General features: G+C 44.0%; 52 protein-coding genes (2 of these 52 running past the window's edge). 33 read left to right on the plus strand and 19 right to left on the minus strand.

Features of this window, described 5'->3' with window-relative positions; genetic code table 11:
- Both IEY67_RS09610 and dusB read right to left on the minus strand, forming a co-directional pair.
- On the minus strand, nt 1-382 hold the 5' end (the start) of the coding sequence (locus IEY67_RS09610; RefSeq protein WP_183668224.1) for a head GIN domain-containing protein. It extends 431 nt beyond the left edge of the window; the window shows 382 of its 813 coding nt (coding positions 1-382); it begins with the start codon at nt 380-382; its stop codon lies off the left edge, out of view.
- A gap of 327 nt (nt 383-709) precedes the next feature.
- Entirely contained in the window at nt 710-1,699 is a 990-nt protein-coding gene (gene dusB, locus IEY67_RS09615; protein ID WP_122373859.1) for a tRNA dihydrouridine synthase DusB, read from the minus strand.
- Nucleotides 1,700-1,867: 168 nt separating this feature from the next.
- Between dusB and IEY67_RS09620 the strand changes: the two genes are divergently transcribed.
- From IEY67_RS09620 to IEY67_RS09635, 4 genes are all read left to right on the plus strand, one after another.
- The gene (locus IEY67_RS09620) at nt 1,868-2,224 is read left to right on the plus strand and encodes a BlaI/MecI/CopY family transcriptional regulator (RefSeq protein WP_122354395.1); all 357 of its coding nucleotides are present in this window, start codon (nt 1,868-1,870) and stop codon (nt 2,222-2,224) included.
- A gap of 12 nt (nt 2,225-2,236) precedes the next feature.
- The gene (locus IEY67_RS09625) at nt 2,237-3,928 is read left to right on the plus strand and encodes a M56 family metallopeptidase (RefSeq protein WP_183668226.1); all 1,692 of its coding nucleotides are present in this window, start codon (nt 2,237-2,239) and stop codon (nt 3,926-3,928) included.
- Between the two features lie 207 nt (nt 3,929-4,135).
- The gene (locus tag IEY67_RS09630; RefSeq protein WP_229801018.1) at nt 4,136-5,362 is read left to right on the plus strand and encodes a tetratricopeptide repeat protein; all 1,227 of its coding nucleotides are present in this window, start codon (nt 4,136-4,138) and stop codon (nt 5,360-5,362) included.
- 66 nt (nt 5,363-5,428) lie between these two features.
- On the plus strand, nt 5,429-6,625 hold the full coding sequence (locus tag IEY67_RS09635) for a DUF4934 domain-containing protein (RefSeq protein ID WP_183668230.1): 1,197 nt from the start codon (nt 5,429-5,431) through the stop codon (nt 6,623-6,625).
- Between the two features lie 131 nt (nt 6,626-6,756).
- Here IEY67_RS09635 and IEY67_RS09640 read toward each other — a convergent pair whose 3' ends face one another.
- The 3 genes from IEY67_RS09640 to IEY67_RS09650 are packed head-to-tail and all read right to left on the minus strand — an operon-like array spanning nt 6,757 to nt 12,437.
- On the minus strand, nt 6,757-8,118 hold the full coding sequence (locus tag IEY67_RS09640) for an efflux transporter outer membrane subunit (RefSeq protein ID WP_183668232.1): 1,362 nt from the start codon (nt 8,116-8,118) through the stop codon (nt 6,757-6,759).
- A 3-nt stretch (nt 8,119-8,121) separates the two neighbouring features.
- A complete protein-coding gene (locus tag IEY67_RS09645; protein WP_122354391.1) occupies nt 8,122-11,316 on the minus strand; it encodes an efflux RND transporter permease subunit in 3,195 nt (1,064 codons plus the stop codon).
- Nucleotides 11,317-11,327: 11 nt separating this feature from the next.
- On the minus strand, nt 11,328-12,437 hold the full coding sequence (locus tag IEY67_RS09650) for an efflux RND transporter periplasmic adaptor subunit (protein WP_122373854.1): 1,110 nt from the start codon (nt 12,435-12,437) through the stop codon (nt 11,328-11,330).
- 250 nt (nt 12,438-12,687) lie between these two features.
- On the opposite strand from IEY67_RS09650, the gene IEY67_RS09655 reads away from it, so the two are divergent.
- From IEY67_RS09655 to dprA, 3 genes are read left to right on the plus strand one after another with little or no spacing between them, the layout of a single operon-like run.
- Entirely contained in the window at nt 12,688-13,944 is a 1,257-nt protein-coding gene (locus IEY67_RS09655) for a peptidase U32 family protein (RefSeq protein WP_122373853.1), read from the plus strand.
- Entirely contained in the window at nt 13,944-14,354 is a 411-nt protein-coding gene (locus IEY67_RS09660; RefSeq protein WP_007655786.1) for an acyl-CoA thioesterase, read from the plus strand. The genes IEY67_RS09655 and IEY67_RS09660 overlap by 1 nt, the downstream gene beginning before the upstream one ends.
- Nucleotides 14,355-14,362: 8 nt before the next feature.
- Complete coding sequence (gene dprA, locus IEY67_RS09665) at nt 14,363-15,472, plus strand: DNA-processing protein DprA (RefSeq protein ID WP_183668234.1); 1,110 nt, start codon at nt 14,363-14,365, stop codon at nt 15,470-15,472.
- On the opposite strand, the gene IEY67_RS09670 is transcribed toward dprA, so the two are convergent.
- Complete coding sequence (locus IEY67_RS09670) at nt 15,435-16,616, minus strand: low temperature requirement protein A (RefSeq protein WP_183668237.1); 1,182 nt, start codon at nt 16,614-16,616, stop codon at nt 15,435-15,437. The genes dprA and IEY67_RS09670 overlap by 38 nt on opposite strands.
- A 141-nt stretch (nt 16,617-16,757) precedes the next feature.
- On the opposite strand from IEY67_RS09670, the gene IEY67_RS09675 reads away from it, so the two are divergent.
- The 3 genes from IEY67_RS09675 (at nt 16,758) to IEY67_RS09685 (ending at nt 18,819) form a co-directional block, all read left to right on the plus strand.
- A complete protein-coding gene (locus IEY67_RS09675; RefSeq protein WP_183668239.1) occupies nt 16,758-17,540 on the plus strand; it encodes a HipA family kinase in 783 nt (260 codons plus the stop codon).
- Nucleotides 17,518-17,901 (plus strand): DUF3037 domain-containing protein, encoded by a 384-nt coding sequence (locus IEY67_RS09680; RefSeq protein WP_183668241.1) that lies wholly within the window; start codon nt 17,518-17,520, stop codon nt 17,899-17,901. The genes IEY67_RS09675 and IEY67_RS09680 overlap by 23 nt, the downstream gene beginning before the upstream one ends.
- A 405-nt stretch (nt 17,902-18,306) precedes the next feature.
- Nucleotides 18,307-18,819 carry an SRPBCC family protein gene (locus tag IEY67_RS09685; RefSeq protein WP_122354384.1) on the plus strand — a complete coding sequence of 171 codons (513 nt, stop codon included), beginning with the start codon at nt 18,307-18,309 and terminating at the stop codon, nt 18,817-18,819.
- Nucleotides 18,820-18,829: 10 nt separating this feature from the next.
- Here the strand turns inward: IEY67_RS09685 and IEY67_RS09690 are convergent, their stop codons facing one another.
- Together IEY67_RS09690 and IEY67_RS09695 are read right to left on the minus strand one after the other, a co-directional pair.
- The gene (locus tag IEY67_RS09690; protein WP_122354383.1) at nt 18,830-19,879 is read right to left on the minus strand and encodes a linear amide C-N hydrolase; all 1,050 of its coding nucleotides are present in this window, start codon (nt 19,877-19,879) and stop codon (nt 18,830-18,832) included.
- An 87-nt stretch (nt 19,880-19,966) separates the two neighbouring features.
- Nucleotides 19,967-20,542: an RNA polymerase sigma-70 factor gene (locus IEY67_RS09695; protein WP_122373848.1), complete on the minus strand. Its 576-nt coding sequence runs from the start codon at nt 20,540-20,542 to the stop codon at nt 19,967-19,969.
- Between the two features lie 97 nt (nt 20,543-20,639).
- Between IEY67_RS09695 and bamJ (IEY67_RS09700) the strand changes: the two genes are divergently transcribed.
- The 7 genes from bamJ (IEY67_RS09700) to IEY67_RS09730 all read left to right on the plus strand — a co-directional run bounded on the left by bamJ (IEY67_RS09700) (nt 20,640) and on the right by IEY67_RS09730 (nt 26,313).
- On the plus strand, nt 20,640-21,227 hold the full coding sequence (gene bamJ, locus IEY67_RS09700) for a BamJ family beta-barrel-assembly machinery protein (RefSeq protein ID WP_122354381.1): 588 nt from the start codon (nt 20,640-20,642) through the stop codon (nt 21,225-21,227).
- A 13-nt stretch (nt 21,228-21,240) separates the two neighbouring features.
- Nucleotides 21,241-21,960, plus strand: coding sequence for a BamJ family beta-barrel-assembly machinery protein (bamJ, locus tag IEY67_RS09705; protein ID WP_122373846.1), 720 nt, complete (start codon nt 21,241-21,243; stop codon nt 21,958-21,960).
- Nucleotides 21,961-22,130: 170 nt separating this feature from the next.
- Complete coding sequence (locus tag IEY67_RS09710) at nt 22,131-22,598, plus strand: Lrp/AsnC family transcriptional regulator (protein WP_005860962.1); 468 nt, start codon at nt 22,131-22,133, stop codon at nt 22,596-22,598.
- Between the two features lie 99 nt (nt 22,599-22,697).
- Nucleotides 22,698-24,077, plus strand: coding sequence for a S8 family peptidase (locus IEY67_RS09715; protein ID WP_183668243.1), 1,380 nt, complete (start codon nt 22,698-22,700; stop codon nt 24,075-24,077).
- On the plus strand, nt 24,058-25,401 hold the full coding sequence (gene xseA, locus IEY67_RS09720) for an exodeoxyribonuclease VII large subunit (RefSeq protein WP_183668245.1): 1,344 nt from the start codon (nt 24,058-24,060) through the stop codon (nt 25,399-25,401). The genes IEY67_RS09715 and xseA overlap by 20 nt, the downstream gene beginning before the upstream one ends.
- Nucleotides 25,402-25,414: 13 nt before the next feature.
- Nucleotides 25,415-25,612, plus strand: coding sequence for an exodeoxyribonuclease VII small subunit (gene xseB, locus IEY67_RS09725; protein ID WP_122354377.1), 198 nt, complete (start codon nt 25,415-25,417; stop codon nt 25,610-25,612).
- Nucleotides 25,612-26,313: a 2-C-methyl-D-erythritol 4-phosphate cytidylyltransferase gene (locus IEY67_RS09730; RefSeq protein ID WP_183668247.1), complete on the plus strand. Its 702-nt coding sequence runs from the start codon at nt 25,612-25,614 to the stop codon at nt 26,311-26,313. The genes xseB and IEY67_RS09730 overlap by 1 nt, the downstream gene beginning before the upstream one ends.
- Nucleotides 26,314-26,330: 17 nt before the next feature.
- Here the strand turns inward: IEY67_RS09730 and IEY67_RS09735 are convergent, their stop codons facing one another.
- Nucleotides 26,331-29,057: a family 78 glycoside hydrolase catalytic domain gene (locus IEY67_RS09735; protein WP_183668249.1), complete on the minus strand. Its 2,727-nt coding sequence runs from the start codon at nt 29,055-29,057 to the stop codon at nt 26,331-26,333.
- 1,002 nt (nt 29,058-30,059) lie between these two features.
- Between IEY67_RS09735 and IEY67_RS09740 the strand changes: the two genes are divergently transcribed.
- The 6 genes from IEY67_RS09740 (at nt 30,060) to IEY67_RS09765 (ending at nt 34,866) form a co-directional block, all read left to right on the plus strand.
- The gene (locus IEY67_RS09740; protein WP_183668251.1) at nt 30,060-31,679 is read left to right on the plus strand and encodes a tetratricopeptide repeat protein; all 1,620 of its coding nucleotides are present in this window, start codon (nt 30,060-30,062) and stop codon (nt 31,677-31,679) included.
- A 195-nt stretch (nt 31,680-31,874) separates the two neighbouring features.
- Nucleotides 31,875-32,210, plus strand: a complete 336-nt coding sequence (locus IEY67_RS09745) for a DUF3244 domain-containing protein (RefSeq protein WP_183668253.1) — start codon at nt 31,875-31,877, stop codon at nt 32,208-32,210.
- Nucleotides 32,211-32,235: 25 nt separating this feature from the next.
- Nucleotides 32,236-33,213, plus strand: coding sequence for a DUF4848 domain-containing protein (locus tag IEY67_RS09750; protein WP_183668255.1), 978 nt, complete (start codon nt 32,236-32,238; stop codon nt 33,211-33,213).
- Between the two features lie 4 nt (nt 33,214-33,217).
- A complete protein-coding gene (locus IEY67_RS09755; RefSeq protein WP_183668257.1) occupies nt 33,218-33,679 on the plus strand; it encodes a hypothetical protein in 462 nt (153 codons plus the stop codon).
- A 114-nt stretch (nt 33,680-33,793) separates the two neighbouring features.
- A complete protein-coding gene (locus tag IEY67_RS09760) occupies nt 33,794-34,252 on the plus strand; it encodes a porin family protein (RefSeq protein ID WP_183668259.1) in 459 nt (152 codons plus the stop codon).
- Between the two features lie 149 nt (nt 34,253-34,401).
- Entirely contained in the window at nt 34,402-34,866 is a 465-nt protein-coding gene (locus IEY67_RS09765; protein WP_183668261.1) for a hypothetical protein, read from the plus strand.
- A 68-nt stretch (nt 34,867-34,934) separates the two neighbouring features.
- Here the strand turns inward: IEY67_RS09765 and IEY67_RS09770 are convergent, their stop codons facing one another.
- On the minus strand, nt 34,935-35,480 hold the full coding sequence (locus tag IEY67_RS09770; RefSeq protein ID WP_183668263.1) for a hypothetical protein: 546 nt from the start codon (nt 35,478-35,480) through the stop codon (nt 34,935-34,937).
- Nucleotides 35,481-35,592: 112 nt separating this feature from the next.
- A complete protein-coding gene (locus IEY67_RS09775) occupies nt 35,593-36,663 on the minus strand; it encodes a pilus assembly protein N-terminal domain-containing protein (protein WP_183668265.1) in 1,071 nt (356 codons plus the stop codon).
- Between the two features lie 243 nt (nt 36,664-36,906).
- On the opposite strand from IEY67_RS09775, the gene recG reads away from it, so the two are divergent.
- The 7 genes from recG (at nt 36,907) to folE (ending at nt 44,392) form a co-directional block, all read left to right on the plus strand.
- Nucleotides 36,907-39,003, plus strand: a complete 2,097-nt coding sequence (recG, locus tag IEY67_RS09780) for an ATP-dependent DNA helicase RecG (protein ID WP_122373837.1) — start codon at nt 36,907-36,909, stop codon at nt 39,001-39,003.
- Between the two features lie 208 nt (nt 39,004-39,211).
- A complete protein-coding gene (locus IEY67_RS09785) occupies nt 39,212-40,468 on the plus strand; it encodes a M23 family metallopeptidase (protein ID WP_183668267.1) in 1,257 nt (418 codons plus the stop codon).
- 93 nt (nt 40,469-40,561) lie between these two features.
- Nucleotides 40,562-41,107, plus strand: a complete 546-nt coding sequence (locus IEY67_RS09790) for a DUF1599 domain-containing protein (RefSeq protein ID WP_122373835.1) — start codon at nt 40,562-40,564, stop codon at nt 41,105-41,107.
- Nucleotides 41,108-41,110: 3 nt separating this feature from the next.
- Nucleotides 41,111-42,388, plus strand: a complete 1,278-nt coding sequence (locus tag IEY67_RS09795; protein WP_183668269.1) for a BT_3928 family protein — start codon at nt 41,111-41,113, stop codon at nt 42,386-42,388.
- A 38-nt stretch (nt 42,389-42,426) separates the two neighbouring features.
- Nucleotides 42,427-43,182, plus strand: coding sequence for a triose-phosphate isomerase (gene tpiA / locus IEY67_RS09800; protein WP_075555680.1), 756 nt, complete (start codon nt 42,427-42,429; stop codon nt 43,180-43,182).
- A 68-nt stretch (nt 43,183-43,250) separates the two neighbouring features.
- On the plus strand, nt 43,251-43,754 hold the full coding sequence (locus IEY67_RS09805) for an SPOR domain-containing protein (protein ID WP_122354364.1): 504 nt from the start codon (nt 43,251-43,253) through the stop codon (nt 43,752-43,754).
- Between the two features lie 44 nt (nt 43,755-43,798).
- The gene (gene folE / locus IEY67_RS09810; protein ID WP_122373833.1) at nt 43,799-44,392 is read left to right on the plus strand and encodes a GTP cyclohydrolase I FolE; all 594 of its coding nucleotides are present in this window, start codon (nt 43,799-43,801) and stop codon (nt 44,390-44,392) included.
- 88 nt (nt 44,393-44,480) lie between these two features.
- On the opposite strand, the gene IEY67_RS09815 is transcribed toward folE, so the two are convergent.
- The 6 genes from IEY67_RS09815 to IEY67_RS09840 all read right to left on the minus strand — a co-directional run bounded on the left by IEY67_RS09815 (nt 44,481) and on the right by IEY67_RS09840 (nt 51,656).
- Nucleotides 44,481-45,182: a cupin domain-containing protein gene (locus IEY67_RS09815; protein ID WP_183668271.1), complete on the minus strand. Its 702-nt coding sequence runs from the start codon at nt 45,180-45,182 to the stop codon at nt 44,481-44,483.
- Entirely contained in the window at nt 45,179-46,720 is a 1,542-nt protein-coding gene (locus tag IEY67_RS09820; protein ID WP_183668273.1) for a xylulokinase, read from the minus strand. The genes IEY67_RS09815 and IEY67_RS09820 overlap by 4 nt, the downstream gene beginning before the upstream one ends.
- Nucleotides 46,713-47,414, minus strand: coding sequence for a deoxyribose-phosphate aldolase (gene deoC, locus IEY67_RS09825; RefSeq protein WP_183668275.1), 702 nt, complete (start codon nt 47,412-47,414; stop codon nt 46,713-46,715). Before deoC ends, IEY67_RS09820 begins: the two co-directional genes overlap by 8 nt.
- 4 nt (nt 47,415-47,418) lie before the next feature.
- Complete coding sequence (locus IEY67_RS09830; protein ID WP_183668277.1) at nt 47,419-48,189, minus strand: SDR family oxidoreductase; 771 nt, start codon at nt 48,187-48,189, stop codon at nt 47,419-47,421.
- Nucleotides 48,190-48,465: 276 nt separating this feature from the next.
- Nucleotides 48,466-50,829: an HzsA-related protein gene (locus IEY67_RS09835; RefSeq protein ID WP_183668279.1), complete on the minus strand. Its 2,364-nt coding sequence runs from the start codon at nt 50,827-50,829 to the stop codon at nt 48,466-48,468.
- Nucleotides 50,830-50,855: 26 nt separating this feature from the next.
- Nucleotides 50,856-51,656, minus strand: a complete 801-nt coding sequence (locus IEY67_RS09840; protein WP_122354357.1) for an IclR family transcriptional regulator — start codon at nt 51,654-51,656, stop codon at nt 50,856-50,858.
- A gap of 401 nt (nt 51,657-52,057) precedes the next feature.
- Between IEY67_RS09840 and IEY67_RS09845 the strand changes: the two genes are divergently transcribed.
- The 3 genes from IEY67_RS09845 (at nt 52,058) to IEY67_RS09855 (ending at nt 54,543) form a co-directional block, all read left to right on the plus strand.
- Nucleotides 52,058-53,080 carry a sensor histidine kinase gene (locus tag IEY67_RS09845; RefSeq protein ID WP_183668282.1) on the plus strand — a complete coding sequence of 341 codons (1,023 nt, stop codon included), beginning with the start codon at nt 52,058-52,060 and terminating at the stop codon, nt 53,078-53,080.
- Nucleotides 53,077-53,772, plus strand: coding sequence for a LytR/AlgR family response regulator transcription factor (locus IEY67_RS09850; protein WP_183668284.1), 696 nt, complete (start codon nt 53,077-53,079; stop codon nt 53,770-53,772). Before IEY67_RS09845 ends, IEY67_RS09850 begins: the two co-directional genes overlap by 4 nt.
- Before the next feature lie 78 nt (nt 53,773-53,850).
- Nucleotides 53,851-54,543, plus strand: coding sequence for a porin family protein (locus IEY67_RS09855; RefSeq protein WP_122354354.1), 693 nt, complete (start codon nt 53,851-53,853; stop codon nt 54,541-54,543).
- 61 nt (nt 54,544-54,604) lie between these two features.
- Here the strand turns inward: IEY67_RS09855 and IEY67_RS09860 are convergent, their stop codons facing one another.
- Together IEY67_RS09860 and IEY67_RS09865 are read right to left on the minus strand one after the other, a co-directional pair.
- Nucleotides 54,605-55,813, minus strand: coding sequence for an ATP-grasp domain-containing protein (locus IEY67_RS09860; RefSeq protein ID WP_183668286.1), 1,209 nt, complete (start codon nt 55,811-55,813; stop codon nt 54,605-54,607).
- A gap of 51 nt (nt 55,814-55,864) precedes the next feature.
- Nucleotides 55,865-57,671, minus strand: the 3' portion of a protein-coding gene (locus tag IEY67_RS09865; protein ID WP_183668287.1) for a DUF349 domain-containing protein. Its footprint extends 92 nt past the window's final position; 1,807 of the gene's 1,899 nt are visible here — the last part of the coding sequence; its start codon lies beyond the right edge, outside the window — the gene reads right to left on this strand; it ends in the stop codon at nt 55,865-55,867.

Raw genomic sequence — 57,671 nt, forward strand, 5'->3', positions numbered from 1 at the left:
CGCCGGAAGAAACAACATTCAGTTCCTTAATTTCACGCGAATTGGTTACAACCTTGAAGGTTGTCGGTTTCAGGTTGTACGTATTTCCGTTACGGCTGTTTTCGTTAATTCTTTTCGGACCGACTTTCAGTTCTTTGCCGTCCACCTGCATTTGAAGTAACGGGAGCAGGTTTTCATCGATTTCCACTTCCAGATAAGGAGCGGCATCCGATTGTTCGTAAACGAACTCCATAACTCCGACTGTCGATATCTCATTATAATCACTGATGGAAATTCTTTTAGTGATGACATTACCGTTACCTTCTACTGTTTCTGTAGTACGGGCAAATCCGGTCAGTGCCACCAATAAACAGGCGATAAAGAGTGATGCTTTTGTTTTCATCTGCATTATTTTTTAGTTCTTTTCTTTATAAGACGAGGCTGTTGGTGTTTAGGTTGCAGATTTTGTAAATTATTTTTGAAAAAAAGAGGGTGCGCAAACAATAAAAAAACCGCGATCCGAAATAATAACGGATGCGGTCTTTTTGCTTCCCAACGAAGCAATCTCACGATTCCTCCTTTGCAAAGACTTGTTAACCTTAGATCTAAAATACTATGAAAAAAACTCGATGCAAATATAAGAGGAAATATATTATATGCAATATACTATTGTATCAATTTATTGTAGTAATGTCACTTTATAATATAAAAGTATCATTTTTGGAACTATTTAGTCCGCAATTCCGAACTTTTCCGGAATAGAATCCATTATATCAAACAGTTCGGATACCGTTTCAGCGCGAAGCATGGCAACGCGTGTCTGCTTGAAATCAGAAATACCCTTGAAAAGAGGGGTGGCTGCCAGGTGGCGTCGGATATGTAAGATGCCACGGCGTTCGTCCAAACGCTCCACACTTTGGTTGACCTGCTGTTTGAGGATATCCAGATACCAGGAGAATTTTTCTTCCGGTAACGCTTCTCCGGTAGTCAGGAAATGTTTTACTTCACGGAATATCCAGGGGCGGCCGATGCTTCCGCGACCGATCATCACGCCATCCACTCCGTAGTCTTCGAAACGCTGTTTGCATATTTCTGCAGAAGTCACGTCTCCGTTTCCGATAATGGGAATATGCATGCGCGGATTCTTTTTAACTTCACCGATCAGTGTCCAGTCCGCTTCACCGGTGTACATCTGGGCGCGGGTTCGTCCGTGAATGGAAAGGGCGGCGATACCGCAGTCCTGCAATTGTTCGGCCAGATCGACGATGATCTTGTTATCGGCATCCCATCCCAGGCGGGTTTTCACTGTGACCGGAATATTGACGGCTTTCACAACTTCTTTCGTTATCTCGAGCATCAGGGGAATATTACGGAGCATGCCTGCCCCGGCTCCTTTACCCGCCACTTTTTTTACGGGACAACCGAAATTGATGTCGAGGATATCCGGACGGGCAGCTTCGCATATCCGGGCAGCTTCCACCATGGCGCTGACTTCCTTGCCATATATCTGTATAGCGACCGGCCGTTCATCTTCTGCAACGGTCAGTTTTTCTTGTGTCTTGTTGACGCTGCGGATCAATGCATCGCTCGATACAAATTCCGTATATACCATATCTGCACCGAAACGTTTACACATCAGACGGAAAGAGATATCCGTAACATCTTCCATCGGTGCCAGAAACACCGGGTGTTCACCTAAATCTATTGAGCCTATCTTCATACCTTCTTATTATAGACTGCAAAAGTACAGCTTTTCCGCTAAGAATGATGATAGAATCTCCTCCATTATGAAGTCTACTATGTTTTATAGTAGATTAACTATGTATTGTAGTTGTATTACTGGAAAATATAGTTATATTTGGGCATTCCTTTAATAAAACGACAGATTATGAAACGATTGACATCGAAAGAAGAAGAGATATTAGGCTATTTTTGGGCGAAAGGACCTTTGTTTGTCCGCGAATTACTCGACTTGCAGGAAGAGCCTAAGCCGCATTACAACACGCTTTCCACCATTGTCCGTACCCTGGAAGAGAAAGGGTATATCGGTTATAAGGCTTTTGGGAATACGCATCAATATTATGCCTTGATCTCGGAAGACGAATACCGCAAGACTACATTGAAGCAGGTTGTCAACAAGTATTTTGATAATTCTTATACCCGTGTCGTCTCTACGCTGATCGAGGAAGAAGCGTTGACGCTGGATGAATTGCAGGAGTTGATCCGGCAGATCAAGAACAAATAAAAGACTGGGTTTATGGGTACTTTACTTCTATACATATTAAAATCCACTGTTTGCCTGATCCTGTTTTATCTCGGGTTCAAGGCTTTGCTGAGTAATGATACGTTCTTTCGTTTCAACCGATGGGTGTTGTTAGGGGGAATGAGTATATGTATGTTGTTGCCTGCAATCAAGATAAAGACAGCCGAGCCGCTATTGATACAGCAACCTCTTATTCATCTGGAAGAGATGATCATGGGGGAGAGGGCAACCTCTGCGGTTCTTCCCGGTGCGGTTTCGGAAACGATGGTTACTCCAGCTGTCGAACCTGCTATGGCTATCGACTGGGGACAGGTTTTATTTCTGGTTTATCTGGCCGGAGTTCTTGTCTGTCTGGCGGTCACGTTGCTGTCGTTTCGAAAAATGTTTGTTCTTATCCGGAGTGGGCGTCAGTTGCGGCAAGGGCGTTATACATTAATATTGACTCCGGATGCCGTTTCCCCTTTTAGCTGGGGGCGGTATATCATCTTATCCGAAGATGATTATGGAAAGTATCCGGATGAGATCCTTACCCATGAAAAAATACATTTGAAATCCCGCCATTCTGTCGATCTGCTTTTTATGGAAGTGATCCTCTGGCTTCACTGGTTCAATCCGGCTGCCTGGCTGTTGAAACGCGAACTGAAGGATATCCATGAATACCAAGCCGATAAGGGCGTACTTGCTCAAGGTATCGATGCAACAAAATATCAACTGTTACTCGTGAAAAAAGCTGTCGGCTCCAGCCTCTACACTCTTGCCAACAGCTTTAACCACAGTAAAATTAAAAAACGTATTACTATGATGTTAAAAGGTAAATCAAACAATTGGGCCCGGTTGAAGCTGCTGCTCCTGGTTCCCGTGGGACTTATCGTCCTCAATGCTTTTGCCCGTCCGGAAGTGAACCGGCAGTTGGAGACGCTTATCCAAAGCAAAGATAAGGATACTCCGCCGGAAGAACAACAGGATTTGAAAGAATTCTTTAAAACGGAGTTGGACAAGTATGTGAATGATACGGTTATAACGGCTTCTGCCGATAAGACCAGTGCATTTCTGAAGAAGAATACGAACATGTACGAGCTGTTTATGAATGCAAACAGTGTCGTTTTATTGAATTACGATAAGATGCTTTCGATAGAGGAATTGCCACCTGTGCTGCAGGAACAGTTTGCTTCTCAGAAAAAGAACGGAAAGCCTGTCTCTTTTTATTTTAAGCAGGATATAAATACACCGAAAGAAAAGGTCGATCGTACGTTGGAGATGGTAAAGGAGGCATTCCAGCAACAACAAGCAACCGTTGGAACTGATAAAGCCCCTTTCCTTTTGTTTGAAGATAGCAAACATCATATGCTCTTTTCGACGGAGAAGAAGAAGATACAAGCACCTTCTGATAATAAGAATGTGCTTCCCCCTCCTCCGCCACCCCATCCGGATGGAACAATCACTTTCAAATATAAGAGTGGGAAAGAAGACCAGGATATTCTCTTTTACGCACGCCATGCCCAGCGAGGGAAAGGGTTGGAAGGACGTATAGATAAGATATATAGCGATGATATATCGACGGTCACTATCACACTGTTTAAGAAAGCTCCGGATGGTTTGCTGGAAGGCGTGCAAGATATTTTAAAGGATAAGATCAAGTATGACGTCGAGTATATAGTTCAGAGAAAAGAATCCATAGGTAGCTGAAAAGAATAGGAAGAATAGTAGAGGAAGGCTTTGATAGGCCTTCCTTTGCTATACTTTTAGTCTGTTCATCACTCTCATTAATTATTTTTCTCCTGTACTTTGCCACTAATATATAACGGCCAAAAAACTCAATAATAAGGAACAGAGCATTAAAAGTTCGCTAGTGAGGTGGCAGAGTATAAGTAGAAGCTTGTATCTTTGTCGCTTATGATAGGGATATTCTTTTTTATTTGTCTGCTTGTCTCCTGTTCTTCCGGAGCCGGACGGCAAGAGGCCATACCTGCCGAATCTCTTCTCCGGCAGGCTGCATTCTATGAAGAACGGTTGCAATATCTTCCTGCTTTAGCGATGTATCAACAGGCAGCGAGGTTGGCTGAAAAGGAAAAAGACAGTGTTGCTTTATCTGCTGCTTACCGGAGGATGGGAAATATATACCGGAACCAATCCTTGAAGCATGAAGCGTTGCAATGCGAAAAAAAGGCCTTGTCTTACATCGGTAACGCCAACGATTCCCTGCGGATGGAGCTTTATCGGGAAATAGGCGATATCCATGCCTTGACCGGAGAGGCGGATAGTGCATGCTATTATTATCAGATAGGCGGTTGCCGGATCAGTCAGGCAAAGATATTACAACAGGGAGGACGCTGCCGGGAAGCCGAACTGTTATTGAAAGAGGAACTCGAACAAGATATTTCCGGAGAAGAGAAAGCGGAGCTCTGTCTGGCATTGGCCGACCTGAAAATCTCTTCAGGCGAATTGGAAGAAGCCGAGGACTATCTAAGCCATGTGCCCGCTTCCCATCCACATGTATATGCTTCCCTGTCCCGGATTGCCGAGAGTCGTGGAGACAGTTTGCAGGCTGACTTTTACCGTAAAAACTATTCCCATTATTTGTCTTCCCTGCGGCAGGAGAAAGAACAGAATCAGATAGCCCAGCTACTTTTTACTTCTGAACAGAGAACGTGGGAGAATCGTTTGTCGAATGCTGAAAAGACACAAAAAGGGCAGGCCTTTCTCTGGATCGGTCTGCTGGCCGTTTGTGGAATCGGGGGCTGGGGCTATTTCCGTTACTGGAAGAAGAAGACCGTTGTTGCGTTGTCTGAAACAGAGTTCCACTCTTCTGAAGTGTATCAGCGTTTCCACAGAAAAGAAGAATGGAAGCCGGCACCTAAAGACTGGGAAGAGTTGCTGCAGGCAGTGAACGGCACCTATCCCGAATTTCGTGAACGGCTGAAAAGGAAGATTCCGAAATTGAGTGAACAGGAATGGCGCATGTGTTGCCTGATTAAAATGGCTGTTCCCCCTTCGGTAACCGCCATGCTGCTGTGTTGTACGAATCAGGCTATTTCGATGCGCCGTGTCCGCCTGTATCAGAAAATGACGGGAGAAAAGGGGACACCGGAGCTATGCGATGCCTTTATTCGTGATTTTTAAGCAGATGTGAACTGATGTGAAACCGCGAAAAGAGGCTTTCTTCTACTTTTGTCTGAAAAAAAGCGTATGAAAAAGGTATTGTTCGGGCTCATGGCAGCCATTCTTATTAGTACCGGATGCGGATCGAAAAAGTCTTCCGGTGAGTTGCTTCAGATCGATCTGACGGCAAAAGACTTTGCTTCCGGTCAGGTGGAAATAGCAGACGAGATAGAATCCGTCGAATACATTCCTCTGGAACTGACGGACGAATCTTTGATCGCCAATATATTGGATATAGCGGTTACCGATGAGTATATATTCGTTTATTCTACCCGTCAGGACGGTGTGTTGCAGTTCGACCGGAAAGGTCATTTTCTTCGTCGGATAGCGAAGACAGGAAACGGTCCGGGGGAAACGGGGCAGATCATATCGTTCACTGTGGATGAAGAAAACCGTCTTTTCTGTGTCAGTGAGTACTTCTCTACCTCTTTTTATTCTTTCTACGGAGAGTTTATCAAGAAGATAACAAGTTTGCATCCTTATTCTTATCAGCTTTCCGTCGGACCGAACGTGATGGCCGAATTGGGCAGAATGTATGTTCCGTTGAATGTTCCGGGTATGTTCAGTCTGGGAATCTTTAACTGGGCGACGGATGATACGATCGCGCTTCGCCCGACCATTGGGAATATAAACCTGATGCCGTTGGAAGAAACCAGCCTGAAAGGATGGATATATAACGGAAGCATGGACGGTTGGTTTTGCTATTCAGAAGGAACCGACACGGTCTGGAATGTGAATGCAAAAACGATTTCGCCGGCTTTCCTTGTTAACAACGGCTATTCCGCATCGGAGGAGAAGGAAATGCGTTCGTCTAAAACCGGCAATGCCTCTGTCGACGGCACATATAGTGTTTTTAATCTCTTCGAAACGCCCCGTTTTTATTTTGCCAAATGCTTCCAAAGCTCCAATGAATCTAAATTCTTTTTATATCGACTGGATAAGCAGACCGGGGCCTTGATCCGTGAAGCATCAGATATTGACGCCATGGAGCTATTCAAACACAACAGGGCGTTGACCGGCATCGGCATCCGCAATGAAACGGATGGCGGACTTCCTATCTGGCCTTTCTTCTCTTATCCGGCTAAAAAGCTGATGATACAGGTGAATACAGCGGTAGAAATTGAATATCTGAAAGAAAAAGATCCGAAGTTAAAGGAACATCCTGTGTTGCAGAAAATAACAGAAGAATCGAATCCGCTGGTTACTATTTATCATTTGCGCTAATAAAAGGCACGAATAAATTTTGCCCACAATAAAAGGTCCTGTTTCTTTAAGAAACCAAAGTGTTCTTATTGAAACAGGACCGATTGTAAATTAAGGTTTGGTTAAAGTATTATGAATTCTCAAATGTTGCTTTATTCTCTACCGCCACCCAACGCATGATAGAGGTTTATCATGCTTTGTATCTCGGTGAATCGGTTGGCGGTTTGTGACAATTGTGCACTTAACAGTGATTGACGGGCTGTCAGTACTTCCAGATAGGTATTTGTTCCGTATTCCATCAATAAGGAGGTACTCTCCAACGCTTTTTCCAAAGACGTAATTTGTTTCTCGTACAAGGCTGTCTTTGCTTTGCTGCTTTGGCAAGCCACTAATGCATCGTTGACTTCACTTCCGGCATTCAAAAGAGCCTGCTGGAATGCCAGGCTAGCTTCTTCCTGCTGGGCTTTGGCTATGCGATATTGAGCTGTGATTTGTCCTTTGTTGAACAAGGGCTGTGTCAATGAACCGACAGCCGATGCCAGGAATTTACCCGGATTGACAATCATGCCTCCGGCCGAGTTGGTCCAACCGGCGCTTCCGCTCAACACGATAGAGGGGTAGAAAGCTGCACGCGCTTGATTTGTTGCATAGAAAGCCTGTTCCAATGAACGTTCGGCAGAACGGACATCAGGACGGTTTGCCAACAACTGCATAGGGATTCCGACAGCTATATCTTCCGGAAACTGCTGTTCGGCCAATTTGCCGCGCTCGTACCGACGAGGAGTTTCAGCAAGCAATAACGAAAGGCTGTTTTCTACCTGATTGATTTGTTCTTTCAGGTCGACTATGGATGTTTGCACACTGTAGTAGGCAGCTTCCATTTGTGAAGTGGCTGCCTCGTTTGCTAAACCGGCATCCATCAATGCACGAGTAGAAGCTACCGCCTCTTTCCAGGACTCTTCCGTTTGTTGAGAGATTAATAACTGCTCGTCCAGCATCAATAGCGTATAATAGGTGTTTGCTATTCCGGCAATCAGTTGGGTACGTATGGCCTGTTGATAGTCTTTGCTTTGGGCGTATAACGCTTTTGCTTGTTGCTTGGCATTGCGCAGACGTCCGAAAATGTCTAATTCCCAGCTGGCAGTGACAGGCAATGTATATGTTTGAGTTGCTTTGCCACCATCGAAACTGCTTACTGTTCCTTGTGGAGTAAGGGCCAGTGAAGGCAAAAAGGCCAGTTTTGCCGACAGCAATGATGCTTCCGCTTCTTCCACTCTCAGTTGGGCGGACGAAAGGTCTGTATTGTTTTGCAACCCCTGTTCGATAAGTGTTTGCAGCTGCGGGTCTGTAAAAAGTTCCCGCCAGTTGATATTACCGAAGTTTGTTGTATCGTTGACGACCACCTCTTCTCCGTATAAATTATCTGGAGTTGTTGTGGCCGGTTGATATTTGGTGTATATGCCGCAACTGCTAAGTAAGGCAGTTGCGGTTGTCAATACAATTATTTTCTTCATGTCTTAATTCTTTTCATTGTTTAAACCGTCACGTTCGTCCTTGCTTTTTTGTTTTTCCAACGCAACTTGGATATCGGTTTCCACTTCCATTGGCGGACGAATCTTTTCTTGCAGATACTCGAAAATGATATAGAATACCGGTACAACAAACAATAAGGCCAATGTTCCAACAGCCATACCACCGACAACGCCTGTTCCCAATGAACTGTTACCGTTAGCACCGGCTCCGGAAGCGAACATCAGCGGAAGCATACCGAAAATCATGGTAAGTACGGTCATCAGGATCGGACGCAGACGGGCCTGTGCTGCCGAATAGGCCGATTCGACGATGCCCATTCCCTGGCGGCGACGCTCGATGGCAAACTCTGTAATCAAAATAGCCGTTTTAGCCAAAAGACCAATTAACATAATTACACCAGTCTGCAAGTAAATGTTGTTTTCCAATCCGAATAATTTAGCGAACAGGAATGAACCCATCAAACCAAACGGGACGGAAAGGATAACCGCCCAAGGCACAAGGAAGCTTTCGTAAAGACAAGCCAGAATCAAGTAGATAAGCAAGATACAGACGGCATAGATAAAGAGTGTTTGAGAACCTCCGCTGCTAGCCTCTTCGCGTGCCATACCACCATATTCGTAACCGTAGCCTGTAGGTAACATTTGTGCGGCCACCTCTTCTATAGCTTTCTGTACTTCACCTGTAGAATAGCCCGGAACCGGATTTACATTCACTGTGATACAGCTAAACAGGTTGAAACGGTTGGCGACTTCCGGACCTAATACGCGTTTGAGCGTTACGAACTGGCTAATCGGTGCCATTTCTGTACCGTTTCTTACGAACATGTTGTTCAGCGCTTGTTCATCCAAACGGTATTCCGGTGAAGCCTGCGACATGACGCGATATACTTTTCCGAATTGGTTGTAGTTGGAAACGTAGGCACCACCGCAATAACTACCCAGTACATCAAGCACTGTTGAAGGTGAAATACCCGCACGTTTACATTTGGCAGCATCTACATCCACTGCAATTTGGGGGAAGTTCATTGCATACGAAGTATAAGCCATAGCCACTTCCGGACGCTGGTTTAATGCTCCGATATATTGCATGGCTTTTTGGTAGAACGTGCCCATATCCCCTCCGGTACGATCCTGCAAGTTAAGCTCAATGGAGTTACCCATACCGTAACCCGGAATCATACCCGGCTGGAAGCAGAATATCTGCGCCTCTTTGATTTGAGCGAATTGTGCATTCAATCGGGTGATTACGGCATCGGAAACATGTTCGCTGCCTTTACGCTCACTCCAGTCTTTCAAACGGATGATAGCCATACCATAAGATGTACCCTGACCAGCCAGGAAACCGTAACCGGCTACTCGGGAGTAGTGTTCTATCTCAGGGGTGTTTTTGAGGATGTCTTCCACCTTGTCCAACACCTTGGTTGTCTCTGCCAGCGTACTACCCGGAGCAATTGCCACGTTGGCCATGATAGTTCCTTGGTCTTCCTGAGGAACAAGACCTGTTTTGGTACTGCTGATCAACCATCCTAATAAGACGATAGCTCCTACCATACCGACCCACACCATCCAACGGTGGTGGATAAAGAACATCACTCCTTTTTTGTATTTGCCCAATACGGCGTTGAACGAAGCATTATAAGCGGCGCGCACCCGTCCGTTGAAACTTTTGGCACTCTTGGTTCCATCGCTAGGACGCATCATCATGGCACAAAGAGCCGGACAGAGTGTCAAGGCACAAATCATCGAAAGACCTACGGAGGTTGCCATAGTTACACCAAACTGCGTGTAGAAGATACCGGATGTTCCTCCCATAAAAGTAACAGGAATAAACACGGCCATAAACACACACGTACAAGATATAACGGCCATGGTTACATCCCCCATCGCATCTTTTGTTGCCTGATAAGCGGATTGATAACCTGCATCGAATTTGGCTTGTACGGCTTCTACCACCACAATGGCATCATCCACCACCGTACCGATGGCAAGCACCAATGCAAACAGTGTCAGGATGTTGATTGTGAACCCGGCAGCTGTTAAGCAGGCAAATGTACCGATCAGTGAAACAATGATGGCGATAGAAGGAATAAGCGTACTCTTGAAGTCCTGCAGGAAGAAATATACCACCAAGATTACAAGTATGATGGCGACGATCAATGTCTCTACTACATTATATATAGAAGCGAAAAGGAAGTCGTTGGAACTCATCATCGTGATAAATTCCATACCGGCGGGCAATTCCTTTTCTATCTCTTTCAATTCGGCTGCAATGCGTTCGTTTACTTCTGTTGCATTGGAGCCTGCTACTTGGTAAATCATGAAGGTCACGGCTGGTTTACCATCCATCTGGCTGTCGAAGCCATAGCTCAATGTCCCCAATTCTACTTTGGCCACATCTTTCAGACGCAACACGGAGCCATCTTCTTGGGCACGGACAACGATGTTTTGAAACTCTTCCACGCTTTTCAAACGTCCGCGATATTTCATGGTATATTGGAATACATTCTTTGAGTTTTCACCTAATGAACCGGTAGGTGCTTCAATATTTTGTTCTCCCAGAATAGAAGTTACGTCTGAGGGGATCAATCCATATTGAGCCATACGTTCGGGATTCAACCAGATACGCATACTATAGGTATCGCCCAACTCCATAACGTCACCAACGCCTTCGATACGTTTGATACGTGGCACAACGTTAATATCCAGGTAGTTTCCGAGGAATGTCTTGTCATAGCGTCCGTTTGAACTGACAAGTGCATCGATTTGTAAGAAACTGGTCTGACGTTTCTGTGTGCTGACACCGATACGGGTTACTTCGGCAGGTAATAAACCTTGTGCTTTTGTTACACGGTTTTGGACGTTGACGGCTGCCATATCGGGATCTGTCCCTTGTTTGAAGTACACTTCGATAGTCGCCGAACCTGCATTGGTGGCTGTGGAAGTCATGTACATCATATTTTCCACACCATTGATACTTTCTTCCAATGGCATAATGACACTGTTCATCACGGCATCAGCATCTGCTCCGGTATAGCTTGCCGATACATGGACCGTAGGAGGGGCAATATCCGGATATTGCTCGACCGGCAAGGTAAAGAGCGAAATGAGTCCTATCGCCAAAATAAGAATGGAGATAGATATGGCCATAACAGGCCGTTTGATAAAAATATTTCCTTTCATATTTTGCTAATTTATTTTACTTGTGTTCCTTCACGTACCAATCCGGCTCCTTCGGATACAATTTCTTCACCAACCTTAAGCCCGTCGAGTACGATATATTCACGGCCGTCGCTGATTTCAGCAACGGTAATTAATGTAGAAACGGCCTTACCATCGACTACTTTGTAAACAAGGGTTTTATCTTGCAAACGGACTGTTGCGCCTTGCGGGATAACGATGCAGTCTGTGTAGGTTTGCGGAATGAGTACATTGCCGGATGCTCCGCTATGGAGTAGGCGGGATTCATTCGGGAAAACGGCTCTAACGCCTACCGTACCGGTTTTGCGGTCGATCACTCCGCTGATAGATTCAATTTTGCCTTTCTGCTCATAAACAGACTGGTCGTTCAGTTTCAAAGTGACTTCCGGCATATTGGCCAAAGCTTCATCCATGCTTTTATGTTGACGGCTCATGGCCAAAAGCTGGTTTTCCGTCATGGAGAAGTAAACATACATATTTGAATTGTCAGAAACAGTTGTTAAAGGCTGAGGAATATTGGCACTAACCAATGCTCCGGCACGATAAGGCAGCATACCGACTACTCCGTCGCTCGGACTTTTTACTTCTGTATAAGAAAGGTTGTTTTTTGCATTTAACTCCTGTGCTTCTGCCTGTGACAGTTGCGCTTTGGCTGTCAGGTAATTGTTCTGGCTTGTTTTCAGATTGAATTCGGAAACAACTTTTTTGGCAAACAGTTCTTTTGTGCTGTTGTAATTCAATTCGGCAGTACCTAAAGCTGCTTTTGCAACCTCAACGTTGGCTTGAGCTGTTTTCAAAGCGGCCTTATAAGGTACTTGGTCGATTACAAAAAGTAACTGTCCTTTTCGTACAACCTGTCCTTCTGTTACGCAGAGCCGTTCGATAGTTCCTGATACTTGCGGATAAATATCTATATCTTGGCGACCGCGAATAGACGCTGAATAGGGTATGGTCAACTCCCTATTGGCTGTTGAAACTTTCATTGTTGCGTAAGATGCTTTCATCTGTGCATCCGACGTCTCTTTTTTACAGGATGTCATCCACATTGTCGTACAACCAATAATCATCATCAGCTGTATCCATCTTGCTTTTGCTTGTATCATATGTCTTAATTTGTTAAATGCCGCAAATTTAACAGATGAATGTAGGAAATTATTTGTCTGAATTTTTATATAAATCTTCTGTATTTATAGTATACGGATATTTTAAGAAAAGAAAATCTAATGAAATAAAATAAATGTGTGATATCGTTGTACACATTATCCGGTACCAGATAAAAGTTAACTGGTTTTATCTTAGAAGTATGCGAAGAAAGCCGTATCTTTGTGGTTTCTAATTTAAAACCAAACAGCTTTGAACGAGAAAGATTTTGAAATAATGGCGCCGGTCGGCTCGTATGAGTCGTTGATGGCAGCTATCCAGGGAGGAGCCGACTCCATCTACTTCGGCATTGAAGGACTGAATATGCGTTCGCGCTCTTCCAATAATTTCACCACGGACGATTTGCGTAAGATTGTCTCCATCTGTAAGGAACACGGCATTAAGAGTTATCTGACGGTTAATACGGTTATTTATGGGGAAGACCTGGCATTGATGCGTGAAATTATCGATGCGGCAAAGGAAGCGGAAGTCTCTGCAATTATTGCGGCAGACGTGGCTGCCATGAGTTATGCGAACCGGATCGGGCAGGAGGTTCACCTGTCTACCCAACTGAATATATCGAATGTGGAGGCGCTGAAGTTCTACGCCCAGTTTGCCGATGTGGTGGTGCTGGCACGCGAATTGAATCTGAAACAGGTAGCCGAAATCTATCAACAGATCGTAGAACAGCAGATAACCGGTCCGAGAGGCGAACTGATCCGTATCGAGATGTTTGCCCACGGAGCCTTGTGTATGGCTGTTTCCGGTAAATGCTATTTGAGCCTGCATGAAATGAATGCGTCTGCCAACCGGGGTGCTTGCATGCAAATCTGCCGCCGCGGATATACGGTGAAAGATAAGGACAGCAACATCGAACTGGATATAGAAAACCAATATATCATGTCGCCCAAAGACCTGAAAACGATCCATTTCATGAATAAGATGATGGATGCAGGCGTGCGGGTATTCAAGATCGAAGGTCGTGCCCGCGGACCGGAATATGTGCGTCTCGTGACTGAATGCTATAAAGAAGCAGTGAAGGCTTATTGCAGTGGAACATATGATGAAGAAAAGATCGCCGTCTGGGACGAGCGTCTGAAAAGCGTCTTCAACCGGGGCTTCTGGGACGGCTATTATCTGGGACAGCGTTTGGGTGAATGGAGCAGCAAGTATGGTTCCGGTTCGACTAAGAAGAAAGTCTATGTGGCGAAAGGCATCAAATACTTCAGCGGCATCGGTGTGGCTGAATTTGAAATGGAATCGGGCTCGCTGAAAGCGGGAGATGAGATTCTGATCACAGGCCCGACAACCGGTGCGGTGATGCAGACCATCGATGAGATACGTGTCGACCTGAAGCCGGTGGAAGAAACTGTAAAAGGCGAGCGTTTCTCCTTCAAAGTATCTGAAAAGGTACGCCCTTCCGACCGCCTGTATAAAATGGTACCTAACAACGATAAAGAACTGAAATAATGAAAGAGTATATTTTTAAACTGACAGACAAGGTGCGCGATTATGAATGCGACCTGCAGGGAGTAGTGAACAACTCCAACTATCAGCATTATATGGAGCATACCCGTCATGAGTTCCTCGAATCGCTGGGCGAGAATTTCGGAGCCATGCACGATAAAGGGGTGGACGGCTTCGTTTCTCATGTGGAGATAGATTATAAAACATCTTTGAAGAGCGGCGACAGTTATATCTCTTGCCTGAATGTGTATAAGAAAGGAGTGAAGCTGGTTTTTGAACAGGATATCTACCGGGCTTCCGACGGCGCGCTGGCAACCAAGGGAAAAGTTGAGTCTGTAGTTGTGCAGGACGGCAAGCTGACCCGCGGCGAATATTTCGACGAAATGCTTAAAAGGATACAGGATAAACTATGATATAGATCATGACAGACAACCGGATTTACCAAATTGGCTTAACTATGATAAACGGGGTAGGAGATATCCTGGCCCGTCAGCTTTTGCAAACCTGTGGCGATGCAGAAGGCGTTTTTACAGAAAAACAGCAAGTATTGGAGAAGATTCCGGGTTTCGGCACGGCTACGGCTGCTGCCATCAAACGCCCGGAAGTCCTTCTGCAAGCGGAAAAAGAGTTAGCCTTTATTGAAAAGAACCAGATCATCTGTTATTTTCTGACAGATGAGAATTACCCGAAACGTTTGAAGGAGTGCTCCGATGCTCCGGTACTTCTTTATTTCAAAGGCGGTGCCGATCTGAATGCTTCTCGTATTATCAGTATTGTTGGAACCCGGCATGCGACGGAGTATGGCAGGGTGATGACGGACGAACTGGTACACACCCTTTCGCTTTCTATCCCGAACTTACTGATCGTAAGCGGACTGGCTTATGGTATCGACGTATGTGCCCATCGGGCTGCGCTTAAAGCGAACTTGCCGACGGTAGGTGTGCTGGCTCATGGGTTGGATCGTATTTATCCGCCTTCGCATCGTTCCGTAGCAGTGGATATGTTGGACCGCGGAGGTTTGCTGACTGAATTTCGCAGTGGAACGGAACCGGATAAGCCGAACTTTGTACGGCGTAACCGGATTGTTGCGGGTATGGCGGATGCGACGGTCGTCATAGAATCTGCCGAGAAAGGCGGCTCGCTGATCACTGCCGATCTTGCTTTCTCCTATGGGCGTGATGTCTACGCATTTCCCGGTCGGGTAAACGATCTCCATTCGAAAGGCTGCAATGCCTTGATCCGGCAGAATAAGGCTGGGCTGATAACTTCCGCTTCCGACCTTATCTCGGCGCTTTGCTGGGATATAAAGGAAACAGCTTCTCCTCTCCCTGTTCAGACTGAATTGTTTTTCGGGGAAGATGATCGGACAGCACCGGTAATAACTGTTCTCCGTGAAAGAGGTGAGATGCATATCGACCAACTGGCAGTTGCATTGAATCTGCCTGTCCGTGAACTGTCATCTTTGCTCTTTGAACTGGAGATGAACGGTTTGATCAGGACTTTGCCGGGAAATATCTACCGGCTTGCCTAACGGTTTCATAAATAACTACCGCGATAAATATCAGTGCCGTTAATCCATTCAATTGAAGTGGATTGAAAAAGCGAGCGAACGGAATTATAAGGGCTAATGTAAGAATTGCGATCACATGCGACCAAGCGATTAACTGACATGTGATCCATTTATATATGGCATTACTCATTAAATAAATGATCGGGCCGCCCACCATCGCAAAGATGCCGCCTGTCGTCATTTCTCCCAACGGGTGATTGACAACCAGTTCGTCACCAACCGCACAGATGATCAGTGCACCGACCAGTACCACATGTATCGAGTGATATTTCAGGCCGAGTAAACCGGGATTCGATATCTTTTTGATCTTCCGGCTGCCTGCCTCGCTGCTGACATCAAAATAAATCCACCACATCGCCAGGCTATTGGTGAAAGAAATGATCGCTGCATAGATAATTGTAGAATCCCATATCTCAAAATCGCTGAGTGAAGCCCCCGTCATCATAATCGTCTCACCGAAAGCGATAATGACGAATAACTGGCTTCTCTCAGCCAGATGTTGTCCTTCGATTGTCCACTCTTTACTGGAAATAGACCGTCCGAGTCCCGGCAGGTAAAAGCCGAACATAGGCGAAATATAATCGCACAGGACGGCAACCAGCCACAAAAGAATACGTGTGTCCCCTTCGCTGAATGCCCCTGTTATCCAGAATACGGCAGAGATACAAAACCAACCCAATATACGTTTGAAATTAGGAGATAGATGGTGCTTTTTATCCAGTAGAAAGACAATTACGATTGTCCTCCCTAACTGGATAGCGACATAACAGGCAGCAAAGATTAGCCCCCGGCTTGTATAAGCTTCGGGAATAGCCGAAGCCATGATCAATCCGACTAGCATCAGGATAAACAGTAGTATCCGGATCGAACGTGTTTCGGGGTCGAACCAGTTGGTCACCCAGGTTGTATGTTGCCAGGCGAGCCAGACAGCAAACCACAGGATGATTTCCTGTACATATCCTTGCCAGTCCAGGTGATGAAGCAGATAATGCGACAGCTGTGTGACTGCAAAGACATAGATCAGGTCGAACAACAGTTCCGAATAGGAGACGGAAGCTCTTTCCTGCTCCCTACTTCTTAATAAATGATGGGAAGAATGCGACATAAGCCAATGATTTTATAGCCTGTATAATCCGATAACGCCTTTTCAATTAAAACAACTGCCTGTTTATATTGTTTTAGAGATGTTGATTGTTTCTTTTGTGTAAACAGGAAGTATCTTTATCTTTGTCAAAAGCATTTGAATATGGAATTGCGAACAGCGAATGTTGTCAGATATATTATGCCTTTACGGGAAGGCGGCTCGTTGCCGGCTTTGGCTGAAGCTGACGACGAATATAAATATGTTGTAAAGTTCCGTGGCGCCGGTCATGGGACCAAAGCGCTTATTGCCGAACTGATCGGTGGCGAAGTCGCACGTGCACTGGGTTTTCGTGTCCCGGAGCTGGTATTTCTGAATCTGGACGAGGCTTTCGGAAGAACGGAAGGCGATGAGGAGATACAAGACCTGTTGCAGGCCAGCCGTGGTCTGAACCTGGGCTTGCATTTCTTGTCGGGCGCACTGACATTCGACCCGGTAGTTAATAAGGTAGGAGAAAAGCTGGCGTCGCAGATCGTCTGGCTGGATGCCCTGCTGACCAATGTGGACCGTACGACCCGCAATACCAATATGCTGATGTGGCATAAGGAATTATGGCTGATCGATCATGGAGCATCGCTCTACTTCCATTATTCATGGTCGAACTGGCGAAAACATGCCTTGAGCCCGTTTATCCAGATCAAGGATCATGCTTTGTTGCCGGAGGCCGGTAAGCTGGAAGAAGTGAATGCCGAGTTCAAACACCTGCTTACTCCGGAAAAGATCCGTGAGATCGTCTCCCTGATCCCGGACGACTGGTTGCAGTGGAGCGAAAGTCCCGGTACGCCGCAGGAGATAAGAGATGTCTATATGGAATTTCTGACAGAAAGGATTGCCCATTCCGAAACATTTATAAAAGAAGCGCAAGATGCAAGGAAAGCACTTATATGAATACGCCGTTATCCGCTTTGTTCCCCGGGTGGAACGTGAGGAGTTTATTAATGTTGGCATTATCATGTTCTCGAAACAGGCCCGCTTTATAAAGGCCCGTTATCAGGTGAACGAGAAGAAGCTCCGTCTGTTTTCATCGGAGCTGGATATGGATTCGTTGTATGCCAGTCTGAAAGTATTCGATCATATCTGTTCGGGTGCAAAAAACGCAGGTCCGATCGCTGCGATGGATATTCCCGAACGTTTTCGCTGGCTGACGGCTGTACGGAGCTCTTCGATACAGACTTCCCGCCCGCATCCCGGCTTTTCCTGCGATCTGGAGGCAACGTTCGGAAAATTATTTGAAGAGTTGGTGCTCTAGATCAATATCGGATATCTCGGTGGAAAAGCCTCTTTTTAACTGTTAATTTTAGCAGTTTTTGTCTGTATTGTATATAGTTTTATCATCACTAACACTTTTTGGCGAAAGAAGCTTTTCCGCTTAACATATATTGTCTCTAAAAAGCTTGACAAACACTTGCTACAGCCGTATCTTTGTACTGTGGTTTTTTCATAATAGTATTAGATTTAAGGTTAACAAAGTTTGATTAGGGCTTGTCGTGAGACAGGCTTTAATTGTTTATAGAGGTTTGCTCCCGAAGCAAACCTTTTTTTGTTGGTCCCGGAAAAGCAGCATGGATTTTATCGGGAATGTTTCTGTTATATTCTTTTAATTGGTTATATTTGTAAACAATCAGTGATTCAGTTATTTAGAAATAAGCTTATAATGATGTCTTTCTTTATCTATTTCTTTATTGTCGTGGCAGGGATTGTCGCTTTGATTTTTATCATCGGACTTCTTTTGCCGAATGAAAGGACCGCAACCAGTGAATGTTATTATAACGCATCGCCGGAGAAGGTATATAATGCGCTGACGAATAATGCCGATTACGGTTATCGCAGCGATCTGGAAGAAATTGTCATTATAGAAGAAAATGACGGGATAGAAGTCTGGGATGAGATAGCGAAGAATGGCTCCGTCATCCGTTTTCGGACTGCCCATAAAAAACCTTATTCTTTGTATGAGTTCGATATTGTCCGGGGGAACGGATTCACCGGTCACTGGAAAGGAGAATTGAAAGCAACCAGCACAGGTGGGACGCATTTTACGTCGACGGAAACCATTCGGATGAAAAATCCTTTCCTCAAAGTCCTTTCCCGCTTATTCTTCAATCTGGAGAAGTTCATGCACACCTATCAAAATGATCTGCGGGTAAAGTTGAGTGAAGATATTGCATAAAAAAGGGAGCTTAATGAGCTCCCAGGAATTTGAATGGTTCAGTTACGACAAACTGATCTGCCGTATTACCCGCATAGGTTTTACCGCCCACCAGGTCCAGCATTTTAACCGGTGCCTTTTCTGAAAAATCCACATCCTTGAAATCAACCCAGAAGATATTAGGGTGAATGGTCGATTCGTAATAATAGACTTTATTCTTCTGATCGGAAACGGTTCTCCATATCGTAGACGAAATATTCGGTTGGTCGGGTGTTGTAATACCCAACGGAACCGACGTGTTACGGATCACGCTGAATACACTAGCCACTGCCATGCGTGTATCTTCTACCTTCGGTATGGCATTAATATAGAAAGAAGCGCGGACAAAACGGTCGGCCGCCCGGTTGGTTCCGGGTAAGAAAGTCGTTCCTCCGATATTCTTCCAGTATTCGTCCAAAGCCAACTGTTGGTCGAAAACAGGTGAGTTGGTCATGACCTGGTAGGATTTGTCATGGTGGATGTTCAGTTTCCCGTTCACATATTCGAAGATGGCATTGTCGCCGTTATCATCAGAGATGGAAAGGTGTAATGTCGCCATCCGGGTTCCGTCCGGCATCATATCCGATACCACTTCAAATGTCCCTTTTTCAACAAAATCGACAGCTTCGTCCACTGTCGCAAAATTATCCAGCATATATTGAACCCAGGCAGCAATGGATAATCCCGGCTTCTTACCGTCCCATTGGGGATATTCCGATTCGGCGAGCCAGAGCAGGTTGGCTACCAGTCCTTTTTCATTCATCCCGTCCGTACTGCAAATGTCGTATGCTGAAGTAACTACGCTACCATATTTAGAAGTCCATTCCAATGGATTTTTACCTATTTCGCCATTGCGTTGCATTCCTCGTGGAAATATCCAGAGGTTACTGCGGCTATCTTCTTTCCAGTCCATTGTCCGTCCGGTCAACACCGTATTTCCTTTTCCCTGATAGACAACTCTGGTACAGGCATCTGCCGGGCTGAACTGTGCACTCGCTGTAATTGCGGCTAACGCTATTCCCCATTTCTTAATACATCTCATAATCTAATCGTTTTATTATATAAACGATTAGTCTGTCAGAAAGTTTAAGTTTCTCTGTTATTTCTATTTCAGGCTGTCCGGCTAACTTCAGAGTTCTCCTATTTTGGTCAGAACCATAAGTAACGGCAAATAATCCTTTAACCTGCTGCGGAATAGTTTCAATGCTTTCGAAATATGGAACTCGATTGTTTTGATGCTGAGGTCCAGTTCTGCCGCAATCTCCCGGTTGGTCATACTCTCGTACCGGCTTTTAAAGAAGATCGTACGGGTCTGTTCCGGTAATTCATCCAGTGTTTTCCGGATGATTTCTTTTACTTCGATGGTGAAGAGCTCTGACGGGTCGCACGACTCGAGAGAAGAGATACGGAAATTTAGTTCGCGTTGGCGGTGGTCATATAGCTGATCTTCCGCATCAGTCCGGATGGTCAGGTGTCGTAAGTGGTTGAGTGCCTTGTTTTTTACAGATGTTAATAGGTATCCGGGGATATTAGTGTCGGCAGGTAGCTCCTTTCTTTTCTCCCAATACTGGATAATTGCCTCCATGTAAATATCCTCCGCGGCGGCCATATCCCTTACGTATGAATTGGCAAACAAGATGAACGGCTCTCTGAATTGATCGAAGAGCGTTGAAAATAGTGAAGATTCCGTCCGTTGTTCTCCCATAACAGATGCAAAAGTAATAAAAAAGTACCTTTTGATGTCGTTTGTGTAGTTAAAAGCATTACTTTTGTAGCTTGTAATTAGTTGAAAACGAAAAAGAATGGATAAAGTAAGTTATGCACTTGGCTTAAGTATCGGAAATAATTTCCAGAACTCGGGCATTAATGATCTTCAGATTGAAGACTTTGTGAAAGGATTGAAAGATATTTTGGGCGGCCAGACTCCTGAAATCAGTTATGACGAAGCTAAGCAGGTGATCAACGATTACTTCATGAAGCTACAAAAAGAAAAATTTGAAATCAATAAGAAAGCAGGCGAAGAATTCCTGACTATCAATAAAGGAAAAGCAGGTGTTGTAACGCTGCCCAGCGGATTGCAATATCAGGTACTTCAGAAAGGTGAAGGCCCAACGCCGACTGCTTCCGACAACGTAAAATGTCATTATCACGGAACTTTAATCAACGGTACAGTGTTTGATAGTTCAGTACAGCGCGGCGAACCGGCTGTATTCGGAGTATCGCAGGTAATCCCGGGATGGGTGGAAGCATTGCAGCTAATGCCGGTAGGTTCCAAATGGAGACTGTTCATCCCTTCCAACCTGGCTTATGGCGAACATGGAGCAGGAGAAGCTATCGAACCGAACAGCGCATTGGTTTTTGATGTCGAATTATTGGACATAGTAAAATAATTTATAGAGAAAAATGAAAAAGATTAATGTTTTAGTTGCTACGGTTATTGTAGCGTTGGGCGTTTCTGCCACATCTTGTGACTCAAAAAGAAGTGCCAGCCTGAAAACTGGTGCGGATAGCGCGAGCTATGCAATCGGTATTGCGAACGGAAGTATGTTCAAACAGAATCTGGAAGGCATGCCTGGTGGTCCTGTTAATATTGACGATCTGTTGGCTGGTTTCGAAGCAGCTTTGAAGAACGATACTACTGGTGCGAAGATGACTATGGAACAGGCTCAGGCTTTTCTGAACACTTATTTTGTAGAAGCTCAGGCTAAAGAAGCTGAGAAAGCAAAAGAAGAAGGAGATAAGTTCCTTGCTGAAAACAAGACAAAAGAAGGTGTTATCACTACAGAAAGCGGTTTGCAGTATAAAGTGGAAACTGAAGGAACAGGTGCAAAACCTGCAAAAGAAGATCGGGTAAAAGTACACTATACAGGTACATTGCTGGACGGGACTAAGTTCGATAGCTCTGTAGATCGCGGTGAACCTGCTGAATTTGCTGTAGACCGGGTGATTGCGGGATGGACTGAAGTTCTGCAGATTATGCCGGTTGGTTCTAAATATATTATTTGGGTTCCGGCTGAATTGGGTTATGGTCAACAACCTCCTCGCGGAAGCAATATCAAACCGAACAGTACTTTGAAGTTTGAAATAGAATTACTGGATATCGTGAAAGACGACCAGAAATAACAATATTACATTTGTAAATAAAGGGGCGGGTAAATTATGCTAAAAAGCATTATTTGCCCGCTTTTATTATTTATTTAGTACTTTTTTCTTTCAGAATGATAGATTGTTGAAAATAATTATATACTTTTGATATATAAATAACAAGAGCGTATAATAAAGCGATAGAGAAAATGGAGAAAATAGACAAACTGGACCGGCAGATATTGAACATTATTTCAAAAAATGCCAGGATTCCTTTCAAGGATGTAGCTGAAGAGTGTGGCGTGTCGCGTGCGGCCATCCATCAACGGGTACAGCGCATGATTGATATGAATGTGATCGTTGGGTCAGGTTATCATATTAATCCGAAGATTCTGGGATATAATACCTGTACATACATCGGTGTAAAGTTGGAACGTGGTTCCATGTACAAAGATGTCGTACCTGAGTTCGAGAAGATTCCGGAAGTAGTCGAATGTCATTTTACAACAGGTCCGTACACAATGCTGATCAAATTGTATGCCCGTGATAATGAGCATCTGATGGAATTGTTAAATTCTAAAATTCAGGAGATACCGGGTGTGACGGCTACGGAGACATTGATCTCTTTGCGTCAGAGTGTGAAACGTGAAATCCCTATCTGCAACATCAACGAATAAATTATTCTAAAAAATAGAAGCCCGGCCTCCTTGTGAGTTGCCGGGCTTTTTTATATCCACGGCAATTACTACTTTTGTAGGGTTGAGTTATATGTTCCCATGAAAAAATATATAGGACTGTTTGTTTTGTTATGCTGCTTTTCTTCGTGGCTCACTGCCGGAGAAAGTTATTGTTTTCGTGTTTACCTGAAAGATAAAGGCGATTCCGGATTTTCTGTAGACGAACCGGAAGCATTCCTGTCGAAAGAATCCATACAACGGCGTAAAAAGTCAGGAACCCCTGTTACTGTTTCCGATCTTCCTATTGCCCGGGCTTATCTGGATACATTGGCTGCTACCGGGGGAGAACCGGTAGTGCAGAGCAAATGGCTTTCCACTGTGGTTGTCGCCAGTAAGGACAGTACTGTTGCCAACCGGCTCAAAGGGCTGGCAATGGTCGATTCGGTAAAATGGGTCTGGAAAGGAAGCAATGATGTTGTTCCGGCCCAGGAAGACGATCAGGAGATACGCCTTGTTCCATCCGATACGCCTCTGAAAGAAAAATACGGATATGCGGAAAACCAGATCAAAATGTTGAACGGTGTCAAATTGCATGAAGCCGGATTCAGGGGAGAAGGAATGCGTGTTGCGGTGATCGACGCCGGTTTCCAGAATGTCGACCGTATCTGTGTATTCGATTCCCTGCAACTGATCGGGACGCACAATGTGATTTATCCCGGACGTAGCGTTTATGAAGCTGATGATCACGGGACGAAAGTATTATCCTGTATGGCTGCCAATATGCCCGGTATAATGGTGGGAACAGCCCCTAAAGCGTCTTATTTGCTGATCAAGAGTGAAGACAGCGATTCGGAATATCCGATAGAAGAAGATTATTGGGCGGCGGCCGTCGAATATGCCGATAGCGTGGGAGTGGATGTGATCTCTTCTTCATTAGGTTATTTTGCTTTCGATGCGGACGAGTTATCTTACGACCAGGCTGCCCTCGACGGGAAGAGTTCGCTGATCAGCCAGGCCGCCCATCTGGCTGGCCAGAAAGGCATCCTGATGTTCTGTAGCGCAGGAAATGAAGGCAACGGTAGCTGGGGGAAGATCACCTTTCCTTCGGATGCTTCGGATATCCTGACGGTAGGATCTGTCACGGAAGAAAAGAAAAAGAGTGTTTTCAGTTCCGTCGGTTTTACAGCCGATTATCGTGTGAAACCGGATGTTGTCGCGTTGGGGTCGGGCAGTTGTGTGATCGATCCGCAGGGAAATATACGGTATGCCAGCGGAACATCCTTTGCGACCCCTATATTGGCAGGGATGGGCGTCTGCTTGTGGCAGGCATTGCCCGGATTAAGCAACAAAGAGATCATAGCCTTATTGCAGGAGGTATCGAGCCAGGCCAAACGCCCTGATGCTGAACTGGGATATGGCATTCCGAATATATATAAAGCCTATAAGAAAGGAACGCAATATGCCAGGGCTGAACATTAATCCGGAGTATACGGGAAATGAACGCAGGGAGTTCTCTTTGCTGGAACTGAATAATCTGGTTCACGTCGCTGTCAGTGAGGCATTTCCCGGTACCTGCTGGGTACGGGCGGAAATGAGCGATGTGCGGACAAATGCATCTTCCGGGCATTGTTATCTGGAGTTCATCGAGAAGAATCCGGTAACCGGACAACTGGTTGCCAAAGCACGCGGCTCGATATGGGCAAAGACATTCCGGATGCTGAAACCTTATTTCGAGATGGAGACCGGACAGCTGTTTGCTTCCGGGTTGAAAGTGTTGGTAAAAGTATCCGTTGAGTTCCATGAATTATACGGATACAGCCTGACAGTGTTGGATATCGATCCGGCCTATACGTTGGGGGATATGTTGCGGAAGCGGATGGAGATCATCCGCCAGTTGAAGGAGGAAGGTGTGTTTACGCTGAATAAGGAACTACCGTTCCCTGTCCTGCCGAAACGTATTGCCGTCGTTACTTCACCTACGGCTGCCGGTTATGAGGATTTTCTGAATCAGCTGGCGGGTAATAAAGCCGGTTATTCCTTCTATACAAAACTATTCCCTGCGCTGATGCAGGGAGAAAGGACGGAAGAGTCGGTTATTGCTGCACTCGACCGCATTTATCATCATATCGACTGTTTTGATGTGGTCGTGATCATCCGCGGGGGTGGTTCCACATCGGATCTGAATAGTTTCGATTCCTATCTGCTGGCGGCTAACTGTGCCCAGTTTCCGCTACCTGTGATAACCGGTATCGGGCATGAGCGCGATGACACCATTCTCGATATGGTTGCCCATACACGGATGAAAACGCCTACAGCAGTGGCTGAGTTCCTGATCGGCCGTATGGATGTCGCTGCTGAAGAACTGGAAGAAATTCAACAGGATGTCTGCGAACTGGCTAATAATATACTGCTGAAGCAAAAGAATTTCCTGCAATTACTGGGTGCGCGTCTGCCGGTGATCGTAACGAACCGGATCGAACGTAACCGGTCGTTCCTGCAAATGGTTGGAAATAAGCTGCCGGCGTCTGCTTCTGCCATGTTGCTTCGCCGTCGTTCGGCATTGGAAAGTATGCAGATGCAATTGCAGAACCGTGTAACTTCCCGTTTGGCGGAAGATGCCCGTTTTATCCAACTGACAGAGCAGTTTATCAAAATGGCTTCTCCCGACTATGTACTGAAACGGGGATACAGCCTGGCGCTGAAAGATGGTAAAATCATCAAACATGCAACCGAGTTGAGTTCCGGCGACGAGCTGGTCATGCGGTTTGCGGATGGTGAGGTGAAGAGTATCGTTAAAAAATAAATCATTCAGAAATATGACAAAGAAAGAGGAAACATACAATGAAGCGGTTGAAAAACTGCGGAAGATCGTTGCCGATATAGAGAACGGCGAATTGGATGTGGATATACTCTCCGAGAAAGTGAAGGAGGCAACCCGTTTAATCAAGCTGTGTAAAGAGAAACTGTATAAGGTGGATGAAGATGTAAAAAAGGTTCTGGAGGAGTTGGAGTGATGCGTAAATATGTATTGATCGTAGCCGGGGGAAAAGGACTTCGGATGGGAGGAGATCTGCCTAAGCAGTTTATCCCGCTGGAAGGGAAACCCATCCTGATGCATACATTGGAAACATTTCACCGTTGGGATGCTTCGGCTGAATTGATACTGGTTCTCCCCGAAGATCATCAACCTTATTGGAATATGCTTTGCCGGGAGATTGGGTGTAAAGCACCTCACCGGATAGCGAATGGCGGCGAGACGCGTTTTCATTCCGTCCGGAACGGATTGCAATTCCTTTCGGAAGAAATTGGAAATACATCCGGGAGGAATGAAAAAGCCCTGGTTGCAGTGCACGACGGCGTACGTCCGTTTGTCTCTTCCGAAGTGATTGGCAGCTGTTTTGCGAAAGCAGAACAAAGTGGGGCGGCAATCCCAGTGTTGTCTATGATCGATTCATTGCGCGAGACGGACGGAAACGAGTCGCATCCGGTAGATCGCGGACGGTATGTTGCGGTACAGACACCACAGGTTTTTCGCAGTGACATATTATTAAAAGCATACGAGCAGCCTTTTACCCCCCTTTTCACGGATGATGCATCTGTTGTTGAGGCTGCCGGGATATCGGTTCAGCTGGTTCCCGGAAATCGTGAGAATATCAAGCTAACGACACCGTTCGATTTGCTGATAGCAGAAGCGTTATTTTCTTCTGTGAAGTAAAAAGGGGGGCTTCTTTTTTAATCCGTTTCAAAGCTATATTTTCCGGATGGCACTTCCATAACAGCATATCCATCCTGTATACCTTTAAAACGGATTCCTTTTACTTTATGGATAGCATTACTGCTCTCTTTCACTGTTTTTCCGGAAATAACCGGAAGATAAACCGTGGCATGACTTCCGACCGGAATTTCCACATTCATTTTGAAACTCTTCTCCTGTTTTTTCCAGTCTACGCCGGCAACACCATACGGAGTACGGGTTGAATAAGTTGCATAAGAAATAGCTTCGGGAGGACACGGTTTGATGATGATATGTTTGTAGCCGACTTCCTTCTGATCAGTGTTCAAACCCGCCAGTTTCCGGTAAAACCAGGTGAAACCGCCCCCGAACATCGGATGATTCCGGGAATTGTTACCGTTCCATTCCTCCCAGGTGGTAGTGGCACCCTGGGAAATCCACCAGCCGTAACTAGGCATGTCTTTTTTATCCATGGCTTCATAAGCCAGTTCATTCATCCCGTTGTCTGCCAGTGTTTCAAAAAAGAATTGAGTACCGAAAATACCTGTGTATAAGTGTCCGTTATGGGCACGCACTTCTTCCCGTACCGTTTCCTGTACATCTTTCTTTACTTCATTCGGCACTCCCATCACCAGAGCGAAGATATTGCTGCCTGAAGGACCATACGTTTTAGTCTCCGGATTATAGAAACGTTTGTGGAAAGCCTGCCGTGTTTTCTCTGCCAGAGCGGAAAAAAGGCTTGCATCCTTTTTCTCTCCCAGTGCGGATGCCGCTTTTGCCGTAAGATCGGCACAACGCCAGAGATAGAATGTATGAACCAGGTCTTTCGGAGGGAATCCGTCTGCCGGGCACCATTCTCCCAGGTTGTGCCATTCGCTGACGTTTCCGTTGCTTTTTATCTGCGAAAGCATGATGCCGTCGGAATCTACCCAGGTTTGCATGTACCGGAGCTGTTCTTTCATTCCGGTATAATTGGCAGCCAGCAAATCTTTATCTGCATAATGCTGATAAAACTCCCACGGCATAATGTTCATAGCTGCTCCCCATGCCACGCCGCCTCCGCAGCCAGGTTGCCAGGGTGCACCGTTCGGAACATAACCGGTCGCTTTGTTCTGGGCAAGCAATATGTCTTTGATCCATTTGGTATATAAAGCTGCGGCATTATAATTATGCATGACGGTGACGCAAGCCACCTGTCCGTCGCCGGTATAGGCAGAACGCTCCCGATGGGGACAGTCGCTGATAATACTGCCGTGCGAGTTGTCTGTCAGGCTTCGTCTCCATATCTTATTGATCTGGTTGAAAAGCGGGTTTGAGCAGTCGAAATGTCCGGTCGTCTCAAGCTCCGTATATACAGCTTCCGCTGTCAGGTTATTTTCCCGGAGTTCACCCGGCCAGTTGATAATCTCTGCTTCCCGGAAGACAAACCAGGTAAAGCGGGCGGCATACGATTCCGGTCCGTCTCCTTTCATCGTATAAGAGTTGGAACCGTTCGGCGATTCACAGATATACCGGATTTCCACTTTCCGGCCGGCTTCTCCCTGCATATTATGCAGATGTACCCAGCCGGATATTTCTTCCCCGAAATCGACTTTGTAATTCCCGTTTTCCAGTCGTGTGATCTTTTTCGGTTTCAAGACTTCCATTACCTTGTCAGAATGAGACATTTGTGCCTGTAGTTCACCTTCCGGCGCTTTCCGTACGATGGCAGACTCCCATCCGTTAGCCGGTTTGTCCGGTGAGCACCAATCCGGCTGTTCCAGCCGGGCGTCATAATGTTCTCCCTGGTAAATTCCATCTAAGACAATGGCGCTACGCGATACTTTCCAGGAAGTGTCCGATGTGATGACCTCCTCGCTGCCGTCGGTGTAGCCGATATGTAACTGTGCGATCAGGCGTGGCGATCCGTAGGGCATCGTCCAGCTTAGCGCCGCATTATAAAAGCCGTTACCTAGCAGGCAGCCGAGTGCATTTTTACCTTGTTTTAATGCTTCTTTCAGGTCGTAGCAGAGATATAGTACATTATAGCCTTTGAAATTATCGTCGAGGGTCACACGGGTCACATCCAGGTCGTCCCGTTTCCCATAATTGGTCTGATTAGGAACCAGAACGTCGTTGCCGACTTTTTCTCCGTTCAGATATAATTCAAAATAACCCAATCCGCTGATATAGATTTTTGCTGAAGCTATTTCTTTGGAAACGGTAAAATCTTTTCGGAAGAGTGGGGCAGGAGGAAGTGTTTTGTCTGCCGATTTTGCCGTGGCTTCTTCGCCTTGCCAGGGAGCACCGATCCATTGTGCTTTCCATTCATCGGCATTCAGCAATCCCATATTCCAGCAGGCTGGTTCACTCCAATCCGATATTTTTCCGTTGGTATCCCAAACGCGGACTTGCCACCAGCATTCCTGTCTCGATTGTAACGGCTTTCCTTCGTAACGAACCAGAAAGGACTGGCTACTTTTTTTCTTACCACTGTCCCAAAGGTCGGCCTGTTCCTTTTTCAGTTTATCGGCCGATGAAGCAACCTGTATCTGATAGGCGGTCTGCTGTTGTCCTCGTTCACCGGGAGCGGCTGTATTGATCCACGACAACCGGGGATGCCGGGCATCTATAACGGAGGGATCGACCAGGTATTCGCAGGTGAGTCTGACAGGAGTAAGAGTTGCATTTGCTGTCAAAACAAAAAGAAATGACAAAAGAATTGAAATACCGGATTTAAGTTTCATATCGACAAAGTTTAGTTCTAGATGGATTGCAACAAATGTATATGATTTTTGTCGATGCTCAAATAGTAAACCTGTACTTGTGTCAGATTTGACAAGAAAATTGTCAAAATCCAAAACTATACCGACTGTCGATAGGGGGCAAGGTTTGTGCCGATAGGCAAAGAGTATCATACATTTTGTATCATACAAAATGTATGATGTTCGTGATTTTATGGTATCAGGTATATGACTTATTTCTTTCTTGTTGGCTTGAATTGACTTTTTGATAGTATACCTAAGAATATCTACTTAATAAACCAGGTTCTAAGGTTTGTCAGTATTTGTGCCCAATTTTGAGAATAGAAATATCAAAATGTAAAATGAACTCTTTTGTCTGTGGCTTGTATGTATCTTTTATGGAGAGTGGAACTTTTTATTCATCTTACACAATGTTTATGAATATCGTTATTTTGATATTTGCTGGATAATTGTTGCTTTATGAATCGTTTTTTTTATGATTATGTGAAAGAGGGAATGAAGATGTTTTATATTCGTGTGAATTTGTTGTTTTGTTTTTGTTGGTGTTGTTACTCTTTCTGGAAAATAAATCTGTTCTAAAGCAGGTGCTTTAACGTGAAAAAGTGATTAAAAACAGAGTTACTCATCTGTAATTAACAAAAATTTAGCCTTAAATAAAGTCCCATTTCGTTTAAAAGGAAAAATATTTCGTTTTAAACGAGATTGAAATTTGCTTTAAACGAAGGTAGAGAATTGCTATTGATATGTCTAATGTTAATTTATGTGTTTATTCTTCTTCTGGTTCATCTGTTTTGTGTAAGATGGTTGATATCGAAAGCATATAAAAGGAAGCATTATGGTTTTATTTTATAGTAATGTGTGTCTTGTTGATATTTCAATGAATGTATTTTAGTTGAATTTTTTGTGTTGAAAATACTTTTGCAAATTTGTGTGTATGGCTTTTTATTCGGATATTGCATTTCAAAACAGCACACAAGTATTGATATGAAAAACGCTATACTACTATTTATTCTTTTCTGTTTGTTCTTTTCATGTAAAAGTAACAATGAGATCAGTATAAAGATAAAGGAAGCGGAAGAGTTGATCCGGATTGAACAACCGGATAGCGCTTTTGATCTTTTAGAAAGCATTACTAATCCGGATGTGCTGAATGATAAAATCTTTGCTCATTTCTGTTTGATCTATGCCGGTTTATCCGAACAGTTAGGTGAGGATATGCCGTTTGTCCCTCAAATGGAGAGGGCAAATGCTTATTACGAAAAACATGGTTCGGCAGAAGAAAAGATGAATTGCCTGTTGTATTTGGGAATGTCCTATGAGGAGGAGACCGATTTTGAGTGGGCTATGAAATCTTATTTACAGGCGGTAGAGATAGCTAAAAATGCGAAAAAATATTTGCTGGTCGGGAAATTGTATAATAAAATTGCCGGATTACATGATTATGACAATAATTACGATGAGGCACAGCATTTTCACCAATTATCCGGAGAGTATTATCTAAAGGGAGGAGATAGCCTGAATTATATTTATTCGATTCGTGATATCGGGTGGATTCATACATTAAAAGAAGAGTATGGAGAGGCTTCGGAATCTTTCTTAAAAGCCTATCGGTTGGCATTGAATATGAATGATTCATTATTGCTAAGTTCTATGACTAATCGTTTAGGGGTTAACTATAATGAATTGGGTAATTATTCATTGGCAGAAAAATACTTATTTCAATCGATTGCTTATGACAAAGCAGGTAGTGCTCCTACCTATTTGGCTTTGGCTGATTTATATACACGAAAAAAGGAATACGGAAAGGCACGGGAGTATATAGAAATGGCTTCTAAATATCGTACTCCGAAGCGTAAATTGACAGGCGGTCTGTTGTATCGATCATATATATTGGAAAAAGAACTGGGAAATTATTCTTTATCATTGAGTTATTATGAACAGTACGTTAATTATGCAGATTCTATATCGGATTTACAAGCTCGGATGGATGTTCTAAAAGTAGAAAGAAGATATGACTATGCAAATTTATTGAATGATAATAATGAGTTGCAAATTAGGAATCAGGATATTTTTATTATTTGCATTTTGTTGTTATTGGTGAGTCTGTCTTTGTTTGTATTATATAAATACAGAGTTGCTTTAAAAAATAAATATATACTTAACCAACAAAAAAAAATCACGGCTGCAAACCAGACCTTGCAAGAAAAGGAATTTGCGGTAGAAGGATTGAGTGCCGATATTTTAAATATCAGGGAAAATATATTGAAGAGTTCTGCTGTCTATAAAAAAATAATTAGAAACTCTCAATCGGTGGAAGATGCTAAAAAGTGTTTGTTAACAGATCAGGAATGGTTGACATTAAAAGAAATATTGAAAACTACTTATTTGTTCTTTATCGATAACTTACAAAATAGCTTTTCTAATCTAACCGAAGATGAGATACGTTTTTGCTGTTTGCTGAAAATCGGATTAAACAGTCAGCAATTATCTATTCTTTTAGATATCCAGCCTACCTCTGTCAGCCATAAACGTTATCGTATCATGAAGAAAGGCAAATTAGAGAATACCAAAACAACGTTAGAAGAGTTTATTTCCGGCTTGTAATTTGATGCTTCGGAAAGGGTAATTTGAGACCTCATACATATGTTTTTATACGTATGAGGTGATTTGTATGTTGATTATTAGTGTTCTATACCTAGTGCTGAGTGTATGCTTCCATACATATCCTTTGATAGATTTAGCCCTTCTGTTTAGGATTAGACCCGTACCTTTGCCCCTGGAATTTAATCTTGAATGAATATGAATAGATCGTTATTAGTTATGGTGTTGTTGTGTGCAACGGTTTTCGGTTTTGCTAAAAGGAAAATCGATTTGAATGATCATGCTCGGTTCCCGCAACCTCCTATAGAGGTTTTTATTGATGAGGAGAGTCGAGAATTGACATTGAATTTGAAGAAAGGTGAAGAAAATATCAGAGTTGTTATAACTGATTTTTCCGGTAATAGAATATGTAATGATGAGGTGAGAGTGGATGGTACATGTATATTACCATTACCTATGATTGAGAAAGGTGAATATATCTTAGATCTATTTTTAGACAATATGGAATTACAAGGTTTTTTTGAAATAAAATAATAACAACTAACAAATTTTTAATGGAATGAAAAAAATTGTATCTTTATTATTGTTATTGATGGCAATAACATCATGTACAAATGATTTGGAAACTCCGGAAATATCTTTTCCCTGTGGACAGGAAAAAAATATTGCTTTATTGGATGGTAGCTCTTTTACAAAGTCTACAAATGATCAGAGTGATAATATTCTTCAATTTAAAAATCAAACTGTATTAAATGAAACAATTAGTAGTTTGAAAAAAATGACAAATGAAGAACGTTTGGAATGGGAAAAGAAAATGAATTTTATTTCATTAAACTCTGTTTATGAAAAAGCTTTAGATGAAGTTACTGCGATGGAAGGAACTGCAGAAGAATATAATGATCTTAAAGAAAGATATCAGAGTTATTTGTATTTTCCTGAATATAAAGAAGACTATGGAGCTTATTTACCTGTAAGTAACGAAGAGGTAGCTTCTGTTTTGAATAAAAATGGTAAAGTTATTGTAGGTGAGGAAATAGTTGATATGAAAGATATATTTGAATACAGGGATCTTCAGTTAACAGGGAATGCTTTATATGATTTGGAGGTATTACCAAGATTAAGTAATAAGGATTATATTGGAAGTCAATATGATTCTGGTTGGAAAGAGTTTGGTAAAAGGAAATGTAAATTAAAAGCTGGGCGTAGAATTATGAATGTAAGTAAAACAGAAATAGCTTTACATATTGAGATTTCTTTTAGAAAGAAAGGTCTTTTTGGCTGGATGAACTATAAGGAAACGACCCAGACAACAGGTACATATGCACCTCCGGGAGGTCCGCTTTCGAATAATTTTTATCAGCAAGAGACAGGTCGTTCTTCTCATGATCATTATGTTGCTAGAGGAAGCTCATTTTGGTGGGAACAAGGCATCGGTAAAAAGAGAGCAGCGAAGATTGGTGGAAGTTTTACTGTAAAGTATGTTGGATTTAATGTAACAATGAATTACAATTTTGAATTGCCTGAAACAACTTTTTAATGAAATGAAAACAACACTGCTAGTATTAGGGATATTCTTATTTTCTGTATTTAGTAAGCTGCAGGCTGCCGATATAGAAGCACGTACCGGAGTAATGGGAGGTGATGTATGGGGACTCCATGCCGGGGCGTATATCAATTTCCCCCAATCAAAGTTATTTTCGGTTCAGACTGGATTGTTGTTGCATACGGCAAATCAATGGGTAATTGGGAATAATGATACATGGGATATTGATTTGAATGTTCCTGTTTATGCTTCATTTCATTTTCCATTGAGTGAGATAGCTAATCTTCGTTTGAATGGTGGTGCATATATTGGAACCGGACATAAATTACAAGTAGGAGCAACGGCTGATGTTGGAGTAGAAGTGAGGAGATTGTTTGTTGGTGTAAATTGTTTTCAGAATTGCATTAATAATCAGGAATTTTTATTTGGAATATCTGTTGGTTATAAATTTCGTTTATAATCAGTGTGATTCTGATAGCAAGGCATGAATAAATTGTCTTTATGAAATTGATAATAATAATAACAACACTTCGTTTAAGATGAAGTGTTGTTATTCATTTAATAAGGTGAGATTATGAAAAGAGCGTTATTGTCGGTGTTGATGATTTTGTTGTGTACTGTAGGGTATGCAAAAGGGGTAGAACTGGAACCACGTGTTGGTGTTAGTTATTCCAGGGTTTGGGGGCTTCATATAGGTACACTGGTGTCTTTTCGAATATCAGATATGTTTTATTTTCAGCCGGGAGCTTTGGTTAACACTGTTAGTGGTTATTATAATAAACCTGGAGATTGGACATTTGGAATGGATGTTCCTTTATATGCTTCCTTACGAGTCCCTGTGAATAATGTAATGAAAGTTCGTTTGAATGCTGGACCTTTTGTTGGTCTTTCATCGCCAGTGAGTTTTGGAACTGCTGTAGAAGGCGGTATTGAATATCAAAAGTATTATATAGGCTTTTCCTGGTTACAGAATTTAATCAATGAAAATTGTGCCCGTTTACATTTCTCTGTTGGCTATAAATTTGCATTGTGACCATGGGAATAATGAATTCACTGTCTGAATAGACAGTTATGCTCGATTTAGGCCGATGCTGTACTATCAAATAAGATGTTAATTGAGTCAGTTCGTAGGTAACTAACTACAGTAATTTATAAACTTCCTTTTTATTGAATATGTGTATTATGAAGAAAAAGACATTAGTATTAATTGTTATTGCATTGTTCTCCGCTTTTAATCATGTGCAGGCCACTGATATAGAGGCACGTACTGGAATAATGGGAGGAGATGTATGGGGGCTTCATGCGGGAGCCTATATAAACTTCCCGCAATCAGCGTTATTTTCAATTCAGACCGGAGTGCTGCTGCATACGGCTAATAGATCGGCAATCGGTAATTCGAATACATGGGATATTGATTTTAATATCCCGGTTTATGCATCATTCCATATTCCTTTAAAGGAAAAGGCTAATCTTCGTCTGAATGGAGGTGCTTATTTCGGTACGGGTTCGGAAGTTCAGGTAGGCGCCACGGCAGAAGTCGGAGTCGAAATGAAAAGAGTTTTTGTGGGTGTCAACTGCTTTCAGAATTGTATAAATGAACAGGAGTTCCTGTTTGGAATATCTGTCGGATACAAATTTAAGTTATAAAAAAAGCAGAGTATCTTACTGAAAATGTGAGATACTCTGCCTTTTTTCTATCTAATATTAATGTATTGTTATTCGTAGCTTTGTTGTGAATAAACTTCGAGCTTATGTTGATTGCCGAGTTCTACAATTTTCCCGTAACTCGGTTGACTTGAAGTTTTTTCTTCTCTTTTAAGCATATACGTCAACGTGTATTTTCGATATCCGTTTTCAGTGGATGTCATTAGCTGTTCGGAATATTCCTTACGCCATTGAGCAAAATCGTTGTCCAACAGGTTTAACTTGTCTTCAATCTGATCCTTGTATTGGTTAAAGACAGTCAGAGCCTGCGAATCTGCATCTTTTTCCGCATCTTCTTTTGTTTCTCCTTTTCCTGTGACTTCCCATTGTGAATAATCTGCAAATGTGTTATTGATTTGTATCCTAGCATTTTCCATCTTCTTGTCGATGGCGATAAGTGCCGGATCTGAATCATCTGTAGATTCTTTGCCTGTATAATCAACCAATAGAGAATAGGTATAGGTTACTTTCGTTTCATCAGAATCATTGCTGCAACCGTTAAAAAAAGTCAGTGTAAATAATAGACAGGTAATAATACCAGAAATACTCTTTTTCATATAATCAGAATCTTTTGCTTTATGAGGGGCAAAGTTATGAAAAATGTTGAAAAACTTGTACTTCTGAAAGAATTGAATGTAATACCCATAAATGATAACTGATAAATTTACATCATGGCCGGGCCGGTTCTGCATAAATTGCATATTGGGACCCATCTTCAAGCATCAACAAAACGAAATTGACACGTTCGGTCACCCAAATGGCACAAGGATAGTCACTGGGGTATTTTTTCTGTTCCGAAAACAGCTCATCATACAGTTTGAATATCTTCTGCTTTTCCTTTTGATCGTCATACGTAGGCTGGGAATAGAGTTTGCAGAAATAGTTGTAAAGCTCGTTGTAGCTTTGGATATTGTCCTCGTTGAAAACTTTCACTTCAACAGATGGAACAGTACCGTTCAGGCCGGATGTAACCATCAGGTCAGGGCTGCTGCCTAGTACATCGGCATATGATGTCCATGCCTGTGAGGTTTTTGTAATATCTGCCCAGTTATAACCCAAAAAATCCTTGTCATCAGTGATCGTTATATCAAGTGAGTCACGGGAAACCACCTTGTTCTCTTTCCATGCGGTCAGGTAGGCTTCATACTCGCCGGGAAATTTGAAACAGTGTCCCCATCCCATACTCAGATGGTCTTCATGGTAACCTTCATCTGCTTTGTGATGGAATACCTGATAACTGCCGTTCTGTCCCTTTACCGTCCAGACTATTGAATCGCATACAGCATCGAGTTCTTTTAATAGTATCGGCTGTGTCCCTTCATTATAAATATAAAAATCCATAAGATCGAAAATGTTTCCTTTGGACTGTTTTACGGCGATCCGCGGCATCGGATATTCTGTTACTTTCACCTTTATTGTGGCTGATTCTCCTGTTTCATGGTCGGTAACGATAATGCTGGTTTCGCCTTTCTGCTTGCCTGTGATTTCGATGATAGCAGTGAAATTATCATGACTGCCCCATATGTAAGTGGCATCGATCAGTTCAGGATCGGCTATATCCAGTGTCGTGTTTTCATTGGAAATCAAATTGATTGAACTGCTGCGTCCTTGCATCACTTCACACATGTTTTCAGATAATTCTAAGCGATACGCCGGCTCCGTGTTGTCTTCGTCATTGCAACAAACGAAACTGATTGTACATATGAATAGTAATAGTCCGAATAGATTCTTTGTTTTCATTGTATATTCTTTATGATTCTGTGTATATTTCTGAATGTCTTTTGTACGTCATTCACATGCATAAATTATTATATTTCTTTTTTGTAAGGTTGTAAATGTAGAAAATTAATTCGAGAACTTGCGTGAGGCTTAATTTTTTTATTCCTGAAGATTTGTTCAAAAACGTAATATCAATAATACGATAGCTGATAAATTTGCATGGTGACCATAAAAATAATAAATTCGCTGTCCAAATAGACAGATATGCTTGATTTAGACAAACGATCCCTTATGTATCTGCCGGGTGTAGGCCCGAAGAAAGCGGAGATATTACGGAAAGAGGCCGGGATATCTTCGTATGAGGATTTGTTGTTTTATTTCCCATATAAATATATCGATCGCAGCCGGTTTTATAAAGTTTCCGAAATAACAGGGAACATGCCTTATATCCAGTTGAAAGGACGTATCCTGTATTATGACACGGTGGGAGAAGGGCGGACCCGGCGATTGGTGGCAAAGTTTACCGATGGCACCGGAACGATTGACCTAGTCTGGTTTAAAGGTCTTAATTATGTGACCGATAAATATAAGACGGGAACTGAATATATCGTTTTCGGGAAACCCACCGAATTCGGGCACATCTACAATATTCCCCACCCCGATATCGACCCGGTGGATCAGGCAGACCAGGTGGCAGCCGGCCTGACACCTTTTTATAATACCTCGGAGAAGATGAAGAAATCGTTCCTCAATTCGAGGGCGATCCAAAATCTGCAATATACCTTGCTAAGTTCGTTGAACTGGAATCTACCTGAAACGTTACCGGCCGATGTCTTGTCGCGTATCCGGATGATGCCGTTGAATGAAGCGATCCGCAATGTCCATTTCCCTGAATCGACAGAGAAGCTGAGGCTGGCACAACTGCGTCTGAAATTCGACGAACTCTTTTTTATACAATTGAATATTCTCCGTACTGCCAGCTTGCGTAAGTTGAAATTGAAAGGGATCGTTTTTCCTACTGTCGGAGATTATTTCAATACGTTTTATAAAGACTATCTCCCGTTTGAACTGACCGGCGCACAAAAACGGGTGGTAAAGGAGATCCGTGCCGATATGGGAAGCGGACGGCAGATGAATCGCCTGTTGCAGGGAGATGTGGGAAGCGGAAAGACATTGGTCGCTTTGCTTTCTATGCTGCTGGCTGTCGATAACCATTGCCAGGCATGTATGATGGCTCCAACAGAAATACTGGCTACCCAGCATTATGCCACTGTCATGGAGTTTCTGAAAGATATGGATATCCGCGTCGCGTTACTGACCGGATCGACAAAAAAGAAAGAGCGTAACGCAATACTGCCGGCTATAGCCAGCGGCGAAATACAGATTGTAATCGGTACACATGCCCTGATCGAAGAGACGGTTGTTTTCTCTTCACTGGGATTGGCTATTATCGATGAACAACACCGTTTCGGCGTAGAACAGCGTGCCCGTTTGTGGAAGAAGAATGCTATCGTGCCTCACGTCTTGGTGATGACGGCGACCCCGATTCCCCGGACGCTCGCCATGACATTATACGGAGACCTGGATGTTTCCGTTATCGACGAACTGCCTCCGGGACGTAAGCCGATCCAGACCGTGCATCGCTACGACAATAAAAAGGCCCAGCTATACGATTTTCTTCGGAAGGAAATTCAGTTGGGACGCCAGGTATATGTGGTGTATCCGCTGATCGAAGGAAGTGAGAAGCTGGATTATAAGAATCTGGAAGACGGGTTCGAAACCTTTAAAGAAGTTTTCCCCGAATATAAGGTCTGTATGGTACATGGGAAAATGAAAGCGGCGGATAAGGAGACGGAGATGCAGAAATTCATAACCGGAGAAGCGCAGATATTGATGGCTACCACAGTTATCGAAGTGGGAGTGAATGTTCCAAATGCCTCTGTGATGGTGATAGAGAGTGCCGAACGTTTCGGATTGTCGCAGCTACACCAGCTGCGTGGCAGGGTCGGACGCGGTGCGGAACAATCCTACTGTATCCTGGTCTCTTCTTATAAACTAAGTAATGATACCCGTAAACGCCTGGAAATAATGGTGAACAGCAATAACGGATTTGAGATAGCTGAGGCTGACCTTCGCCTCCGGGGACATGGCGACCTGGAAGGGACACAGCAGAGCGGAGAGGGGCTCGACCTGAAAATTGCAAACCTGGCAGCCGATGGGCAGATACTTCAATATGCCCGTGATATTGCGCTGGAAGTTCTTGACAAAGATCCTGAGTTACTGTCCGAACCTAACCGGATTTTGAACGAAAGGTTAAAAACGCTTTTTGCAAGAAAGATAAACTGGGGAATGATTAGCTGATATGTTGTGAAACATGTTTTCTTCTAAGTGGTTGTTTTTCAGTGAAATTCAATCGTGGTTTTGAATTTCTTCACTTTCATTGCGGAAATTTTTCCGGATTGAATTTTGTCAACTTGCTCAAAATAACGAACTTTGGTCGATTTGAAAAAAATAGGGTCTGTTTCAGGGCCTGTTTTACTCCTGGATTCCATTTCGAAAAATGATAAAAATGAAGATAAGAACACTACTTTTTATTTGTTGTACTACCCTTATGGTATCGGCCGTATCGGCTAAGGACCCTGAAGGGAAAGATACTCCAAAGCAGACTATACATATAGTAAAAATGGATAAACGCGTATCTGAACTGATGGCTGACCGGGTCACTATCCGTAAAGATATGGGTTTGAAAGAACTGGCAGAGATCAATGCCCGTGTTGATGAAACACTGGCGGATAAAGAATCCCTCCTGTTTCCGGCCGACGAGTTATACGGCTCAAACTGGGATACCCGTTGGGTAGACCCTTTTCGCGGTACTTCTAAAGTGGATATGCCTGATTCATGCGCTATAGATTGTTCGACATTCGTTCTTCCTATCGATACAATGACACGGGTTACTTCCAAATATGGTCCTCGCCGCCGTCGCATGCATAAAGGTATTGACCTGAAGGTTCAGGTAGGCGATACGATCCGTGCGGCATTTGACGGAAAGGTTCGTATCCGTAATTTCGAACGCCGTGGATACGGTAATTACCTGGTGGTTCGCCACCCGAACGGACTGGAAACAGTTTACGGACACTTGTCCAAATCGCTTGTCGATGTAAACGATATCGTACGCGCAGGTGATCCGATCGCATTAGGAGGAAATACCGGACGTTCTACCGGTTCTCATCTTCACTTCGAAACCCGCTTCCTGGGACAGGCTATCAATCCGGCCGACATTATTGATTTTGAAAACTCTGTACCTCATCAGGATACATATGTATTCCATAATATAAAGATTAACGGACGCAAGAGTAATATCTATACTTCTTCCAGCGACCAGATGGTTTATCACCGGGTAAAATCGGGCGATACGCTGGGTAAAATTGCCCGTATGTACGGAACAACCGTGAACGAACTTTGCCGTTTGAATGGAATCAAGAGTACCTCCATGCTTCGCTTGGGCCAGTCTATTCGTTGCAGTGCAGGTAGAAGTTCGAGCGTAGCTGCTAAAACGGAGGCTAAACCGGCTACAGAAAAAGCAGCAACAACGGTGGCAAAAGTGACTAAGACAACAACTGTGGAGGCTGTAACTCCGGTTGCTTCACTTACTGGAAATGCTCCTGCCAATCAGGATACAGAGGCTGTTTATCATCGTATCAAGAGTGGCGATACGCTGGGGGCTTTGGCTTCGAAATACGGAACAACTGTCAGCAAGTTGTGTGCAATGAACGGTATATCTAAAACAACAGTATTAAAATTAGGTCGTTCCATCCGCTGTAAATAAGTTATTTTTAAGATAAAGGAAAGGCACAGATGGAAACTACATCTGTGCCTTTGTTGTTTTTTTACTATCTTTGCGGCATAATATATTTAGTATATGGCTGATACGAAAGAACAGTTCGAGAAAGTGATCTCCCAGTGTCGGGAGTTGTTCGAAAAGAAGTTGAAAGATTACGGTCCCTCGTGGCGGATCATGCGTCCCCAGTCGTTGACCGACCAGATATTTATTAAGGCAAACCGTATTCGCAGTCTCGAGATCAAAGGGGTGAGCATGGTGGATGAAGGGATACGTCCGGAATTTGTCGCTATCGTGAATTATGGTGTGATCGGGTTGATCCAGCTGGCCAAAGGCTTTTCGGATACCACGGATATGACGAACGAGGAAGCATTGGCATTGTATGATAAATACATTACGGAGACCAAAGAGTTGATGTATGCCAAGAACCATGATTACGACGAAGCCTGGCGCAGCATGCGTATCAGTTCTTATACCGACCTGATCCTGATGAAGATCTACCGTACCAAGCAGATCGAGAGCCACGGTGGTAAAACTATCGTTTCGGAAGGTGTGGATGCCAATTATATGGATATGATCAATTACGCCCTGTTCGGTTTGATCAAACTGGAATACGGCGAAGACTAATATATGAACTATAAAGAGACTGCAATAAAGATACTGACAGAGTGTAGCCGTCTGCTGATCGGAGTCGTATTTATTTTCTCCGGTTTTGTAAAGGCGGTCGATCCGGTGGGAGGTGCCATTAAGATAGGCGATTATCTGACATCTTTCGGATTGGATATGTTGCAGCCTTTTACCGTCCTCGCTTCTTTTGCCCTTTCGGCTGCCGAGTTTGCAATGGGAGTCTGTATGCTTTTGGGAGTATATCGCCGCTATAACTCTTTTCTGGTCTTACTTTTCATGGCGTTTATGACGCCGCTGACATTATATCTGGCCCTGTTCAATCCGGTTTCCGACTGTGGTTGCTTCGGGGATGCGATCGTTATTTCCAACTGGGAAACCTTCTTTAAGAACCTGGTGTTGTCGGCTGCTGCTATCATGGTCTTTATGAACTGCGGCAAGATGTTCCAGTGTTTTACCTATAAGGTTTACTGGTTCGTGGCATTGTTCTCCTACTTTTTCTGTATAGGTTTTGCGTACTGGAATTACAATCATCTGCCGGTGCTGGATTTCCGTCCGTATAAGATCGGGGCGAATATACCCGGATTGATGTCTATTCCGGAAGGGGCGCCTGAAGACGAGTATAAGTACACTTTTGTCTATGAGAAAGAGGGAGTGAAGAAGGAGTTTTCATTGGATAATTATCCTTCAGATGACAGTACCTGGAGTTTTGTCGAATCGAAGACCGAACTGATAAAGAAAGGATATGAGCCTCCTGTGGCTTCCTTTAACATCTATAACGGGGAAGGCGATGACGTGACCGGCGATATACTGCATAACCCGCAACCGGTCCTTTTGCTGATAGCCCCGAAACTGGAAAAGGCAGACGACGAAAAGATAGATGAAATAAACGGCGTGTATGATTATGCGCTCGAACATGAATTGCCGTTCTTTTGCGTGACCGGTTCTTCTCCTGAAATGATCGACGAATGGAGCGACAATACCGGAGCCGAATATCCGTTCCGTATGGCAGACGAAGTGCTGTTGAAAACGATTATCCGTTCCAATCCCGGCCTGGTGCTGTTGAAAGATGGTACGGTGTTGGCCAAATGGCATTATAACGATATCCCCGATGAGGAACATGTAAAGTCCGTCATAGAAGAACATCTGAACGCGAGTGAAACAAAAGAGAAAGAAGATGGCTGGCTTGTTACCATCTTATCGACTTTTACCGTACCTTTGCTGCTCGTTTGGGTATATGACTTTTTCCGTTTCCGCCGGAGACGGAAAGTGATGGCAGAATAAAAGATTTTATTGTATTTATATATTTAATTAATTAAGTCATGAGAAAGAATATTGTTGCAGGAAACTGGAAGATGAACACTACTCTTCAGGAAGGCCTGGAATTAGCAAAAGGATTAAACGAAGCCCTGAAAGGCAAAGCTATCAACTGTGATGTAATCATCGGTACTCCGTTCACTCATTTGGCAAGCATTGCTGCTGCTATCGATACTGATAAGATCGGTGTAGCTGCTGAAAACTGTGCAGATAAGGAAAAAGGTGCTTACACTGGCGAAGTTTCAGCTGCTATGGTTGCTTCTACAGGTGCAAAATATGTGATCCTGGGTCACTCTGAAAGACGTGCTTATTACCACGAAACTCCGGCTATCCTGAAAACTAAAGTTGAATTGGCTCTGGCTAACGGTCTGACTCCGATCTTCTGTATCGGTGAAGTTCTGGAAGAAAGAGAAGCTGGCAAACATTTCGAAGTTGTAGATGCACAGATCAAAGAATCGTTGTTCGATCTTTCTGCTGAAGATTTCGGTAAGATCGTATTGGCTTACGAACCGGTTTGGGCTATCGGAACAGGTAAAACTGCTACAGCTGAACAGGCTGAAGAAATCCACGCTCATATCCGTGCAACACTGGCTGCTAAATACGGCAACACGGTTGCTGATGATTGTACTATCCTGTATGGCGGTAGCGCAAATGCCGGTAACGCTAAGGAATTGTTCTCTAAACCGAACGTAGACGGTGGTCTGATCGGTGGTGCTTCTCTGGCTGTTGATAAATTCATGCCGATCGTTGAAGCATTTTAATGATATCATCCTGTAGGGAAGGAACATTTGTTCCCTCCCTCTCGATTTTAACACAAAAATTGATCACAATGAAGAATTTCCCTTGTATCGCTTTATTATTCATGTTGCTGGCCTGTGTGACCGGAGCGTCTGCACAGACAAGTACGGACGGATCTGCACAGACGATCTTTGACGATCTGCAAACATCGAAGCCGGGTAAAGGCGACGTGATTGTCAACCAGCCGGAGGCGCTTCGTAAGATGATCGGCGTGCGTATGTACGGTGATAATGTCGAGAAGACGGACAGCACTGCTTTCCTGAAGATACAAGGATTCCGTACGCAGGTGTTTTCCGGTAATAGCCAGCGTAAGTCGAAAGATGAAGCGTTTGAGAAAGAAAAGATGATCAAGGAGCTTTTTCCAACTGTTCCGACTTATGTAACCTATACTGCTCCGTTCTGGAAATTGCGTGTAGGTGATTTCCGTTCACATGAAGAGGCTTATCATATGCAGCGTTTGTTGATGACAGCTTTCCCTTCATTCGGAAAAGAAATGTATATTGTAAAAGAAGAAGTAAGAATCCCTCTGAATTAATAAGTGCGGAAACCCTTTCGCATTCCATTATAGATAACACAGAAATGACAAAAGAAATAGATGCAAAGACTTTGGCGGAACGCGAAGAACTGGCGGGCCATTATAAACAAATACTCGGTTTGCTAGGTGAAGATCCCGAACGTGAAGGTCTGCTCAAAACGCCGGAACGTGTAGCCAAAGCTATGCAGTTTTTAACCAAAGGATACAACGAAGACCCTGCCAAAGTATTGGCTTCTGCCATGTTTCAGGAAGAGGATTACAAGCAGATGGTCATTGTAAAAGATATTGATTTCTTCTCTCTTTGCGAACATCATATGCTGCCTTTCTTCGGAAAAGCCCATGTCGCTTATATCCCTAAGAAATATATTACCGGTTTGAGTAAGATTCCCCGGGTGGTGGATATTTTTGCCCGCCGTTTGCAGATACAGGAACGCCTGACGATGCAGATCAAAGACTGTATCCAGCAGACACTCGATCCGCTGGGTGTAATGGTTGTGATCGAAGCACAGCATATGTGCATGCAGATGCGGGGGGTGGAAAAACAAAATTCCCTGACAACGACTTCTGACTTCACCGGTTTCTTCCAGCAGGCAAAGACCCGTGAGGAATTTATGAACCTGATCAAGAATAACCGGTAAGGTTTGTGAGGACGACTCACAGCCTCGTGTGAGAATGACCTACCGTTTTGTGGTGACCGTATAGAGTTATATACGGCCACCTGTTTGTTTAAGGACGAAGCACATCTGTGAAAACGGCTTTCTGATTAGTGAATTTCAATCCGTTCCCATCCTGATACGTTCCGAATTCAGATATGATCGCACCGTTATCGCCTGCACGCAGGAAATGTGGGGAGAGAAGCTCTTTTAGCGGAAGGATATCGCCGACTTTCATATAAACGAAGTTGGAGACGGTGATGGCTTCTTTCTGACTTTCGGGTAATGCCGGTGGGTCGGGTGTCGGGTCGCCTATTCCGAAGTTATAAGCCGATCCGTTACGTACCATCCACGATTCGAACTTAGCCGGATATTCGGTGGTCGCTACGTGACGGTGTTCGGGGATCATCTGTCCGGGCAGCAGGTATATTTCGTGTCCGAAATGACGGTTGACAGGATCGTTTACCCAAAACACACCCGCCATGCCTGTATGTTCGAAATCTCCCAGGCCGAAATCGGATATCCACATATTCTCTTTCATGAAATCTGTAAAAGGAACTCCGTAAAACTCAAACATTTCGAGGTAGGCTTTCAGGGCAACCTCGCCATTGAACTTTCCGTCTACATAAAAATCCGCGTTGGTGTACTTCTTGGTAAATACCTTTTCTTTAATCTGTTCCATGTTGTCTTTACTTTTGTTTGTTTCGCATCCGGTGAATCCGCCTGTTAATAAGGCGGAGATCAGCAGGGATACTGTGAATCGTTTTACATTCATTGTTCATTCATTTGTTTGTTAATACTGTTCAGGGAAGCTATATGATCGGCAAGCGCCTTGAAGTTCGAGAGTGCTTGCCGGTAGATTGCCTGATGCCGCGGATCAGGCAGGAACCGGTGTTGTGTCTGATGCAAGTAGTCGATCCTGTCGTAACTGTTCCAAAGGCCGGTTCCTTTCAGGGCTAGCGCGGCAGCTCCGAGTGAAGCGGCCTCCTGTCCGATATTCGTCTTTTCGATTTCCAGTTCGTAAATGTCGGCAAAGAGCTGCATCCAGAAATTACTTTTTGTACCGCCTCCGACGAATAGCATATCTGTGAATCCGGTATGGTATTTCCGGAACAGGTCCAGGGCGATGCGCAGGTTCAGGGCAATGCCCTCCATTGTCGCCCGGATCAGGTCGGCACGGGTGTTTCCTAATCTTAGTCCGGTGAAGGCGCCTGTCATATCCGGACTAGGTTCGATACTCGATCCGCCTGCCAGACTGGGATTGAACAGCAGGCCATTCGATCCCGGAGCAGATGCTTTCGCCAGTTTATTCATGGCGGTGTAGGCATTTTCGCCCCCTTGTTCTTCGACCGCCAGCAAATCGGGACAAAGGGTGTCGCGTACCCATTGCAGACTGCTTCCTGCCGAGAATATGCAGGTTGCAGAGGCATACATTCCTTTGATGACATGGGCGAAGATATACGGCTTTTTGTCGAAGTCCAACACCGGTTTTTCGGATATCAGGGCGATCCAGGCAGACGAACCGAGCGAGGTGTAAATCCGGGAAGGTTTGATGCCTTTGCTGCCCAGTGCCATGCAGGAGTTATCCACGCCGCCGCATATCACTTTGACATGTGTGGGTAAACCGGTTTCGAGAGAGGCTTCCGGGGTAATCGTGCCGATCACTGCGTCGGAGTCCAGTATTTCCGGGAAGAGGTCCGGACGGATACCTGAAGCCTGTATATATTCCTGTTTGTAATCCCATGTTTCCAGATCGAAAACTCCGCTTCCGGATGCGTACGAATAGTCCGTGCAGAGTCTGCCGGTAAAGCGGTAATTACAGTAATCCTTGGTACCGATCACCTTGTCCGTTGCTGCGTACTGTTCCGGGAAATGTTTTTTATACCACATGATCTTAAAGATCGAGTAACATTCCGGCGGAAATCCGTTGCCGGTCGTTTCGTACCATTCTTTGTAATCGGTTCGGGAAAAGAATATTCCGGCTTCTTCCGTTGCCCGGCGGTCAGACCAGATCGGGGTGGAGGTAAGCAACAAGTTACCGTCTTTTCCTATCGGGATGACCCCGAGGCTGTGTCCGGAAATAGCCAGGGCTACGATATCGTTTTTATCGCATTTCGTCTTTTCCGACAAAAGTCGGGTGGAATGGATAATGGCCTGCCACCAATCGTCGGGCGCCTGTTCCTGTCGGCCGGGTTGCGGATAGGCGGTAGGATAGGGGATAAAGACGGAATGCAGTGTTTCGCCGTCCCGGTTGAACAGGGAGGCTTTTATTCCTCCGGTTCCCAGGTCGTAAGATATAACTTTTTCACTCATGGGCTTCTTTGTTTATGCATTCTTCCATAATGTGGAGAGCCGATCTGTAACCGATACCGAAACGGCTGACACCCAGCCGGTGCATTTCCAGAAGTGTGTCGAGTGTGCGGACTCCACCGGCTACTTTCAGCCGGATGGTATCTCCGACCATCTCTTTGATCAGGGCGATATGATGGAGCGTAGTAGCTCCGGCCCATCCCGTTCCGGTTTTGATATAATCGGCTCCGGCTCTCAGGATAAGGGTAGAGGCTATTTTTATCTCTTCGTCTGTGAGAAGAGCTACTTCCATGATCACTTTCAGCGGGAGGGGAGATACTTCTGCTTTGATCTGCCTGATCTCATCTTCCACTTCGGTCAGCATACCTGATTTTAGCTTGCCGATGTTCAGAACCATATCGATCTCGTTACAACCGGCTTTTTTCAGTTCCTGCGCCTGGAATAGTTTGCAGGTTGTTGTCTCCGCACCGGAGGGGAAGCCTACGACTCCGCCGATACCGGTCTGCGGATGGTTTTTCAATTTCTCAAAAACGAGAGGGAGCATGCCGGGCATGGGGAAGACACAGATGAAGTTATGCTTTATGGCGGCTTCGATAATGTCTTCCACATCCTGGCGGGTGGAATCTGCACGAACGGCACTGATGTCGATCAGGCGTGCAATTTCCCGGGAGGATATATTAGGTGTGTTAGTGTCCATGATATTATAAGCTGGTGTAACCGCCGTCGACAATTAAATCAGTTCCTGTCGTGTAGCGTGCGGCATCGCTTAACAGGTATAAGTAGGCTCCGACCAGGTCTTCGGGGACACCGAGGCGTCCGGCGGGTATTTTCGATATCCATCCTTCGTGCATATTCTTCATTTCGGCAACCAGCTCAGTCGCCATATATCCCGGACTGACACAGTTGACGCGTATATTATATTGGGCCCATTCCACAGCCAGCGCCTTGGTCAGCAGGAGAACACCGCCTTTAGAGGCACAGTAGTTGGCTATTGTTTGAGGCGTATTGATAATATGGGCAGACATCGAAGCTGTGTTTACAATACTTCCCGCTTTTCCTTCTTTGATCATTTGGCGGGCAGCAGCCTGTGCGGTTAGGAAAACTCCGTTCAGGTTGATGTCGACCACTTTCTTGAAGTCTTTGGAGGAGATCTCTTCGGCGGGATAGGTGTTTGCTATGCCGGCATTGTTGATGGCAAAATCGATGGTGCCGTACTCTTTGATAAATGTCTCCATCATCCGTTTGACATCTTCTGCATCTGTTACGTCGCAACGGATAGCGGTCGTGTGTGCGGAATAGCGATCGGTTAGTTCTCCGGCTGTCTTTTCTGCTTCCTCGATGTCGATATCGACAATGGCGATCGAAGCACCCATTTCCGTAAATGCTTCGGCAAGGCATTTGCCAATACCTCGTGCGGCTCCGGTGATGAAGCCTTTTTTCCCTTTCAGGCTGAATAAATCAAGTGTTTTCATGGATATATGTTGATTAATTAATGGAAAATCAGAAAAGAGGTTACTGTGTTGCTCGTCAGACTATTGCAGTTTCCTAAATTTTTTTAATAAGGGAACTCCGGTTTCCACCGCAGGAAACGCCAGTTCCCTCGGCAGGAAATTACAGTTCCCCAGGCAGGAAACTGGAGTTTCCCAAGCAAGAAATTCTTGCGTATTAAGACAGCATATCCCTTTTCCTCCCGAAAGAGGAATGAATATTACAGTATCTCGAATGAAAAAGATAAGACCGGTCGCTTTTTACTTATCGTAAACCTTCCCGTCTTGTCCGATGATCGAACAGTTTTGTTGCTCGATCTTCAGTCGTTCCGCATATTTTCGCAGTTGCGCTTTATGCCGTTCGCAAGGAACAAGGTCTTTTTCGATATCTCCGCGTGGAGTTGCTTTCAACCGTTTCTGTCCGGTACGGATAATTTCGACGGCACGGGCATATTTCTGTTTGTCGTTCCGTATCTTATCCAGGCATGGGCTGACTTCAGGACGGTCGAAAGATATCTGTACGGTCAATTTTCTCCCGTGGTTGTTGAGCTCCCAGATGTTCACCTCCGTCAGTTTTATTAATTCCTCGATCTCCTGGTTATATAACGGGCTTCGTCCGGCTAGTGTCGAGTCGAAAGCAGATTCGTATACCGGATAGTAGACGCCGTTTAGGTCCATCCAGGTGTAAAGAATCTCTTTTTCTTTGGGAGATAATTTGACTCCCTGATGGTTACCGTCGATAACTTTCGTCAGCTTGCTGGCATGCGCTCCCCAGGAATAAGGCTCTTGTATCGGGGCCGGGCCGCCACCGATGAGGGTGATCTCCTTCTTTACATATAAATTGACATAGGCAGCGTTGAAGAACGGGTTCTTGTCTTTTGCCAGTACGAGTTTATCGCGGTTTTTAGGGTCGAAGTCATGGCAACGCACGCAATTCTTATCCAAAACAGGCTGGACCTCTTCCATGAACGAGAATTTTTTAGGTGCTTTTCCCATCCATCCGGTTAGTTTTACCGGTGCCTTTTTCAGAGCCAGCGGCTTAGGACCCATCGCGCTGGGCACGCTCAGGCGGTCTTCGTGGCAACCGATACAACCGTTTATCTCTCCCGACATGACCATTGTGCCGCTTCGCATGGATTGGATCATCTTTTTATCTTTATCCAGTAACTGGAAAAATACAAATGTACCTGAAGGGACCTCGAAGTTGACCGAACCGTCTTCTTCGACCGGTACTTCCCCCAGAATACGTTTATTCTCAAAGCTATGCCAGTTGACTGCCGGCGCCTGTTCGCCCTGACCGCCCCAGCCGCTCTTTGTCCATGTTCTTTTTTCCGGGGATTCGATGACGCGTAGATATTTGGCGGTACCCGGTTCCACCCCTTTCATATGTGTTCCGTGGTAAACGTTCTGTACATAGAAAGTCCCCTTTTTGTCCGTATAATTTCTGTTGGAAGGAATTGTGTGCGGTTTAGGGCGCGGTTCGATGATCATCGGGTCAAAAAGGCTTCTGTTCCCTTCAACGATCAGTTCCTGTGTGCCGTCTCTCCCGACCAGGTAAATACCGGATTTGGAATCGACATGCATCCAGCCTCCGGGTTTAGCCCAGATGGTACGGGAAGTCAGGAAGAATTTTTCATTTAAAGGATAAGGGTCTTCAAAGAAATATTCAATCCATTTGAAGGAGTCCAGGTCTCCTTTGTCGACGAGTTTCCGGCTTTCTTCCGGCCATATTTGTACGACCGGTTCCACTCCGTCCACACCCTTCTTCCGGTCTATAATGGCAAGGGCACCCCAGGGACGGTCATGGCAGGAGCCGAAGATACAGATTACCTGGTCGGTTCCCGGTATCTGGCGTCCGTCAATCACACCTCCGGGCGATTGGGTATTATTTCCGTAGTAGATGGAATGTTTGGTGCCGTCGGGATTGACGGTCCATAAACCCTGCGCATCTCCGAAGTTGCGGTCTACATATTCCCAGCGGTCATACAGGATCCTGCCATCGCTTAACAGGGTAGAATGGCCTTCAAACAAAGTACTGACCCCGATCTGGGTAATGTTTGCCCCGTCTGCCTCCATCCGGTATAGATTACACATGATATGGCGGTTGCACATACAGTATTTCGGCTGGCGGGTGGAGCTAAACAGAATCCCTCCGTCGGGCAGGTATAAAGGATCTATATCCGACACCCCTTCGGCGAAGGTCAGTTGTTTTAATCCGCTGCCATCCGTGTTTATTTCGTAAATATGATAGAAATCGTCCTTGTTTTTCCGCATGGAGAAAATGATCTTTTTCCCGTCGAAAGATAATTCCGGATCACGTACAACTCCATCTTTCAGTTCGATCAGTGTGGTCGTATTCCCTGTGTTTACATCAAAAATACGCATGGCACCTCCCGGGAAGAAACTGCTTTCATTGATTTCCCCTTTCTGGAAAAGAGTGGCGGTATTGTGATGGTCCGGGGCATACTGTTCCCTTTCTATATACAATATTTGTTTTCCCGCCAGTTGTTCTTTGGCCTTTGCGGTGAGTGTAATTTTCTTCGGGTCCATTTGTTCGGCGGAAAGTTGCATACTCCCTATGCAGACTGTCGCCAGAAAGATGATGAATTTGCTGTAGTTTCTCATGGTGTCCGTATTTAGAAAATGATGATTTATTTAGGAATATACCCCAGGTTTGCGGAGATGATGTTAGCTGTCCGGATCAGTTCTTTCGATGTTTCCGGGAATTTCTCTTTTTCCAACCGGCCGGATGGACCGGAGGTCCAGATGGTTGCTGCGATACTGCCGAATTGGTTGAATATGGGGGTTGCAATGCAATGAACGCCTGCCATTTCTTCTTCCAGGTCGACGGCATACCCCACTTTTCTTATATGATTTATTTCTTTTCGCATCTGCTCTTCGTTGGCGATCGTACGTTTGTTGAAGACAGTATATTGAATAGTTTGCATCGCTTTTTCACGCTCCTCGTCCGAAAGGTAAGCCAGGAAAAGTTTACCCGGTGCTGAGGCATGCAGAAAAAAGCTGGTGCCGGGGCGTAGCAGGAAAGTGAAATTATGTGAGCCTAAAACCTGTTCGAGCAGGACGACCCGGTTCTCCATGAAGACACCCAACATAACGCTTTCCTTGATCGTATCTCGCAAGGCACGCATCGGAGCCAGCGATTGTTCTACTATATTCGATTCGCCCAAAGCAGCCAGTCCCAGTTTCAGGAATCGCTTGGATAGGGAGTAGCGTTGTGTATCTGCATCTTTTGTCAGATATCCCATGCCCTGCATCGAATTTAATAACCGGTATATGGTTGTTTTAGGAGTATCCAGCAAATTTACAATTTCCTGCATGGTTAGGCCACTGGGGTAATTGACCAGAAACTCCAGTAGCTCGAAGCTTTTTTCAAGCATCGGGATATTGTATTTTGTTGTATTTTTCTCCTCTGTTTCTACCTGCGTGATCATGGTTGTTTGGATTGTTTATTGGTTTCTTATGTGGAACTTTGTTTCTTATTTGAAACAAAAGTAGGTTTTTCTCTGTAACGAACAATACTAATTTTGTTAATAAATAATATTATTTTCCCTCGTCATTGTAATTATTCATCTTTGTATACGACTGATGTAGTAAACAATACGATAACGAGTTAATAAATGCACAGCAACAAAAAAGGACTTCAGGAGTTGGAAGAATTTAAGAAAGAATAACCATTCGTCAAATAATTCTTACCCTTTGTCACAATAATTTCCTCACGTATCTCCCCCCGTCTACTTTTGATACAAAAAGCAAAAGAGATGGGTGTTTTTTTGTAGCCGGTAGTGCTACATCGAAGTAAAAGAATAAATTTGTGGAAATAAAGCATACTGATATGAAATTATTTCTTCGTTGGATGTATCCGTTGATTCTGGGTGTCGTCATGTTCAATACCATTCGGTTGGTTACTGATTTGCCGAATCATAATCCATTTTGGGCAGAGTCTAAATCATTTCATGTGATAGCATTATTGGTTTCCGTATTAGTGAGTTATGGATTTGATTTCAAAGGCCGCTATTATATGGAGAAGGTTAGGGCTAAAAGTTTTTCCGTAACACTGGAATATACTTTGTTGGTTGTGTATTTGTTTTTAAGTGTGAATCTGATTTTGTATGCCGGTGATTCTATAGGTATTTTATATATGGGCGATAAGCTTGCCGATTATGTGATCGCAAATGTCGTTTGTATATTGTATTTTTTCTTGTACTACATTCTGATTCGAAACGATAAGCTGGAGAAAGAATATAATCAGCAAACCTTACAGTTGGAGAAGATAAAAGTAGATCAGTTGGAGATCGAACTTAAATTTCTTCGGGCACAGTATCATCCTCATTTCCTTTTTAATGCTTTGAATACGGTCTATTTCCAGATCGATGAAAAGAATCCGATACCCCGGCATACATTGGAAATGCTGTCGGAGTTGTTACGGTATCAATTGTATGGCGGAAATCAACAGGTTTCGGTCCGGCGGGAAATCGATTATCTGAAAACTTATATGGATTTTCAGCGGCTACGGATGAGTAAACGGCTGGTGTTGGAAGTGCATATCGATGATAAGCTGAAAGATCAGGAAATTTATCCGTTACTTTTTTTACCTTTGATAGAGAATGCTTTTAAATATGTGGGCGGAGAGTATAAGATTAATTTGAATATGTCGCTGGAAGACGAAAAGATCATATTTTGTATCGAAAACTCCAAACCATTGAACCCGCCAGAAAAAACTGTCCGTAAAGGTATCGGTTTGGAAAATCTCCAAAGGCGGCTTGTCCTGTTATATCCGGATAAATACAGCCTGGAAATACAGGATAAACCATTTTGTTTTATTGCCCGATTGACAATTGAAACAGATAATGTATGAAAATAAAATGTATCATAACAGATGATGAACCCGTTGCTTGCCAAGGATTGCAATCGTATGTGGAGAAAGTGGATTTCCTGACGCTGACAGGCGTATGTGAAGATGCCATACAGTTGAATACGCTTTTAAAGACGGAACAGCCTGATTTGCTTTTTCTGGATATCGAGATGCCTTATCTTTCCGGTCTGGATTTGCTGGCCACCCTGACAAACCCTCCGAAAGTAATCATCACTTCCGCCTATGAACAATATGCGCTGAAGGGGTATGAACTGGATGTGACGGACTATCTGCTTAAACCGATCCCTTTTGAACGCTTTCTGAAAGCAGTCAATAAGGTACATGCTCTTTTGCAAAAAGAGGTTCCTACCGAAGTGGAAGATTTCTTTTTTGTAAAGAGTGATAAACAAATGAAGAAAGTGTATTTCAAGGATATCCTTTTTGTAGAAGGACTGGAAAACTACATAACGATCTATACTCTGACAGAAAAAATACTTGTTCATTCTACGATGAAAAATATCATAAACTCTTTGCCGGGAGATCTCTTTATTCAGACCCATCGTTCGTATATCGTCAATGTGCATCGTGTTAATCTGGTTGAGGGAAATATGTTGAAGGTGGCAGGGTATGAAATTCCTGTTGCCCGTAATTGTCGGGAAGAAGTTTTTACCCGTATAATAAAAAATCCCCTATAGTTGTCCTAAATACCAGGGGGTAACATACGAAACTGTTTCGACTCTCGTTTAACTATCATAACAAAATAAATACAAGTTATGAAAAATAAGAGTTGTGTATGGTTGGTTTGTGTGCTGTTGTCTATTGCTGCAATGGGAAAAGCACAAGTGGTTACGTTGGAGAATGGGTTTAGTATTACTTCTATGCGGCATTCTAAGGAGGGATTAGGAAAGGTTTATCCCTACCAGATGGCTTTAGGAATGCAGTATATGGATAAAGGATGGTATAATTTATCCAGCAGTATAGGATATATGCGAAGAGGTAGTCGGGACAAAATATTTTATAATCCGATTACAGGAGAAAATGGATATGTCACGATGAAAAATAAATTGCATTATCTGACCGTAAGTACAACATTCGATATTAAGAAGACAAGCCATGATGGTTATACTTTTTTTATCGGAGTTGGTCCTCGTCTTGATTTTAATTTAAAATCGGTGACAGTAACATATATTGATTTTGATCAATCCAGACCAGAAGGTTATGAGCCTACTAAAGAAAATCTGGATGGCATTCACCCTGTTTTGTTCGGTTTGAAATGCGTAGGAGGCATACGGAAAGATATTGGAAATATGCAGTTAGGTTTTAATATCGCTTATTTACCGAGTTTTACTCATTTATCGAAAGGAGTGCATGACCGAACATTTACTTTTGGACTATCTTTGGGTTATAAATTAGGTGGAAATAAGGGAGATGTTAAAACAATCCGTACTGTTCGCCACCATAAATAATAAAATAGACAATTGATTTCTGACAAACAAGCTGCTTATGTTATGTAGATAGTCCGGCTATCTACATAACTAACATATAAGCCCTGTACCTTGTCTCTTTTGTGACCGGGCATAAAGATAAATATCCTTCCCTGATCTTGCCGTTTTCGATAATAAGCGGATAAGTATCTTTCATAAAACGATGACGTTCGTAGGCTTCTCCGTCTTTACTCTCATAGGTAATGTTGAAATCGCCGATAGCGGCAGGTGCCAGGTATTTCTGGCTGAGGCGTAAAGCGACCAGCCCCATTGTGTAACGCATATTGATCTCGATGCAGGGATGGATGGCATGTGCACCGTCCTTTGTTTTATATACGATCATATCTACACCCAGATATCCGCGATAGAGATTGCCATATATGCGCTTCAGAGCATCGGTAACCGCATTTTGTATCTGAAGATAAACATCTTCTCCGACCCAGCGTTTGATCGGTGTGCTTAGATACTCCTGGCTGCCTAATATATTTCCCGAGTAGGCCCCTTTTTCTCCCGTTCCGAAAACAGACAATCCCTCGTAGGTGACATTTCCATTCCCGTCAGAATAAAACTCCATCGCTAAATCCTGTACCTTATTCAGACCGCATTCAATGCTGACAATCCCTTGTTTGGCAATGGCCCCTTCTATCCAGTTACGGTCTTTGGTCGTCAGTTTACGTTCCGGAATCCAGAGCAAACCGCGTCCGGATGAAGAATAGGGAGTTTTTACGACAAATGGAGCATTCTGCAGGATCAGATATTTCTCAATTTCTCTGATCTTCTTGCAAAATTTGGGAGCGACCGGGATCGGAAGGTCAGGTAATTGCTGGCGTATCAGTTCCAGACACTCAGCTGCCGTTTGCCGTCCGGTCAACCGGAAATAATCTTCTTTCCAGGCCGGTACGGATAAATTCAGATTGAAGTTATTTTTTAGCTTCCGGAATAGATGCAGGCTATGTGGGGATAATCCCCAGGGAGCAGCCTCCAATTCTGTGAACGACGTTTCCAGGCTCTTCAGTTCTTTGCCGGTGACAAGAGTGGCAAATGGCCTGAACTCTTTCGGTTTTAAAGAGAAAAAACGGGGAGAAGCGATCTCTTCCACGTAGACATAATCGTTGCTGTTTGCATACCAAACCGGAAGGTATGATAATTCCCTTATCATCCTTTGTACATTGGCTGGAGGCGTATAGTTTTCGGAACCCACTAATACAGCCGTTTCATGCCCCGGATTAAAAAAATGTATCTGAGATATCATAAGTTATATAAACAGCGAAGCCGTCTGTTAGTGAGACGGCTTCGTTTTTATTTATTCAAGATTTTCATCTATCGCATCGATCTTTTTGATTATGAGCGCCATCTCATCTTTCAGTTTTTCGATCTTACGCTCCATCTCTTTTACAAGACCACCTCCGCCTTTAGAGGAGATGCTGAGGAAACCGATGTTATTTTCGTATGTCTGCAATTCATTTTTCATGCGGTCATACATTCTCATCAGTTTTTCACGTTCGCCGTACAGTTTGCCCTTTCCGTGTTCCCCGCTTGTCATATCGTTCAGATTGCTGCGGTACGACTGCATTTTGCGGTCAGTCTGGTCTACTTTCAAACGGTCGAACTGATTGTCTACCGCTTCGTGATATTCTTTATAGATTTTATCTTTTTCCTTGAAAGGAACGTGACCGATCGCATTCCATTCAGCCATCAAACCTTTCAGTTCAGCTAAAGCGTCGTCTGTGCCCAGTGTTTCATCCAGCTTATTGATCTTTTCGATCAATGCTTTTTTGGCAGCCAGGTTTGTCTGTTCTACGCTCTTCTGGGAAGACACGTTCTTATTCTTTTGTTCGAAGAAATAATCACAAGCAGAAATGAAACGTTTCCAAACGATGTCCGAATGCTTGCGGGCTACCGAACCGATCGTTTTCCATTCTTTCTGCAGAGCGATCATCTTTTCAGTCGTACTCTTCCATTCTGTACTGTCTTTCAGGGCTTCGGCTTTTTCACACAAGGCCTTTTTCAATTCGAGATTCTTTTCCATCTCTTCCTTGATGCCTTTGTAGAAAGCACTTTTCTTATTGAAATAAACATCACAGGCTGCACGGAAGCGTTCGAATATCTTCACATTGGATTTTTTCGGTGCGAAACCGATTGTTTTCCATTTTTCCTGTAAAGCGATTACCTCTTTATTCTTTTCTTCCCAGTCTTTGAATGTCTTCAAAGCTTCGAAGTCGATACCTTCTATTTCTTCGCAGATAGCTGTTTTAGCGATCAGATTCTCCTGCTCTTTCGATTTCAGTGATTCGAAGTGCTCCTGGTGACGTTTGTTGATCACGGTAGAAGCCGCTTTGAAACGAGCCCACAGTTCTTCGCGCAGTTCTTTTGCTACCGGACCGATCTCACGCCATTGCTGGTGCAGTTTCTGAAGCTGGTGGAACGCGGATACAACATCTGGTTCTGTCTGCAACTTTTCGACTGTTTCGCACAAGGCAGTTTTCAGTTCCAGATTCTTCTTGAAGTCATAATCGCGGAACTGGTTGTTGATCTTGATTATATCGTAGAATCTTTCGCTGTAAGTCTGATAGTTTTTCCACAGTTCGTTTGCATGTTCCTGTGGTACGAGTTTAATTTCTTTCCATCTCTGCTGGATATCCTTAAAGTCGTTGTATAGTTTATTGAAATCGTCCTGACTTTCCGTCAAGACTTTTAACTGATCGATCAGTTGGAGTTTCAGAGCATAATTCGCTGCCTTCACACGATCCTCTTCTGCCAGGATTGCCGCTCTTTTTTCTTTGTAAACAGTCAGCAATTCTTTCAGTTTGTTTTCGGCTTCATCTTCAGGTGCAACGAAATCCTTTTCTTCTCCTCCGTCTTCGAGGAATGTTTTCTTCGATTCTTCAACTTCGGCTCTGTGGATTTTGTAAAATGCCTGTTTCAACGATTCCACCTCGTTGCGTGCAGTTTCGGCAGCAGCATTTACCAGTTCGGTCAATTTTTCAAGAATCTCTTCTTTAGACAATTTACCGAGCGCATTCGCTGTTGCTTCCTCTACCGTTACAGTAGCATCTGTCGCCGTTTCAGTCGTTTCTTCCACTGTTCCGGTCGTTTCAACTTCAGCCGCA

The organism is Parabacteroides faecis, assembly GCF_014647375.1.
GTDB lineage: Bacteria > Bacteroidota > Bacteroidia > Bacteroidales > Tannerellaceae > Parabacteroides > Parabacteroides faecis.

Bases quoted from the DNA above. Each gene is read 5' to 3' on its own strand.
- dusB (WP_122373859.1), bottom strand. From the start codon at position 1,699: ATGAAGATAGGCTCAATAGATTTAGGTGAACACCCGGTGTTTCTGGCA.
- IEY67_RS09620 (WP_122354395.1), top strand. From the start codon at position 1,868: ATGAAACGATTGACATCGAAAGAAGAAGAGATATTAGGCTATTTTTGG.
- IEY67_RS09625 (WP_183668226.1), top strand. From the start codon at position 2,237: ATGGGTACTTTACTTCTATACATATTAAAATCCACTGTTTGCCTGATC.
- IEY67_RS09630 (WP_229801018.1), top strand. From the start codon at position 4,136: ATGATAGGGATATTCTTTTTTATTTGTCTGCTTGTCTCCTGTTCTTCC.
- IEY67_RS09635 (WP_183668230.1), top strand. From the start codon at position 5,429: ATGAAAAAGGTATTGTTCGGGCTCATGGCAGCCATTCTTATTAGTACC.
- IEY67_RS09640 (WP_183668232.1), bottom strand. From the start codon at position 8,118: ATGAAGAAAATAATTGTATTGACAACCGCAACTGCCTTACTTAGCAGT.
- IEY67_RS09645 (WP_122354391.1), bottom strand. From the start codon at position 11,316: ATGAAAGGAAATATTTTTATCAAACGGCCTGTTATGGCCATATCTATC.
- IEY67_RS09650 (WP_122373854.1), bottom strand. From the start codon at position 12,437: ATGATACAAGCAAAAGCAAGATGGATACAGCTGATGATGATTATTGGT.
- IEY67_RS09660 (WP_007655786.1), top strand. From the start codon at position 13,944: ATGAAAGAGTATATTTTTAAACTGACAGACAAGGTGCGCGATTATGAA.
- dprA (WP_183668234.1), top strand. From the start codon at position 14,363: ATGACAGACAACCGGATTTACCAAATTGGCTTAACTATGATAAACGGG.
- IEY67_RS09670 (WP_183668237.1), bottom strand. From the start codon at position 16,616: ATGTCGCATTCTTCCCATCATTTATTAAGAAGTAGGGAGCAGGAAAGA.
- IEY67_RS09675 (WP_183668239.1), top strand. From the start codon at position 16,758: ATGGAATTGCGAACAGCGAATGTTGTCAGATATATTATGCCTTTACGG.
- IEY67_RS09680 (WP_183668241.1), top strand. From the start codon at position 17,518: ATGCAAGGAAAGCACTTATATGAATACGCCGTTATCCGCTTTGTTCCC.
- IEY67_RS09685 (WP_122354384.1), top strand. From the start codon at position 18,307: ATGATGTCTTTCTTTATCTATTTCTTTATTGTCGTGGCAGGGATTGTC.
- IEY67_RS09690 (WP_122354383.1), bottom strand. From the start codon at position 19,879: ATGAGATGTATTAAGAAATGGGGAATAGCGTTAGCCGCAATTACAGCG.
- IEY67_RS09695 (WP_122373848.1), bottom strand. From the start codon at position 20,542: ATGGGAGAACAACGGACGGAATCTTCACTATTTTCAACGCTCTTCGAT.
- bamJ (WP_122354381.1), top strand. From the start codon at position 20,640: ATGGATAAAGTAAGTTATGCACTTGGCTTAAGTATCGGAAATAATTTC.
- bamJ (WP_122373846.1), top strand. From the start codon at position 21,241: ATGAAAAAGATTAATGTTTTAGTTGCTACGGTTATTGTAGCGTTGGGC.
- IEY67_RS09710 (WP_005860962.1), top strand. From the start codon at position 22,131: ATGGAGAAAATAGACAAACTGGACCGGCAGATATTGAACATTATTTCA.
- IEY67_RS09715 (WP_183668243.1), top strand. From the start codon at position 22,698: ATGAAAAAATATATAGGACTGTTTGTTTTGTTATGCTGCTTTTCTTCG.
- xseA (WP_183668245.1), top strand. From the start codon at position 24,058: ATGCCAGGGCTGAACATTAATCCGGAGTATACGGGAAATGAACGCAGG.
- xseB (WP_122354377.1), top strand. From the start codon at position 25,415: ATGACAAAGAAAGAGGAAACATACAATGAAGCGGTTGAAAAACTGCGG.
- IEY67_RS09730 (WP_183668247.1), top strand. From the start codon at position 25,612: ATGCGTAAATATGTATTGATCGTAGCCGGGGGAAAAGGACTTCGGATG.
- IEY67_RS09735 (WP_183668249.1), bottom strand. From the start codon at position 29,057: ATGAAACTTAAATCCGGTATTTCAATTCTTTTGTCATTTCTTTTTGTT.
- IEY67_RS09740 (WP_183668251.1), top strand. From the start codon at position 30,060: ATGAAAAACGCTATACTACTATTTATTCTTTTCTGTTTGTTCTTTTCA.
- IEY67_RS09745 (WP_183668253.1), top strand. From the start codon at position 31,875: ATGAATAGATCGTTATTAGTTATGGTGTTGTTGTGTGCAACGGTTTTC.
- IEY67_RS09750 (WP_183668255.1), top strand. From the start codon at position 32,236: ATGAAAAAAATTGTATCTTTATTATTGTTATTGATGGCAATAACATCA.
- IEY67_RS09755 (WP_183668257.1), top strand. From the start codon at position 33,218: ATGAAAACAACACTGCTAGTATTAGGGATATTCTTATTTTCTGTATTT.
- IEY67_RS09760 (WP_183668259.1), top strand. From the start codon at position 33,794: ATGAAAAGAGCGTTATTGTCGGTGTTGATGATTTTGTTGTGTACTGTA.
- IEY67_RS09765 (WP_183668261.1), top strand. From the start codon at position 34,402: ATGAAGAAAAAGACATTAGTATTAATTGTTATTGCATTGTTCTCCGCT.
- IEY67_RS09770 (WP_183668263.1), bottom strand. From the start codon at position 35,480: ATGAAAAAGAGTATTTCTGGTATTATTACCTGTCTATTATTTACACTG.
- IEY67_RS09775 (WP_183668265.1), bottom strand. From the start codon at position 36,663: ATGAAAACAAAGAATCTATTCGGACTATTACTATTCATATGTACAATC.
- recG (WP_122373837.1), top strand. From the start codon at position 36,907: ATGCTTGATTTAGACAAACGATCCCTTATGTATCTGCCGGGTGTAGGC.
- IEY67_RS09785 (WP_183668267.1), top strand. From the start codon at position 39,212: ATGAAGATAAGAACACTACTTTTTATTTGTTGTACTACCCTTATGGTA.
- IEY67_RS09790 (WP_122373835.1), top strand. From the start codon at position 40,562: ATGGCTGATACGAAAGAACAGTTCGAGAAAGTGATCTCCCAGTGTCGG.
- IEY67_RS09795 (WP_183668269.1), top strand. From the start codon at position 41,111: ATGAACTATAAAGAGACTGCAATAAAGATACTGACAGAGTGTAGCCGT.
- tpiA (WP_075555680.1), top strand. From the start codon at position 42,427: ATGAGAAAGAATATTGTTGCAGGAAACTGGAAGATGAACACTACTCTT.
- IEY67_RS09805 (WP_122354364.1), top strand. From the start codon at position 43,251: ATGAAGAATTTCCCTTGTATCGCTTTATTATTCATGTTGCTGGCCTGT.
- folE (WP_122373833.1), top strand. From the start codon at position 43,799: ATGACAAAAGAAATAGATGCAAAGACTTTGGCGGAACGCGAAGAACTG.
- IEY67_RS09815 (WP_183668271.1), bottom strand. From the start codon at position 45,182: ATGAATGTAAAACGATTCACAGTATCCCTGCTGATCTCCGCCTTATTA.
- IEY67_RS09820 (WP_183668273.1), bottom strand. From the start codon at position 46,720: ATGAGTGAAAAAGTTATATCTTACGACCTGGGAACCGGAGGAATAAAA.
- deoC (WP_183668275.1), bottom strand. From the start codon at position 47,414: ATGGACACTAACACACCTAATATATCCTCCCGGGAAATTGCACGCCTG.
- IEY67_RS09830 (WP_183668277.1), bottom strand. From the start codon at position 48,189: ATGAAAACACTTGATTTATTCAGCCTGAAAGGGAAAAAAGGCTTCATC.
- IEY67_RS09835 (WP_183668279.1), bottom strand. From the start codon at position 50,829: ATGAGAAACTACAGCAAATTCATCATCTTTCTGGCGACAGTCTGCATA.
- IEY67_RS09840 (WP_122354357.1), bottom strand. From the start codon at position 51,656: ATGATCACGCAGGTAGAAACAGAGGAGAAAAATACAACAAAATACAAT.
- IEY67_RS09845 (WP_183668282.1), top strand. From the start codon at position 52,058: ATGAAATTATTTCTTCGTTGGATGTATCCGTTGATTCTGGGTGTCGTC.
- IEY67_RS09850 (WP_183668284.1), top strand. From the start codon at position 53,077: ATGAAAATAAAATGTATCATAACAGATGATGAACCCGTTGCTTGCCAA.
- IEY67_RS09855 (WP_122354354.1), top strand. From the start codon at position 53,851: ATGAAAAATAAGAGTTGTGTATGGTTGGTTTGTGTGCTGTTGTCTATT.
- IEY67_RS09860 (WP_183668286.1), bottom strand. From the start codon at position 55,813: ATGATATCTCAGATACATTTTTTTAATCCGGGGCATGAAACGGCTGTA.